Annotated in this window: 45 protein-coding genes (1 of these 45 running past the window's edge); 21 read left to right on the top strand and 24 right to left on the bottom strand. The window is 63.3% G+C overall.

Annotation, left to right across the window (positions count from 1 at the left end; all coding sequences use genetic code 11):
- On the bottom strand, positions 1–1,288 hold the 5' portion of the coding sequence (locus tag ACK59Z_RS15700) for an MFS transporter (RefSeq protein ID WP_012052833.1). The gene continues 86 nt to the left of window position 1, outside the view; 1,288 of the gene's 1,374 nt are visible here — the first part of the coding sequence; it begins with the start codon at positions 1,286–1,288; its stop codon lies off the left edge, out of view.
- Positions 1,289–1,577: 289 nt separating this feature from the next.
- Between ACK59Z_RS15700 and quiC the strand changes: the two genes are divergently transcribed.
- Positions 1,578–3,485 (top strand): 3-dehydroshikimate dehydratase QuiC, encoded by a 1,908-nt coding sequence (quiC, locus tag ACK59Z_RS15695; protein WP_003250790.1) that lies wholly within the window; start codon positions 1,578–1,580, stop codon positions 3,483–3,485.
- Positions 3,486–3,553: 68 nt separating this feature from the next.
- On the opposite strand, the gene ACK59Z_RS15690 is transcribed toward quiC, so the two are convergent.
- Genes ACK59Z_RS15690 through ACK59Z_RS15680 form a run of 3 tightly spaced genes read right to left on the bottom strand, consistent with a single transcriptional unit; the run spans position 3,554 to position 6,467 of the window.
- Positions 3,554–4,222, bottom strand: coding sequence for a bifunctional 2-polyprenyl-6-hydroxyphenol methylase/3-demethylubiquinol 3-O-methyltransferase UbiG (locus ACK59Z_RS15690; RefSeq protein WP_239607835.1), 669 nt, complete (start codon positions 4,220–4,222; stop codon positions 3,554–3,556).
- A gap of 11 nt (positions 4,223–4,233) precedes the next feature.
- On the bottom strand, positions 4,234–5,586 hold the full coding sequence (chrA, locus tag ACK59Z_RS15685) for a chromate efflux transporter (RefSeq protein WP_409293410.1): 1,353 nt from the start codon (positions 5,584–5,586) through the stop codon (positions 4,234–4,236).
- Between the two features lie 17 nt (positions 5,587–5,603).
- Positions 5,604–6,467, bottom strand: coding sequence for a sensor domain-containing diguanylate cyclase (locus ACK59Z_RS15680; protein ID WP_108190701.1), 864 nt, complete (start codon positions 6,465–6,467; stop codon positions 5,604–5,606).
- Between the two features lie 199 nt (positions 6,468–6,666).
- Here ACK59Z_RS15680 and ACK59Z_RS15675 point away from each other — a divergent pair, with 199 nt between their 5' ends.
- A complete protein-coding gene (locus ACK59Z_RS15675; protein WP_003250798.1) occupies positions 6,667–7,152 on the top strand; it encodes an isochorismatase family protein in 486 nt (161 codons plus the stop codon).
- Between the two features lie 27 nt (positions 7,153–7,179).
- Here the strand turns inward: ACK59Z_RS15675 and ACK59Z_RS15670 are convergent, their stop codons facing one another.
- Together ACK59Z_RS15670 and ACK59Z_RS15665 are read right to left on the bottom strand one after the other, a co-directional pair.
- On the bottom strand, positions 7,180–9,951 hold the full coding sequence (locus tag ACK59Z_RS15670) for an amino acid adenylation domain-containing protein (protein ID WP_409293408.1): 2,772 nt from the start codon (positions 9,949–9,951) through the stop codon (positions 7,180–7,182).
- Between the two features lie 216 nt (positions 9,952–10,167).
- Positions 10,168–10,866, bottom strand: coding sequence for a pirin family protein (locus tag ACK59Z_RS15665; RefSeq protein WP_003250802.1), 699 nt, complete (start codon positions 10,864–10,866; stop codon positions 10,168–10,170).
- 185 nt (positions 10,867–11,051) lie between these two features.
- Here ACK59Z_RS15665 and ACK59Z_RS15660 point away from each other — a divergent pair, with 185 nt between their 5' ends.
- Complete coding sequence (locus ACK59Z_RS15660; protein ID WP_108190703.1) at positions 11,052–13,556, top strand: UvrD-helicase domain-containing protein; 2,505 nt, start codon at positions 11,052–11,054, stop codon at positions 13,554–13,556.
- Positions 13,557–13,563: 7 nt separating this feature from the next.
- On the opposite strand, the gene ACK59Z_RS15655 is transcribed toward ACK59Z_RS15660, so the two are convergent.
- Positions 13,564–18,453, bottom strand: coding sequence for an NEL-type E3 ubiquitin ligase domain-containing protein (locus tag ACK59Z_RS15655; protein WP_409293405.1), 4,890 nt, complete (start codon positions 18,451–18,453; stop codon positions 13,564–13,566).
- Between the two features lie 182 nt (positions 18,454–18,635).
- Here ACK59Z_RS15655 and ACK59Z_RS15650 point away from each other — a divergent pair, with 182 nt between their 5' ends.
- The 3 genes from ACK59Z_RS15650 to ACK59Z_RS15640 all read left to right on the top strand — a co-directional run bounded on the left by ACK59Z_RS15650 (position 18,636) and on the right by ACK59Z_RS15640 (position 21,998).
- Positions 18,636–19,562, top strand: coding sequence for an alpha/beta fold hydrolase (locus ACK59Z_RS15650; protein ID WP_003250808.1), 927 nt, complete (start codon positions 18,636–18,638; stop codon positions 19,560–19,562).
- A gap of 75 nt (positions 19,563–19,637) precedes the next feature.
- A complete protein-coding gene (locus tag ACK59Z_RS15645; RefSeq protein ID WP_108190705.1) occupies positions 19,638–20,057 on the top strand; it encodes a VOC family protein in 420 nt (139 codons plus the stop codon).
- 261 nt (positions 20,058–20,318) lie between these two features.
- The gene (locus tag ACK59Z_RS15640; RefSeq protein ID WP_060544792.1) at positions 20,319–21,998 is read left to right on the top strand and encodes an MFS transporter; all 1,680 of its coding nucleotides are present in this window, start codon (positions 20,319–20,321) and stop codon (positions 21,996–21,998) included.
- A gap of 238 nt (positions 21,999–22,236) precedes the next feature.
- Here ACK59Z_RS15640 and ACK59Z_RS15635 read toward each other — a convergent pair whose 3' ends face one another.
- On the bottom strand, positions 22,237–22,806 hold the full coding sequence (locus tag ACK59Z_RS15635; RefSeq protein ID WP_108190706.1) for a hypothetical protein: 570 nt from the start codon (positions 22,804–22,806) through the stop codon (positions 22,237–22,239).
- 41 nt (positions 22,807–22,847) lie between these two features.
- Positions 22,848–23,234: a VOC family protein gene (locus tag ACK59Z_RS15630; protein ID WP_003250815.1), complete on the bottom strand. Its 387-nt coding sequence runs from the start codon at positions 23,232–23,234 to the stop codon at positions 22,848–22,850.
- Between the two features lie 277 nt (positions 23,235–23,511).
- Between ACK59Z_RS15630 and ACK59Z_RS15625 the strand changes: the two genes are divergently transcribed.
- The gene (locus ACK59Z_RS15625; RefSeq protein ID WP_004575413.1) at positions 23,512–24,423 is read left to right on the top strand and encodes a LysR family transcriptional regulator; all 912 of its coding nucleotides are present in this window, start codon (positions 23,512–23,514) and stop codon (positions 24,421–24,423) included.
- Between the two features lie 44 nt (positions 24,424–24,467).
- On the opposite strand, the gene ACK59Z_RS15620 is transcribed toward ACK59Z_RS15625, so the two are convergent.
- Positions 24,468–24,941, bottom strand: a complete 474-nt coding sequence (locus ACK59Z_RS15620) for a YMGG-like glycine zipper-containing protein (protein ID WP_108190707.1) — start codon at positions 24,939–24,941, stop codon at positions 24,468–24,470.
- Between the two features lie 150 nt (positions 24,942–25,091).
- Between ACK59Z_RS15620 and ACK59Z_RS15615 the strand changes: the two genes are divergently transcribed.
- Genes ACK59Z_RS15615 through ACK59Z_RS15600 form a run of 4 tightly spaced genes read left to right on the top strand, consistent with a single transcriptional unit; the run spans position 25,092 to position 28,496 of the window.
- Positions 25,092–25,688 carry a paraquat-inducible protein A gene (locus ACK59Z_RS15615; protein WP_003250821.1) on the top strand — a complete coding sequence of 199 codons (597 nt, stop codon included), beginning with the start codon at positions 25,092–25,094 and terminating at the stop codon, positions 25,686–25,688.
- Positions 25,685–26,314, top strand: a complete 630-nt coding sequence (locus ACK59Z_RS15610; RefSeq protein WP_012052818.1) for a paraquat-inducible protein A — start codon at positions 25,685–25,687, stop codon at positions 26,312–26,314. Before ACK59Z_RS15615 ends, ACK59Z_RS15610 begins: the two co-directional genes overlap by 4 nt.
- Entirely contained in the window at positions 26,314–27,954 is a 1,641-nt protein-coding gene (locus tag ACK59Z_RS15605; protein ID WP_108190708.1) for an intermembrane transport protein PqiB, read from the top strand. Before ACK59Z_RS15610 ends, ACK59Z_RS15605 begins: the two co-directional genes overlap by 1 nt.
- A gap of 11 nt (positions 27,955–27,965) precedes the next feature.
- A complete protein-coding gene (locus ACK59Z_RS15600; RefSeq protein ID WP_004575415.1) occupies positions 27,966–28,496 on the top strand; it encodes a membrane integrity-associated transporter subunit PqiC in 531 nt (176 codons plus the stop codon).
- 10 nt (positions 28,497–28,506) lie between these two features.
- Here the strand turns inward: ACK59Z_RS15600 and ACK59Z_RS15595 are convergent, their stop codons facing one another.
- Complete coding sequence (locus ACK59Z_RS15595; RefSeq protein WP_108190709.1) at positions 28,507–30,261, bottom strand: phosphoethanolamine transferase CptA; 1,755 nt, start codon at positions 30,259–30,261, stop codon at positions 28,507–28,509.
- A 210-nt stretch (positions 30,262–30,471) separates the two neighbouring features.
- Here ACK59Z_RS15595 and ACK59Z_RS15590 point away from each other — a divergent pair, with 210 nt between their 5' ends.
- On the top strand, positions 30,472–30,627 hold the full coding sequence (locus ACK59Z_RS15590; protein WP_003250831.1) for a DUF2986 domain-containing protein: 156 nt from the start codon (positions 30,472–30,474) through the stop codon (positions 30,625–30,627).
- Positions 30,628–30,656: 29 nt separating this feature from the next.
- On the opposite strand, the gene ACK59Z_RS15585 is transcribed toward ACK59Z_RS15590, so the two are convergent.
- The gene (locus tag ACK59Z_RS15585) at positions 30,657–31,031 is read right to left on the bottom strand and encodes a hypothetical protein (protein ID WP_014860835.1); all 375 of its coding nucleotides are present in this window, start codon (positions 31,029–31,031) and stop codon (positions 30,657–30,659) included.
- A gap of 199 nt (positions 31,032–31,230) precedes the next feature.
- The gene (locus tag ACK59Z_RS15580; protein WP_070095728.1) at positions 31,231–31,821 is read right to left on the bottom strand and encodes a biliverdin-producing heme oxygenase; all 591 of its coding nucleotides are present in this window, start codon (positions 31,819–31,821) and stop codon (positions 31,231–31,233) included.
- Positions 31,822–31,983: 162 nt separating this feature from the next.
- Here ACK59Z_RS15580 and ACK59Z_RS15575 point away from each other — a divergent pair, with 162 nt between their 5' ends.
- Positions 31,984–32,475 carry a GNAT family N-acetyltransferase gene (locus ACK59Z_RS15575; protein ID WP_004575420.1) on the top strand — a complete coding sequence of 164 codons (492 nt, stop codon included), beginning with the start codon at positions 31,984–31,986 and terminating at the stop codon, positions 32,473–32,475.
- A 113-nt stretch (positions 32,476–32,588) separates the two neighbouring features.
- Here ACK59Z_RS15575 and ACK59Z_RS15570 read toward each other — a convergent pair whose 3' ends face one another.
- From ACK59Z_RS15570 to ACK59Z_RS15560, 3 genes are all read right to left on the bottom strand, one after another.
- Positions 32,589–33,962, bottom strand: a complete 1,374-nt coding sequence (locus tag ACK59Z_RS15570) for an 8-oxoguanine deaminase (RefSeq protein ID WP_017147710.1) — start codon at positions 33,960–33,962, stop codon at positions 32,589–32,591.
- A 160-nt stretch (positions 33,963–34,122) separates the two neighbouring features.
- Complete coding sequence (locus ACK59Z_RS15565; protein WP_108190711.1) at positions 34,123–35,703, bottom strand: aldehyde dehydrogenase (NADP(+)); 1,581 nt, start codon at positions 35,701–35,703, stop codon at positions 34,123–34,125.
- Between the two features lie 153 nt (positions 35,704–35,856).
- Positions 35,857–37,239 carry an APC family permease gene (locus ACK59Z_RS15560; RefSeq protein WP_012052810.1) on the bottom strand — a complete coding sequence of 461 codons (1,383 nt, stop codon included), beginning with the start codon at positions 37,237–37,239 and terminating at the stop codon, positions 35,857–35,859.
- 282 nt (positions 37,240–37,521) lie between these two features.
- Between ACK59Z_RS15560 and ACK59Z_RS15555 the strand changes: the two genes are divergently transcribed.
- The 4 genes from ACK59Z_RS15555 to ACK59Z_RS15540 all read left to right on the top strand — a co-directional run bounded on the left by ACK59Z_RS15555 (position 37,522) and on the right by ACK59Z_RS15540 (position 44,539).
- A complete protein-coding gene (locus ACK59Z_RS15555) occupies positions 37,522–38,364 on the top strand; it encodes a helix-turn-helix transcriptional regulator (protein WP_014859221.1) in 843 nt (280 codons plus the stop codon).
- Between the two features lie 42 nt (positions 38,365–38,406).
- Complete coding sequence (locus ACK59Z_RS15550; protein ID WP_004575424.1) at positions 38,407–39,789, top strand: aspartate aminotransferase family protein; 1,383 nt, start codon at positions 38,407–38,409, stop codon at positions 39,787–39,789.
- A 197-nt stretch (positions 39,790–39,986) separates the two neighbouring features.
- Positions 39,987–41,480 (top strand): aldehyde dehydrogenase, encoded by a 1,494-nt coding sequence (locus ACK59Z_RS15545; RefSeq protein ID WP_108190713.1) that lies wholly within the window; start codon positions 39,987–39,989, stop codon positions 41,478–41,480.
- 152 nt (positions 41,481–41,632) lie between these two features.
- Positions 41,633–44,539 (top strand): HD domain-containing phosphohydrolase, encoded by a 2,907-nt coding sequence (locus ACK59Z_RS15540; RefSeq protein WP_409293398.1) that lies wholly within the window; start codon positions 41,633–41,635, stop codon positions 44,537–44,539.
- Positions 44,540–44,647: 108 nt separating this feature from the next.
- Here ACK59Z_RS15540 and ACK59Z_RS15535 read toward each other — a convergent pair whose 3' ends face one another.
- Positions 44,648–46,360, bottom strand: a complete 1,713-nt coding sequence (locus tag ACK59Z_RS15535; RefSeq protein ID WP_003250851.1) for an FAD-dependent oxidoreductase — start codon at positions 46,358–46,360, stop codon at positions 44,648–44,650.
- 194 nt (positions 46,361–46,554) lie between these two features.
- Between ACK59Z_RS15535 and ACK59Z_RS15530 the strand changes: the two genes are divergently transcribed.
- The 3 genes from ACK59Z_RS15530 (at position 46,555) to ACK59Z_RS15520 (ending at position 49,367) form a co-directional block, all read left to right on the top strand.
- A complete protein-coding gene (locus tag ACK59Z_RS15530; RefSeq protein WP_108190715.1) occupies positions 46,555–47,331 on the top strand; it encodes an IclR family transcriptional regulator in 777 nt (258 codons plus the stop codon).
- 138 nt (positions 47,332–47,469) lie between these two features.
- The gene (locus ACK59Z_RS15525; RefSeq protein ID WP_409293395.1) at positions 47,470–48,522 is read left to right on the top strand and encodes a Gfo/Idh/MocA family protein; all 1,053 of its coding nucleotides are present in this window, start codon (positions 47,470–47,472) and stop codon (positions 48,520–48,522) included.
- A gap of 29 nt (positions 48,523–48,551) precedes the next feature.
- Positions 48,552–49,367 (top strand): sugar phosphate isomerase/epimerase family protein, encoded by an 816-nt coding sequence (locus ACK59Z_RS15520; RefSeq protein WP_409293393.1) that lies wholly within the window; start codon positions 48,552–48,554, stop codon positions 49,365–49,367.
- 154 nt (positions 49,368–49,521) lie between these two features.
- Here ACK59Z_RS15520 and ACK59Z_RS15515 read toward each other — a convergent pair whose 3' ends face one another.
- The 5 genes from ACK59Z_RS15515 to ACK59Z_RS15495 all read right to left on the bottom strand — a co-directional run bounded on the left by ACK59Z_RS15515 (position 49,522) and on the right by ACK59Z_RS15495 (position 55,662).
- A complete protein-coding gene (locus ACK59Z_RS15515; protein WP_003250858.1) occupies positions 49,522–50,847 on the bottom strand; it encodes an MFS transporter in 1,326 nt (441 codons plus the stop codon).
- A 241-nt stretch (positions 50,848–51,088) separates the two neighbouring features.
- The gene (locus ACK59Z_RS15510) at positions 51,089–52,768 is read right to left on the bottom strand and encodes an FAD-dependent oxidoreductase (protein ID WP_108190717.1); all 1,680 of its coding nucleotides are present in this window, start codon (positions 52,766–52,768) and stop codon (positions 51,089–51,091) included.
- 41 nt (positions 52,769–52,809) lie between these two features.
- On the bottom strand, positions 52,810–53,130 hold the full coding sequence (locus ACK59Z_RS15505; RefSeq protein ID WP_003250862.1) for an NIPSNAP family protein: 321 nt from the start codon (positions 53,128–53,130) through the stop codon (positions 52,810–52,812).
- Positions 53,091–54,848 (bottom strand): FAD-dependent oxidoreductase, encoded by a 1,758-nt coding sequence (locus ACK59Z_RS15500; RefSeq protein ID WP_108190718.1) that lies wholly within the window; start codon positions 54,846–54,848, stop codon positions 53,091–53,093. Before ACK59Z_RS15500 ends, ACK59Z_RS15505 begins: the two co-directional genes overlap by 40 nt.
- Before the next feature lie 4 nt (positions 54,849–54,852).
- Complete coding sequence (locus tag ACK59Z_RS15495; RefSeq protein WP_070095737.1) at positions 54,853–55,662, bottom strand: shikimate dehydrogenase; 810 nt, start codon at positions 55,660–55,662, stop codon at positions 54,853–54,855.
- A gap of 156 nt (positions 55,663–55,818) precedes the next feature.
- Here ACK59Z_RS15495 and ACK59Z_RS15490 point away from each other — a divergent pair, with 156 nt between their 5' ends.
- Positions 55,819–56,589 (top strand): IclR family transcriptional regulator, encoded by a 771-nt coding sequence (locus tag ACK59Z_RS15490; protein ID WP_108078846.1) that lies wholly within the window; start codon positions 55,819–55,821, stop codon positions 56,587–56,589.
- A gap of 151 nt (positions 56,590–56,740) precedes the next feature.
- Here ACK59Z_RS15490 and ACK59Z_RS15485 read toward each other — a convergent pair whose 3' ends face one another.
- Positions 56,741–56,998 (bottom strand): PAAR domain-containing protein, encoded by a 258-nt coding sequence (locus ACK59Z_RS15485; RefSeq protein WP_108190719.1) that lies wholly within the window; start codon positions 56,996–56,998, stop codon positions 56,741–56,743.
- Positions 56,995–57,671 (bottom strand): DUF6708 domain-containing protein (locus ACK59Z_RS15480; RefSeq protein WP_409293389.1); only part of this gene is annotated, 677 nt, incomplete at its 5' end. The genes ACK59Z_RS15480 and ACK59Z_RS15485, both read right to left, overlap by 4 nt.

The following is a 57,671-nucleotide window of genomic DNA, read 5'->3' as shown; positions in this document are numbered from 1 at the left end:
CGTCCATCGCCAGGCGATGGGTTTCCGGGGCAATGTAGGCCGCCAGGGCGCACACGCCGGTGATGAAGAAGGCCAGCCCACCGACTACCAGCGGAATGTTGTCCGAGCCAGGTGGGGCAACCATTGCGAACAGCGCGGGCAGCATGGCGGTCAGCATGGTGCCGATGTTCTGCGCGATAGCCATGGCCGTAACGCGGTAGCGGGTGTGGAACAGCTCTGGGTAGAAGCTTGGGAACACCGCGTTGTAACCCTGGTAGACCATGCCCCACATGACGATCGAGGCGGCGAACGCCATCGGCACGTTCTGGATGCTGATCGCATACAGGTAGACGAAGGCCAGCAGGCCAGAGCCCAGGCAGCCAGCGATCATGGTCGGGCGACGGCCGATCTTGTCCGACAGGTTGCCCACGAACGGGATCACCAGCACCGCGACGATGTTGCCGACCACCGGAATCCACAGGTACACGCTCTTGTCGAAGCCGATGCCATACGCCGGCTGCACCGCGTAGGCCGCGCCGAAGATGGTGGCCACGACCGGGATCACGTTCATCAGGGCCATGAACATTACCAGCACCATGTGCTTCCAGCTGTGGCGGAAGGCTTCGCTGATGGGCGACTTGACAACCTTGTCCTGTTTCTCTTCTTTGACGAACGCTGGGGTTTCGTGCACTTCCTTACGGATGATGAAGCCGGCAATCAGCACGATGGCGCTCATCAGGAACGGAATGCGCCAGCCCCATTCGGTAAAGGCTTCGCTGGGCATGAAGTACGCCAGTGGCAGGAATACCGCCGCCGCCAGTACCTGGCCCGCTTGCACACCTTGCAGGGTGAAACTGGCGTAGTAGCCTCTTCGGCCAAACGGCGCGTGCTCCATGATCATCGAGCTGGCACCGGAAATTTCCCCGGCCACGGCAAAGCCCTGGATCAGGCGCAACACCACCAGCAAGGCCGGTGCGAGGTAGCCGATGTCGTGGTAGGTGGGTAGCAGGCCGACAGCCATGGTCGACAGACCCATCAGGAACATGCACAGCAGCAGTACGTTCTTGCGACCGCGGGTGTCACCCCAGTGGCCCAGTACGAAAGCGCCGATCGGGCGTGCCAGGTAGCCCACGCCATAGGTGGCCAACGAGGCAATGATGGCCATTTTCGGGTCGGTGTTAGGGAAGAAAATCTGCGGAAAAATCAGCGCAGCGGCCTGGGCGTAGATGAAGAAGTCGTAGTACTCGAGTGCCGAGCCTATCCATCCACTGGCGGTCGCTTTCTTTGCTTGCGAGCTGGAGTGAGCCATCGTTGTCTCCGTTGTTATTGTTGTTTGCGCAGGTTCCGCCAGAGGTTATGCCAAGGCAGGAGGCAACGGTCGGTGTGCCTGCGTCTGTGGTCCATGTTGACCACGGGCCCGCGGTCTAGCAATTCGCTAAAACGGGTTTTGTGCGATAATCGAACGCAAAACTAACCATTCCGTACAAAGAGATTGAAGCGACGACTTTACCTGCGAATAATCGATCGTGCCATAAACTGTAACAGGGGTTGTTTGCCCGAATGGCACCGTATTCTTCCAACAACAAGGAACTCCCGCCATGCAGCGTTCGATCGCTACCGTGTCCTTGAGCGGCACTCTGCCGGAAAAGCTCGAAGCCATCGCCGCCGCCGGTTTTGACGGCGTCGAGATCTTCGAGAACGATCTGCTCTATTACGCTGGCAGCCCGCGCCAGGTGCGCCAGATGTGCGCCGACCTGGGCATTGCCATCACCTTGTTCCAGCCTTTCCGCGACTTTGAAGGCTGCCGCCGTGACCGCCTGCAGAAAAACCTCGACCGCGCCGAACGCAAGTTCGACCTGATGCAGGAGCTGGGTACCGACCTGGTGCTGGTGTGCAGCAACGTCCAGGCCGATGCCCTGGGTGACGAGCAACTGTTGGTCGACGACCTGCGCCTGCTGGGCGAACATGCCGGCAAGCGTGGCCTGCGCATTGGTTACGAAGCGCTGGCCTGGGGCCGCCACGTCAACACTTACCAGCAAGTGTGGAACCTGGTGCGCCAGGCCGACCACCCGGCACTCGGGGTGATCCTCGACAGCTTCCACACCTTGTCGCTCAAAGGTGACCCCAGCGCGATCCGCGACATCCCCGGCGACAAGATTTTCTTCGTGCAAATGGCCGATGCGCCGATCCTGGCCATGGATGTGCTGGAGTGGAGCCGCCACTTTCGCTGCTTCCCGGGGCAGGGCGAAATGGACATGGCCGGTTTCCTCGCGCCGATCCTCGCCACGGGTTACCGTGGCCCGCTGTCGCTGGAAATCTTCAACGACGGCTTCCGCGCCGCACCGACCCGGCAGAATGCCGCCGACGGCTTGCGTTCGCTGCTGTACCTCGAAGAGCAGACCCGCTTGCGCCTGGAGCAGGAAAACACGCCGATCGAGCCTGGCGTACTGTTCTCCCCGCCGCCGGCCAGCGCTTATGACGGCGTGGAGTTTCTGGAGTTCGCGGTCGATGAAGCCGTCGGCGCGCGCCTGGGCAACTGGCTGAAGCGCCTGGGCTTTGCCGAAGCCGGCAAGCACCGCAGCAAAGAAGTGCAACTGCTGCGCCAGGGTGACATCAACATTGTGCTGAACGCCGAACCGTATTCCTTTGGCCACAACTTCTTCGAGGCCCATGGCCCGTCGCTGTGCGCCACTGCGCTGCGGGTCAAGGACCAGCAAGCGGCCCTGAAGCGGGCCACCGCCTTCCGTGGCCAGCCGTTCCGCGGCCTGGTCGGCCCCAATGAATGCGAAGTGCCGGCGGTGCGTGCGCCCGATGGCAGCCTGCTGTACCTGGTAGAGCAGGGCACTGCCGGCCACACCCTGTACGACACCGACTTCAGCCTGGACAACAACGCAACCGCGACCGGCGGCCTGCGCCGCATCGACCACATGGCCCTGGCCTTGCCGGCCGAGTCGCTGGACAGCTGGGTGCTGTTCTACAAGAGCTTGTTCGACTTCGCCGCCGACGACGAAGTGGTGCTGCCCGACCCGTATGGCCTGGTCAAGAGCCGCGCCCTGCGCAGCCAGTGCGGCACCTTGCGCCTGCCGCTGAACATCTCGGAAAACCGCAACACCGCCATCGCCCATGCGCTGTCAAGCTACCGTGGTTCGGGCGTGCATCACATCGCTTTCGATTGTGACGACATCTTCCGCGAAGTGGCGCGGGCCAAGCTGGCAGGGGTACCGCTGCTGGAAATCCCGCTGAACTACTACGACGACCTGGCGGCGCGTTTCGATTTCGACGACGAGTTCCTCAGCGAACTGGCGTACTACAACGTGCTGTACGACCGTGACGCTCAAGGTGGCGAGCTGTTCCACGTCTATACCGAGCCGTTCGAGGAGCGTTTCTTCTTCGAGATCATCCAGCGCAAGGCGGGGTACGCCGGTTACGGCGCTGCCAACGTTGCGGTGCGCCTGGCAGCCATGGCCAAGGCCCGAAGCGGAGCGGCGCGCAAGCCGGTGCTGTAGTCGCCTGCACCGGCCTGTCTTGTGGGAGCGGGGTGAACCCTGCTTCCACAGGATCTTTACGGCCCGATTCAGTGACGCTCAGCCACCATCAACAACGACTGCGGCACCGCGCTCTGCGGGTGCTGCGGTTCCTGCAGACTGACCAGTCTCAACCCCGCCATGTCCAGCGCATTCAGCCAGCTGGCCAGGGTGCGGAAATACCAAGGCATCGGTTGCCAATCCCCGGCGAACCCGGCAAAAGACTCCTCTCGCCAGCCATCCTGATAAGCCCCGCCGGCCACGCTCCACGGGTGCAGGGTCTGGATCACCAGCGCACCGCCTGGCACCAGCAAAGTACGCATGGCCGACAACAGTTCAATGATGTCCTGGTGCAACAGCGCGAAGTTGGCGCAGATCACGTCATAGTCCTTGCCAACATGCACCTTCGCCTCAGCCAGCTGCGCATAGCTGGCCAGGTGCACCTCACCCGCGCCCGCAGCCTGCGCTGCATCCACCAGGGAGCTGTCGCCGTCGACGCCCACGGCCTCGATACCCCGGCCGGCCAGCGCGCGCAGCAGCCAGCCCTCACCGCAGCCCAGGTCGAGCACCCGTTCGGGCTGGCGGCCGAGGATGGCCAGCAGGATGGCCTGGTCGGTGACCTGGCGACGGCTTTCGATGGCGCCGCTGCGTACGGCGTCGATCCAGACTTGAGCGTTATGGTGCCAACTGTCGAGCAAGGCGTCTTCAGGGTTGCGCATGATCGGCTCCATCAGCGGAAAAGGTGAAGGGCAAGCCCGGCAACGGCGCAGCCGATCAACACGTGTATCACCCCGCGCTTGTAGCGGAACAGCGCCACAGCCGCCGCGAGCGCTATCACCGCCGAGGACCAGTGGAACGCGCCATCGAACCCGGCCGGCCACAGCACGTGGTAGCCGAAGAACAGCGCAAGGTTGAGGATTACCCCCACCACCGCCGCAGTGATCCCGGTCAGTGGGGCGGTGAACTTCAGTTCGTTGTGGGTCGACTCCACCAGCGGGCCTCCGGCGAGGATGAACAGGAACGAGGGCAGGAAGGTGAACCAGGTCACCAGGCTCGCTGCCACTGCGCCCGCGAGGAACGCCTGGTGGGCGCCGAACATCGGCTGCAGGTAGCCGCCGACGAAACCGACAAAGGCCACCACCATGATCAGCGGCCCGGGCGTGGTCTCGCCCAGCGCCAGGCCATCGATCATCTGCGTGGGCGACAGCCAGCCATAGTGGCCGACAGCCCCTTGATAGACATAGGGCAGCACCGCATAGGCACCGCCGAAAGTCAGCAGCGCCGCCTTGGTGAAGAACCAGCCCATTTGCGTCAGTGTGCCGTGCCAGCCAAAGGTCGCCATCAGCAGGCCCATGGGCAGAAGCCAAAGCGCCGCAACCGTCAGCAGCAAGGTCACCAGGCGGCCCCAGCTGAAGCAGGCGTGCGCGGGTATCGGGGTATCGTCGTCGATCAGTGCCGGGCGCTGGCGGGCCCTGACTGCGCTGTGGCCACCACCGGGCGCGAACTGTGCCGGCAGCAGCCGGCCACCGACATAACCCAGCAGTGCGGCCGCCAGCACGATCAGCGGGAAGGGGACGTCAAGCGCGAAAATGGCCACGAACGAGGCCGCGGCAATGGCCCATAACCAGCCGTTCTTCAGCGCCCGCGTGCCAATGCGGTGGGCGGCATGCACGACGATGGCGGTCACGGCCGGCTTGATCCCTTCGAAAATCCCGGCGACCACCGGTACTTCGCTCCAGGTCAGGTACACCCACGACAGGCCGATCAGGATGAACAGCGACGGGAGCACGAACAGAGCGCCGGCCATCACCCCGCCCCAGGTGCGGTGCATCAGCCAGCCGATGTAGGTGGCCAGTTGCTGGGCCTCGGGCCCGGGCAGCAACATGCAGTAGTTGAGGGCATGCAGGAAACGCCGTTCACTGATCCAGCGGCGCCGCTCCACCAGCTCCTGGTGCATGATTGCAATCTGCCCGGCCGGGCCGCCGAAACTGACGAAACCCAGCTTCAGCCAGAACAGCAATGCCTGGCCCAGGCCGACAGAGGCGGGTGTTTGCCCGGCAGTTGCTTGCAGGTGTTCAGCCATGCGGTGTGCCCTTGCTTTCAGCCAGTCGCAGCGCGTTGGCGCTTGATTCGGTACATGTGCCCGTCAGCATGGCGCAGTAACATGTCGGCATCGTTGCCGTCTTCGGGAAAGCGGGCCACGCCAATACTGCAGGACGGTGCATCGATGCCGGCAAACTCGGCGTCGAGCGGTTCGGCCATGACCGCGAGAATGTGCTGTACGTGCGTGGCAATGGCCTCCGGCGACGGGCAATCGGGCAATAACACGGTGAATTCGTCACCGCCCATCCGCGCTACCGTGCCAGCCGCCCCTACGCAGCTTTCCAGGCGGCGGGCCAGTGTGCACAGGACCCGGTCACCCACGCTGTGGCCGTGGTTGTCGTTGATCTGCTTGAAGTCATTGATATCGAGGAACAGCAAGGCCAGCCTGCGGTTGTGACGCCGGGCCGCGGCCAGGGCAGTGTCCAGCCGTTCATTGAACATGGCGCGGTTGGCCAGCCGGGTCAGAGGGTCATGATGGGCGAGGAAGCGCAGTTCGTCTTCGGCCTTGCGCTGGGCGGTAACGTCCCGCGCCACGCCGATACGCGCTTGGGCCTCCTCGGACCAGCAGGCCGCCCACAAAATGTGCACCACGCTGCCGTCCTTGCGAAGGTAACGGTTGCAAAAGTCGTAGTGCGGCTGGCCGTTCATCACCCGCATGATCGAGGCGCGCGTGGCCGCGAGGTCGTCAGGGTGCATGTAGCGGGTAATCGGCGTGCCGATCAGTTCGCAGGCCTCGTAGCCCAGCAGTGTCTCGCAGGCATCACTGACGAACACGATCTGGTTGTCCCTGTCGACCACGAATACCGTGTCCAGCATCAGGTGGATCAGCCTGGGATACAACGCTTGCAGGTCTACGGGCATGGCTCAGGGTGTCCGCGGCAGGGTGACCGATCATAGCCTGAAGGAATACGTCGCAGCTACGTCAGCCTGCAGGGCCAGGGCGCGCCAAGGTATTCGGCGAGCTTGAGCCGGCATGTTGGTGGGATGTATCGACTGGTGATCAAGCCCCGGCGCCACGCGTTATACTCCGCGCCATTTTGCATGATGGCCGGAGTAAGGTATGCGCCAGGTTTTGCTCATCGTCGATGTTCAGTCCACCTTCAGCCCGCCCGAGTGGCTGGTCGATGGTTTGCGGCGGTTGTCAGCGAACATTCCCACCATAGCCTCGGTCGAGTTGCACGATGAACAGGTCACGCCGTTCGAGCGCCAGCTCGGTTGGCACCCGGCGGCCGAGGACGAGAGCCTGGTCGAGGCCGACCAGGTGTTCGTCAAGCATGGCTATGGGCAAAGTGCCGAAGCTATCGACTACATCCGGCAACTGGGTGTCGAGCGGGTGCTGGTGTGTGGGTTGCAGACCGAAACCTGCGTGCTGGCCGCCGGCTTTGCCCTGTTCGATGCAGGACTGATGCCCACGCTGGTGACAGACATGACAATAGGGTCATCGCTGGACCGCTCGGGCAAGCTGGGGACCGACCTGTGGAAGCACCACTTCCGCCAGGTCACCACCTCGGCCGAGGTGCTGGCTGAACTGGCCGGACGCGCGTAGTGCATGCGCTGGCGGGGACATCTTCGTTCAGGCAGAGGTGGCGCGCTCAGCTGGATCGGCTCCACGCGCCTGGTGCTGCTTGCGCCTGCGGGTAAACAGCAGACGTAACAGGGTGTTCCAGCAATAGCTCACCAGCACCCCTCCAGCGATTGCCAGGGCCACCTCGAACAGCGGGTGCCTGAAAACATGGTCCGCCACCGACTCGAACTGGAAATGCGTCAGGTAGATATACAAGGTTGACGAAGCGATCACCGCACCTGCCCGTGCAACCAGGGCGGGTACTGGCACCGAGCGGAACCAGACAAGCGCCAGTATCGCTGGGAGGGCGATGTCGACATAGCGTGTGAACGCTTGCCAGCCAACACCGGCAACCGCCATCAGGTCCAGCTCACCCACCACCAGCACGGCCACCGCACTGGCTACCCATTTGCGTGAGGTCGTGTCGGCATGGTGCACGGCCATGCCCAGCACCATCACCGCCAGGAAGTGCTGGGGTACCCGGTTGAGCAGGGCACTGGCGTCGAATACGAACTGGTTGAGGAACACATCCAGCGCTACCAGTGCACAGGCAGCGATGATCAGCCAGCGAAACGGATCGGCAACCAGCACCTGGCGCACGCGCTTGATCGACAGCACCAGGCCAATGATCACGATCATCTGCACCAACACTTCGATGTACCAATAGTTGAACAGGCTGACCTCGCTGGCGGGGAACCAGTTGGAAACCAGCAGCAGCGATTGCCAATGCAGCCGGTCGAATACCAGCTGGATCAATGCGGTATACAGCAGTGTTGGCACTACGATGGCTGCCAGTGACCTGAGCAGCGTGCGTGCATCGCCACGCGCTTCGATGGCCTTGAGCTGAAAGCGCGCCAGGGCGATGCCGGAGACCAGAAACAGCACCGAGGTTTCGCCGACGATCAGCCAGTGGTCGAACTCGCCCAGGTGGCCGACCACAATCAGGATGATCGCGAGCATGCGGATGAACACCGGCATCTCCATTACCCGCCACGTGCCTTTGGGTGGCGCACTCAGCTCGGCCAGTTGGCACACCGGCAGGGTTTCCCAACGTTCAGGCAGGTGGCCGATGAGTGCTTCGAGCACGCGCGAAGCCTGTACGAACGACAGCGAGTCGCCGCCCAGCTCGACAAAGCTCAACCTGGCGTCCAGGCGCGGCACCTGGAGGATGCGTGCCCAGGCTGTACTCAGCTTTTCGGCCAAGGGTGACAACGGTGGGCTGATACTGTCGTCAAATGCCGCAGGCAGCGCGCGTTTGTCCACCTTGCCGTTTGGGGTGAGCGGCAGGGCATCAAGGAACACGAACAGCGCCGGAACCATATAGTCAGGCAGCTGGCCGGCGAGGGCCTGGCGCAGTTCGTCAGCTCGGGTGGCCTGCTGTGCGACGCAATAGGCCACCAGCCGGGTCGATGCACCCTCGTGGTTGGCCAGGACCACGCATTGCCCTATGTGTGGGTGCCGGCTGATGGTGTTCTCGATTTCCGCCAGCTCGATGCGATGCCCACGGATTTTCACCTGGCTGTCAGCACGCCCCAGAAAACTGGCGCTGCCATCGGCCAGGTAGGTGCCCAGGTCGCCCGTGCGGTAACAGCGGTCGGCCGCGTCAGCGGTGAACGGGTTGGCGATGAATTTGGCTTCGGTCAGCCCCGGGTCGCCCCAGTAACCCCGTGACAGGTAGGGGCTGCGGATCAGGATTTCGCCTGTCTCGCCCTCGCTGACCAGCTGGTTGGCCGGGTTTATCACCAGCAATTGTGCATCGGCAATGCCTTTGCCCAAGGGCACCCGGGCATTGTCCATTTCAGGGTCGAGGGTATGGAAAGCCATGGCCTGTGGGGTTTCGGTGGTGCCGTAGAAGTTCACATTGACGGCATTCGGTGCGATGGCGCGGACCTGCTGGTACTGCGTCGGGCTGAGTGCATCGCCACCCCAGAACAGGTAGCGCAGGTGGTCGAGAACCTGGCCGTTCAGGTGTGCGCCAGTTTCGATCAGCTTGCCCAGCGGCGGGGTGAGGTGGATCACGCTCACACCGTGCTGGTGAAGCCAGCTGGCCAGCCGTGAGGGGTCGGTCAGGGTCGACTGCGCCGGGCAGGCAATGGTCGCGCCAAGCGACAGTGGCGTGAACACGTCGCGGTATACCGGGTCGTGGCCCAGGCCAGAAAGCAGCGAGAAGGTGTCGGCCTGGGTAAAGCCGTGCTGGCGCACATGCCAGTCGATGAAGTGCACCAGCGGTGCGTGGTGGGTAACGATGCCCTTGGGTTCACCGGTGCTGCCCGAGGTGAAGGTGATGTAGGCCGGCTGCTCAGGGCTGACAGCGGGCAGCGCGACAGGTTGGCGAGGGAAGGCCTGCAGCGCCTCCGCAGGGGCTTCAGGCACCGTGACGACCATGGGCTGGCCGACGTCGACGGTTGCCTCGGCACAGCGCAGTATCACCGCAGGCTTCAGGGTGTTGACGATTTGCTCGATACGCGCGGCAGGGTAAGCGGCGTCAGCCACGGTGAAGGCCAGGCTGGCACGCAGGCAGCCGAGCATGGCGTATACCAGGGCGGCGCTGCGGCGGGTGACGATGACCACACGATCGGTGCCGCTGGTGGCGTTTTTAACCAGAAACGCGGCAATGCCCGCGCTGATCTGCTCCAGTTGTGAGTAGTTGCAGGTTGTGTGCTGGCCAATGATGGCAATGGCCGCCGGGCAGCGGCTGGCCTGCTGGATGAAAGCGTGGTGAATGGGCTGTTCGGCACGGTACTCCAGGCACAGCGTCGGGTTCGGGCGCAGGTCCGGCATGATGATCGAGTACTCCGCAGGAACGTTGGGCTGGCTGGTAGCACAACGCTAGTGCAGGCTGGCTGATGGCGCCAATATTTGAAGGCTGCCTTGCGATAGCCGGGCAGGTCCAGCGCCGCAAGCGTGCCCCCATAAAACCCTGCTAACCCGACGGGTTAGCGGTTGTTCCATGGGAGCCGCCTTGCGCTGCGACATGGATTGTCACAGGCCTGGTTTTCAGGCCACATCCACAAGCACGATCTCGCTGTCCTCGATGGCGGTCACCCGCAGCACCGCTTCCTGCTCGATCGCCACGCCATCGCGCGCCTTGGCCCGCAACCCGTTGACTTCCACCAGCCCCTTGGCCGGCACCAGGTAACCCCGGCGTGCGGCATCGAAGCGGTACTCGGCGGTTTCACCCGCCCGCAGGGTGGCAGCCACCAGACGGGCATCGGTACGGATCTGCAGGCTGTCCTCGTCACCCGCACGGCCGCTGGCCAAGGTCACGAAGCCTTCGCCGCGCTCGCCTTTGGGGAACGGCCGGCTACCCCACTGCGGTGCTTCACCGGTGCGCTCCGGCACGATCCAGATCTGGAAAATTCGTGTATCGATGTCTTCCAGGTTGTACTCGCTGTGCACAATGCCGGTACCGGCGCTCATTACCTGAACATCACCGGCTTCGGTACGGCCCTTGTTGCCCAGGCTGTCCTGATGGCTGATCGCGCCTTCACGCACATAAGTGATGATTTCCATGTCGCGGTGCGGGTGCGGTGGGAAGCCGCTGCCGGCCGCGATCAGGTCGTCGTTCCAAACCCGCAGGTTACCCCAGTGCATGCGTGCCGGGTCGTAGTACTCGGCAAACGAGAAATGGTGGTGGGCATCGAGCCAGCCATGGTTGGCGTGGCCGAGGCTTTCGAAGGGTCGCAGTTGCAGCATGGTCGTGCTCCTTGAATCAGTGGAATGACGCCATGATGCGCTAAAGAAACATCGAAAATAAGCGTAAATATCGGCTTAAAACAATCTGTTTTCTAGATGTTTTTTCTGCGGTGTTTTATTCGCTTCATCGCCTAATCCACTGATCTGCAAGCATTCGCTGGCGATTTTTCGTCGATGCGGCGAACATGCCTGCTGTTTTGTTTTTCAACGGAGTGACCGTGGCCCACGAGCAACCCTTGGCCCCCGCCGACCTTACCCCTCCTGCCCAGTTGCCCTGGTTTCGCCGCCTGGCCGCCCGCTTGCTGGGGCGTGGCCTGACCCGCCTGCAAGCCCAGCACCGCGACTCGTGGTTCCTCGGCCACGCCACAGGCCAGCGCACTGGCCATGCCGATGGCGTGCGTGAAGGGTTCGAGCGTGGTCGGGTGGAGGGCTATGAAGCGGGGCGCCAGGTGCTGGTGATCCGCGATACGCGCCCCGACAGCGCCGCCGTGCCAGGCCAGGATGACAACTTGTTCGACGACTGGCGCCTGCCGTTGACGGCCGAGTTGAAGAAGCGCTTCAAGGCCGATGTCGCCCAGCGCCTGCCCGCCGAAGCCCAGCCCAGCGCCGCGCAATGGAAGCTGATCTTCAGTGACACCCCGTCTACCTGCGTGGTGGCAGGCGCCGGGGCAGGCAAGTCCACGTCGCTGGTGCTGCGTATCCTGCTGCTGCGTCATTACCTGGGTTACGAGCTGGATGCGATGACCGTGGTCACCTTCACCCGCGAGTCGCGCAAGGACTTCATCAAGCGCCTGCTGCAGGTGTTCGCCCTGTGGCAGATCAACCTGCAGCCTGCGCAGGCCCGCGAGCTGGTGCGCACGTTCCACTCGCGCATCCTGCCGCTGGTGCGCAGCCTGCCGGGCTTCGGCCAGGTGCGTGCATTTGAAACACTGGGCCACGAGATGCCTGCCGGGCGTGAGGCCGAGGCCGACAGCAACCCGTTCGACCTGCGCCTGAACGATGCCCAGCGCCAGCAGCTGAACCAGTGCTACAGCAGCTTGCTGGGCGAGAGCCCGCGTTTTGCCGAGCTGGTCGGCCAGTTGCGCAGCGAAGCGTTGCAACTGAAGCCGCTGGACCCGAACAACCCCGATGTGCAGAAGCGCGCACAGGTGACCCAATTGGCCGCCCAGCGCGACGAAGAACTGTGCGACGTGATCGAGGACCTGTGGTTCGCCGCTGGCGTCTGGCCGATCAAGGGCATCGAGCCCTGCCGCGAAACGGTCGACATCCGTGGCAGCCGCTTCCATGTGCATGGCCGCCTGGAAGGCCAGGGGCCTTTGGTGGTGCTGGGCTTCGACCCCGCACAAAGCGCGCAGTACCAGCGCCCCGGCGCCAAGCTGACCGTGCGTGCCGAGTGGGCGGTCAAGCGCACACTGTTGCAGGCGTTCTGCGACAGGCCGCTGATCTGGCTCGACAACTACGCCATGGCCAGGCGCCTGGCGGCATCGTTGGCGGGCGATGCCGTGGCCGGCCCTGGCTTCGAGTACAAGGTCAAGGGCGAACTGGCCCCGGCGCCGCTGCTGGATGCGTTCGTCAGTGCGGCCAATTTCATCGAAAACCTTGGGTTGGAGGTGAACAAAGCGGTGGCGGCGATGAGCTTTCCGTCCGGCGATAGCGATGCACTGTTCTTCGAGGCCTTGGCGCTGTACTGGAAAGCCCTGGAAGCGCACCTGCTGGACCAGTCGCCGCCGGTGATGAGCTACAACCGCATGTTCGCCTTGTTTGGCGAGAACAACCCAGAAAACCTGCACTTGCTGCCCGATCCGTTGCTGCGGCCGCTGGCGCACCTGATGATCGACGAGTTCCAGGACGTGTCGCCACAGATCGTCAGCTGGTTGCGTGCCAGCCTCGCTGAAATACGGCGCCGCGGCCCGGCCATGCACACCGGGCGCCATGCCCAGCATTCGTCGTTGCTATGCGTGGGGGACGACTGGCAATCAATCTACGGTTGGCGTGGCAGCTCGCCCAAGTATTTCATGGAGTTCACCAAGGCGTTCCCGTCGCCGGCCAACACGCGGGTGATGCTGGTCGACAACTACCGATGCCAGCAACAGGTGATCGATGCGGCTGAGCACCTGGTCAAGGGCACCCCGGCGATTGCCGGCAAGAAAGCCCGCGCCAGTGGCCCGGCGGCTGAGTTGCCCGGCTCGCCGGTCAAGGTGTTCGACCGTGACGAGGCTGCGTTGGGCGAAACGCTTGTCGAGCATTACCAGCGGGGTGAGACGGTCATGATGCTGTACCGCAAGGGCAGTGACCGAGCGTTGATGAACGAGCACCTGCAAAGCGTGTTGCACGCCGACGCGGCGCTTCCGGCCGAGCAGCGCCGGCTGCGCCAGCTGACCTACCACAGTGCCAAGGGTTTACAGGCCGATGCGGTGTTCATGCTGGGTGACTGCCAGTACCTGACCAGCTCACCCTACAAGAACCAGGTATACCGTCAGGCCGGGCTGGGCAGGGCAGGTGATGCTCAACCGTTCGACTCGGCACAGAAGGAAGAAGTGCAGCGCTTGGCCTACGTGGCAGTGACCCGTGCAGTGCAGCACTGCTATTGGCACGTGGAGGCCGTCAGTGGTGACGCCGCAGCGGCCCCACGGGCGTCAAGCCAGGTGGACGGCAAGCAGGCCTTCTTCGAAGACCTGCGCGGGCAGTGAGTGGGGTTCAGCGGCCGATTGTTTGCGTCTGGCGGGTGAGGCTGATCAGCAGACCGGTTTCAACCTGCTGCTGCTCGGCAGTCAGCGCGTCCACGCCCTGGCGATACTGCTGCTCGTTGAGCACCACGCGCCGCAGCCTGCCCTCAGCATCCACCGGGCTTTCAGGCATGACCCTGGCCAAGGCTCGTTGCACAGAGCTGTCCAGGGATGTCACCGGGTCGGCGGTTTCATCCAGGCAGTAATAGAGGTAGTCAAGGCCTGGCCGCCAGAAGTCGGTGATCAGGCTGAACTGTGCCGCATGCTCTCGTTTCAAGTACTCGACCCAGCCCGGCTGCTGAGTCAACCATTGCTCCCGAGCGATGGCATCCCTGTCCAGGGAACGGACCGCAGCTTTCACCATTTCGATGATTGTGTCGTTGATTCTGGCCGTATTGCGGTACAGCATGCCTCGGCTCGGCTCAGGGTAGTCCAGCGCGCTGGCCAACGACTGGCGCAGAGCCAAACGTACCTCGACATCGTCCACCAGCCCCGTTTGAAGTTCGCTGTCTGGAAAGGCTGAGGGGTCGTCCAGCTCATCGTAGGGGGGGAGGTTTTCATCGAAGGCCCCGTCGAGCAGCGCCTGTTTGCGCAAGGACCTTCTCCAGCTGATGCGATCGGCCAGTTGATTGACCTGACTGCGTCGATACAACTTGCCATACAGGCTCAGTAGATCAGCGGGTCGACTACCGGCGACGGCTGCCGCTTCGTGGGCCAGCACTTCTATCTCCAAGGCACTGAACGCGTCGGCACCTGCGTCGCCACAGGTTGGCGGGAAGTCGCCGGCCACGGTGGCGAGGCGTTCACGCAGCGCGGTGTCGCGGGCCGCGTCGTCCAACAGCTTCCAGACGCGTGCCCTCAGGGCCTCGCCATCACGCTGCGCTTCTGCCGATTGGGCAAGACGTTCGAGTACGCCCAGCAGCGCTGAGTTTTCACCTTGGTCAAACAGGTCGCTCCACAGTTGCTCCTCGGCACTGCTCGCCTCGCCACGGAAAATGCCTTGCCACAGTGGCACGTCTTCTGCGTGCTCGAATACGTTGACGCCGCTACTGCCCAGGCGTGCTCGTGTCTGGGCTTCCAGGGTGTTGTAGTTGAACAGCCAGCGGCGCTCCGGCAAGTGCGCGGCGACATCGCGGGCAAACGGGGTACGCAGCACACCAGGCAAGTCTGGCAGGGTACGAATGCGGTTGGACGACAGGTTCAGGTAGCGCAGTTGGTACTGGGGCTGGCTCATCAGGACGGTCAGGCTGTCGGGCCACTGCTGCAGTTCGCAACGCTCAAGCTCCAGGTGGACAAGACGGGCCATGAAGCGCAGGTCGGGCGCCAGTTGCAGTGGGTTGCCTGACAGGTGCAGTACAGTGGGGTGGATCATGTCCTGGAACTGGGCGGCAAGGCTTTCGTCAAGTGTGATTTGATTGTGGCCCAGGCCGAGGGCATCCAGGGGCAAGCGCGTCAGGAAGCCTAAACTGTTGGTGTCGAGTTGCAGTCGGTTGCGGCTGAGCCAGAGTAGCCGCAGGCCGGGCATAGCCCCGATGGCCTGTTGGGCGGTGGGTGAAAGGGTGGTCAAGCCATTGTCTGTCAGGCCCAGCTCGCGTAGCCGTGGTGCCGACCTGAGCGCCTCGAACAATGTTTCGGCATCGATGTCCGGGTTACCGATAATTTCCAGGGTTTCCAGGTTAGGGAAGTTTGCCAGGAAGCTGCCCTCCAGACGCCGCATCTGTAACCCCTCGAGCCTGAGATTGCGGATATGCGGCATGCGTGCAGTGAAAGCGGGTAGCGCTTCGAGCTGCATACGGTCCAGTACCAGTGTTTTGGCGTGCGCGCCGCCTTCACGGCGGGAAGCACTCATCAATCGCTCGGTGCATTGCTGGCGATCAAAGCGCTCTTCAAGGGTGCGGGCGGTGCTTACCCAGCGGTTGAGATCTCGGTTGAGGGTACGCTGCTCGACCTCCAGCCGGTTGATGGCGCTACCCAGGTCACTTCCTCGAGCCAGTTCGGCTTGTAGCCCACTGATTTGCTCGCTGTTGAGTTCGGGGTAGAGCGCCCGGAGTCGACGTGCAGCCGGCAAGGCTCGTCCTTGCAGGCCACGGCCGCTCAGGGGATAGCCCAGCTGGCCGTTGGCCAACCGCAAAGGGGAGCGGAACCTGGGGTTGATGGGTTGCTGGCCGATCAGTGAGGCGCAGTGCTGGCGATCGTCCAGGGCAAGTTGCAGCAACCGGGCCGGGTCAGCCTGCGGGTGCGCGGCTTGCAGCGCCTGTTTGATGCGTAGACTGTCGTCGTTGGCCAGGCTAGGCCTGAACAGGCCGAGGAGGGCGCGGTCAAGCCGCGCTCGAGCTTGCAGAAGGCGTGCTTCCTCGGCAATGCGAAGCGGCACCCGGCCGTTGGTCAGGCGTTCCCGTTCGGCGTTGCTGATATTGCCAAGCAATGCTTCAAGCGCGCTGTCCGGCAGCCCAGGAAACTGCCGGGCGAGGGTTTGTGCGGTTGCTGGGGGTGTGGGACGGTGTCTTTGTTGCAGGCTCTCGAACAGCGCTTCGCGGTGCTGTTCCAGGTGTTGCGCGAGCTTGTTGTTCAGTGCGGACGATCGGTGCTCGGTTGGTGTGTCACCGAGCAAATGCCCAATGGCTTCTTCATCCATCTGATCCAGCACGGTCTGGCTCAATTGGCCATTGTCCAGGTCGGTACGGGTAATTTCGATTTCTGTCTGGCCCAGCGTGTGAGGGGGGCCGTAGCGCACAGATTCGCCCCAGGGTTCTGGCCCTTGGTAAACCTTGAGCGTGTTCCCCTTGGGCCACCCCGGCAGGCGCAGCAACTCAGGCAAGGCAAAGTTCTTGTACGCAGCCAGCGGCAGCCCATGGCGTACGCAGTTGATGATCTGTTGTGTCTGATTGTCCAGTTGCAACCGCTGCAGCGTGTCGATCAACAAAGCGGGTGGACGCAGGCCCGCTGCCTGGGTGCGGCGCAGCACGTCTGGATCGGTACCGGTACTGCGCATGGCATGGTCCAGTTCGCTGTCGTCCAGGCCGGCACTATGGCTGCCGAGGCGGCGCGCGAGCTGTTCGCGGTCCCATTCCAGAGGCTGTTCATGGGCCAGTTGCCAGCGGGCGTTACCCTGATGCAGCAAGCGTGGGGCATAGGCCTGCGCGTCATCGGGGTGGCGCACGCGCCATTGCTGATCAGTGCCCTGAAACACCTCGTACAGGGTCCCATCCAGCTTCAGGTAGGTCTTCCCATCGACGTGTACATGGCCGAGCAAATCGGGTTGAGCCCCCTCAGGAATAGCCGCCGTGATCGCATAGGGTTTCATGTCGGGGTGCCAGAGCACCTCCTTGTCCTCATGCCATACACTTTTCAGTGCATCGACAAAGCCAGACGCCTGGACGATCCTGGTGCCCACTGCAAAGCCGGCAATCACGCCCGCGTTGATGGCCAGCGATTCCAACTGCGCCAGTGCCTGCCGGGTATCACCTTCTTCCCAGGCCTCGAACCCGGTGAAAACAGAGCTCATCAGGTCGTAAGCAAAAACGCCTAGCATGACCGTGTTCAAACCCGGCACGAAGAACGCGGCGACATTCAGCACGTTCATCCCCAGGTCGAACCAGTATTTCAGACGCTCATTGCGGGCGTTGGCGTCGACTTCGGCGGTAGGCACAGCAATGGTTTTTGCGTCGGCCTTCATGCGCGCAAGGTGTGCGTTGTACAAGGACGTCCAAGGGTCGGTCCTGATGGGCGAGAGCGTGAAAGGGATCACTGGCATGATGCGGGGTTTGCGTATGCCCGCTTCATCCTCTTCGAACAGCGCGATTTCCAGCTTTACGGCGAGTTCTTTTTGCCTGTCCTTGTAGGCGAAATGCACCAAAGCGCGGCGAAACTCGCTTTGCAATAGCCGTTTGCGCAGGTGCTTGCCCGCTTCCTGACGAGAGGCGAACTCCCTGACCGGGTGCTCGCTGTCGCCAGGGACATACACAATGCAGGGGTTCTTGCGGTAAGGGTTGTCTGGCCCGATGAACAGTATTTCGTGGACGGGGGTATCGAACAGGTTGAAGTGCCAGCAATGCAACGCCTCGTTTTCATAGGTGGGGTGAGGCTTGCCGTCGCACAGTTGCCCAAGCGCATCGAGCCCGGCCTCGCTCAGCAGGCCTTTGAGCTTGGCGATCAATGCCTGGACCCTCAAGGCCTCACGGTTCGCTGCAATCGACAGGCGCTGGATTTCAGCGCGATTGGCGCCTTCATGGGTTGCAAGCAAATGGTCTTGATAGCGTTTGCCAAGGTCCAGTGCCCGACAATGTCTCACGAAGTCCGCCATCGTCAGGCCTGCCAGGGGCGTGTCGCTGCCAGCGGCGTCGGTGAGCCTGCTGTAGGGACCGACTTCGTCCAGCCCCTCGAAGTTGTGCAGGGCAGCCTCCAGCAAACTGCGTGTTTGCGGCTGGCCTACGGGGCGGGTGGCCAGCACGTCCGCTTCCACGTCCGGGACCAAAGGCGTTTCCACATCGGGAACGCCAACCCAGATGTTGGCCTCTGACTCAAAGGGCTGGAACACATACTGCGCCCTGTCTACGGGTACATTCAGCTTCAACCGCTCGGTCAACAGAGGGCCGCAGAACGCGATGATGTCCTTGAACTCGCCTAGCGCCTGCTTGACGTGCGCCAGCCGTTTGTTACGGGTTTGCAACGCCTTGTGCAACTGCTCACGCATTGGCTCATCGGCAGTGGCATACCACGAGTAAGGGGTGCCATCTTCATCGAGGTACTCCTTGTACAGGCTCTGCACCACTTTGCGCGTATGCGTGGGTTGGAGCGCCTTGCTCCATTTCGGTAACGATCGGGTTATCTGGCTTTGATGTAACGGTGTCGGGGTTGTCATGGTCACCATCTCTTTTGTGGGGGGAGACAGTCCACGCTGATCAAGGCGCCGGGGTGCGGTAGATAGTTGTTGGCAGCAGTCGGTCCTGCGTATGCGCGGGTCGGTGGGGGGCTGGCAGCGAGGGAGCATCTGCGAGAGGGTGAGGCAGGCCATGGTGCAGGCTTCAGCCAAGGAGAATCGCAATGCGTTCGCTGTGCAGTCCGAAAGACCACCTGCTAGACCTCGATGGCGTTGAAATAGCGGTTCGCACCTGGGGGGCAGAAGACGGTATTCCCATATTGGCCTTGCATGGCTGGCTGGATAACGCTGCCTCGTTCGAGCGCCTGGCACCGATGCTGGACGGCTGCTTCGTGGTGGCCCCCGACCTGATCGGCCATGGCCGTTCTGGGCATCGTCGCCACGACAGCGGCTATTACCTGTGGGAGCATGCCGAAGACATGCTGGCGGTGACCGACAGCCTGGGTCTGGCGCAATTTCATGTGCTGGCCCATGGGATGGGCACCGGTATAGCGTCGCTGCTGGCGGCCATGACCAGTGGCATTGCCAGCATGACCTTCCTCGACGGCATGGGGGCACCGTTCACGGTGGCCGAGGATGACCGCGTGCAGCACCTGGCGCGGGCCTACCGGCTCAAGCGCATGGTACAGCGTAGCCAGTTGCCGGGTTTTGCCGAGCCGGATGTTGGTCGCTTCGACGACCTGGACACCGCCCTGGCGCAACGCCGCGAGCGGCTGGACACCGAACTGTCGGAAGGTGCCGCTCGGCTGCTGGCGCTGCGCGACCTGCTACAGCTGGACGATGGCTATTGCTGGCGCCACGACCCGCGGCTGGTATTACCCGAACCCATGCCACTGACCGAGCGCGAAGCCTGCGACCTGCTCAGTCAGATCCGCTGCCCGTTGTACCTGCTGTTCGGCCGCCAGGGGGCCTTCACCGGCGAGGCCTTTACCCGGCGTCAGGCCGCCTTGCCCAGCCAGGCGAAAGTCTCCTGGCATCCAGGCGGGCACCACTTCCACCTGGATGCGCCGGACCGGGCGCTGGTCGACCAGTTGCTGCGTATCCTGACGCGCCATGAAGGGGGCGTTCTGCAACGCTTGGTGAACGAGTAGCTGATTCTGGTCACGCCGCGTGAACCTGGGCTATGGTGGCGAACGTATTCGCAAACACGCCACAGGGAGCCCGGCATGCGGCCTTTCACCATCAAGCACATCGACCACCTTGTGTTGCGGGTCAGCGACCTGCCGCGCAGTGTTGCCTTTTACACCGAACTGCTCGGCTGCACCGTCAGCCGCGTGCGCGAAGACTTGGGCATGGTGCACCTGGCCACGGGCACGGCGATGATCGACCTGGTAACCCTGGATGGCCCGCTGGGGCAGCCAGGCGGAGCTGCACCGGGCGTGGAAGGGCGCAACCTGCACCATTTCTGCCTGCGCATCGAGCCGTTTGACGAGGCCGCGTTGACGGCCTATCTGGAAACCGCCGGGGTAAAGGTGGAGCCTGCAGAGAAGCGTTATGGTGCCGAAGGCGAGGGGCTTTCGCTTTACTGCTACGACCCGGATGGTAATCAGGTCGAGTTGAAGGGGCCGGTAGTGCCTGGCGGGTGAAGCCGCCCCCGCCAAAATCGTCAGCCAACCCGATATCGCCCATCACCCGGTGCTGCCGTGTAGTCCAGGCCGCCTTCTTGTGCAGGGCCTGGCGGGTGGATATCCAGGCAATCCCGATTATGCTTCATTTACCTTGCTGCGATCCGAGGCGGCCCGCCTCGTTGTGCTTCGCGCAAACAAAGCAAGCTCAAGGGCCTGGGTGCGACGGTGAAGTGGTTGTGAGGTGCTCCGGCCTGCATGACAACATGACGGAGGCAACCCATGGCGGTTCTCGACAGCGCATCCACGGGCAGCAGCGCGCCCCAACGCGGCATCACCAGGGAGGAGCGCAAGGTCATCTTCGCCTCGTCCCTGGGCACGGTGTTCGAATGGTACGACTTCTACCTGTACGGCTCCCTGGCGGCAATCATCGCCAAGCACTTCTTTGCCGGGGTCAATGAAACCACTTCGTTCATCTTCGCCTTGCTGGCCTTTGCCGCCGGCTTTGCCGTCCGACCGTTCGGCGCCATCGTGTTCGGTCGCCTGGGCGACATGATCGGGCGCAAGCACACCTTCCTCATCACCATCGTCATCATGGGCCTGTCTACGGCATTGGTGGGCCTGCTACCCAGCTACAATGTGATCGGCGTGGCTGCGCCGATCATCCTGATCACCTTGCGTTTGCTGCAGGGCCTGGCCTTGGGTGGCGAATATGGCGGCGCGGCCACGTATGTGGCTGAACATGCACCCAAGGGCCGACGCGGCTTTTTCACCGCCTGGATCCAGACCACTGCCACGTTGGGGCTGTTTCTGTCTTTGCTGGTGATCATGGCATGCCGCACGGCCATGGGCACGGAAGTGTTCGAAGCCTGGGGCTGGAGGGTGCCGTTCCTGCTGTCCATCCTGTTGCTGGCGATTTCGGTGTACATCCGCATGCAGCTCAATGAGTCGCCGGTGTTCATGAAGATGAAAGCCGAAGGCAAGGCATCCAAGGCCCCGCTGACTGAGTCGTTTGCCCGCTGGGACAACCTCAAAGTGGTGATCATGTCGCTGTTGGGCGGTACCGCCGGGCAGGCCGTGGTGTGGTACACCGGGCAGTTCTATGCGTTGTTCTTCCTGTTGCAGATGCTCAAGATCGATCCGCAGACCGCCAACCTGCTGATTGCCGGCTCACTGCTGATCGGCACGCCGTTCTTCATCATTTTCGGTAGCCTGTCCGACCGGATTGGCCGCAAGAAAATCATCATGGCCGGCTGCATCATCGCCGCACTGACCTACTTCCCGATCTTCAAGGCGCTGACCGAGTACGGCAACCCGGATGTATTCGTTGCCCAGGAGCAGAACCCGGTGGTGGTGGTGGCCGACCCGGGCCAATGTGCATTCCAGTTCGACCCGGTGGGCAAGGCCAAATTCACCAGCTCCTGCGACATTGCCAAGAGCCTGCTGGCCAAGCGCGCCATCCCCTATACCAATGAAGCGGCGGAGCCCGGCAGCGTGGCACAGATCCGCATTGGCGAACGGGTATTGCCGAGCTTTGATGGCAGCAGCCTGGCGGCGGCCGACTTCAAGGTGCAAAGCGAAGCGTTTACCGCAACCCTGAGTGGTGCATTGAAAGAGGCGGGCTACCCGGAAAAGGCCGACCCGGCGAAGATCCACTACCCGATGGTGCTGTTGCTGCTGACCATTCTGGTGATCTACGTGACCATGGTCTACGGGCCGATTGCCGCTTGGCTGGTGGAGCTGTTCCCGGCGCGCATCCGCTACACCTCGATGTCGCTGCCTTACCACATCGGGAATGGCTGGTTCGGCGGCTTCCTGCCGACCGTGGCGTTTGCCATGGTGGCAGCGACCGGGGATATCTATTACGGCTTGTGGTACCCGATCGTGATTGCCGTGATGACGGCGGTGTTGGGGATCTTCTTCCTGCCGGAGACCAAGGATCGGGATATCACTCACACCTGAAGGTCGAGTTTGCCTGTGCCGGCCTCTTCGCGGGTGAACCCGCTCCTACAGGTACCGTGTAGGAGCGGGTTCACCCGCGAAGGGCTGCAAAGCAGCCCCAACAATCTCTGAACCCCTGCGCCCCCCGTAGGAGCGGGTTCACCCGCGAAGGGCTGCAACGCAGCCCCAACAATCTCTGCCCCCCTGCGGCCCCCGTAGGAGCGGGTTCACCCGCGAAGAGGCCGGCACAGGCGATCAATCAGTCGAAGTAGCCACGAAGCCCGAATGCATACCCAGTATCCACAGCGGTCGCCTCACCCCGCCTCCAGCGCTTCTTCAGCACGAACTCGAACGCTGGCTCGTACAACCCGTCGCGCACCAGTGCCCCCGCCAGCACCTCCACGTCGTACCAGCCATTGTCCAGTTCGATGATCGGCCGCCCTGGCACCTGGTAACGCGCCATCAGGTCACCCAGGGTCTTGGGCGTGAAGTGCTGCAGGATGCGCCAGGTGTACAGCATCAGCGCACCGTGCTCGACCCGCAGTACATAGCCATTGCGCCGGTGCTTCAGGCGGCTGCCGGCCTCGCGCAGGGCCGGGGTGTGGTTATCGAGGGTGAACAGGATGCGGTAGGGCAGGTTGTCGACACCGGCCAGCGGCAGCACGATGCCTTCGCGCACCGCCTGGTCGCCGCTGTCACCGTGGGTGAACGCACCGGCCAGGTCGTCGGGCAGTTGATGGTCTTGCTTGAAGCGTTCGAGCAACTGGATATCGCCAAGCAGAAAATAGTCGACCAGGTCGTTGAGCACTTCGCTGAATTCGTGGCGCATCTTTTTTCCTTGTGGGTGCGCATTGGGGTAAGGGCAACCGGCTAGTGCTTCTGGGCAATCTGGATCAAGTTGCCGCACGTGTCATCGAACACCGCCACGGTAACCGGCCCCATTGGGGTTGGTGGCCGGATGAACTGCACACCGGCTGCACAGAGCCGGGTGTATTCGGCCTGGATATCGCGCACGCCGAACGAGGTGGCGGGGATGCCATCCTGCTTGAGCGCGGCCTTGTACACCTTGGCCGCCGGGTGCGCGTCGGGTTCCAGCAGCAGTTCGACGCCATTGGGGTCGTTGGGCGAAGTCAGGGTCAACCAGCGGTGCCGGCCCATGGGGATGTCGTGTCTTGGCTCGAAACCGAGTACGTAGTGGTAGAAAGCCAGGGCCTTGGCCTGGTCGTCGACGAGGATGCTGGTGACCACGATCTTCATAAGCACACACCGTTTACCTGGGGCCGATGACTATCAGTAAAGACGTTCGGGCGTTTTTGACCAGTGGTTGCAGTGCCACGGGGGCCCGTTACAGGTGCAAGCGTGGTGCGGCGCCGGTTTGCGCAGGCCTGTGAGACGAGGTACTGGCAGACCCTACAAAAAACCTGTTCAAGGCATAGGTAAATCCTTCAGCGCTCAGCGCCCGCAGAGCGGCAGCCAAGGGTAAAGTGTGAGGCATGATCCCAGCCTGCCAAGACCCGCGTCAGAGAGGTACCCTGTGGCTGCCTATACCTTGCGACAACTGAAGTACTTCGTCACCACCGTGGAAGCGGGCAGTGTGGCCGAAGCGTCACGCCAGCTGTACATCGCCCAGCCGTCCATCTCCACGGCCATCAAGAGCCTGGAGGAAAGTTTCGGTGTGCAGCTGTTTATCCGCCACCACGCCCAGGGCGTGTCATTGACGCCCAGCGGCAAACGCTTCTACGCCAAGACCAAGTCGCTGCTGCAGATGGCCCATGAGTTCGAACAGAATGCCCTGGCCGACAACGATACCGTCGCCGGGCAAATCGACATTGGCTGTTTCGAAACCGTGGCGCCACTCTACCTGCCGCGCCTGATCGCCGGTTTTCGTCAGCGCTACCCGGGTGTGGACATTCGCCTGCGCGACGGTGAACAGCAGGACCTGATCCAGGGCCTGACCGCCGGAACATTCGACCTGGCATTTCTCTATGACCACGACCTGGATGGCACCATCGAGGCCGAGCCGCTGATGCCGCCGCAGAAGCCCTATGTGCTGCTACCCGAGAACCACCGCTTTGCCGGCCAGGCCCAGGTCTCGCTGCGCGACCTGTGCCCGGAGCCGATGATCCTGCTGGACGTGGCCCCTAGCCGCACCTACTTCGTCAGCTTGTTCAACGAGATGGGCCTGGCACCGAACATTGTCTTCAGTTCGCCGTCGATCGAGATGGTGCGCGGCATGGTCGGTCAGGGTTTCGGTTTTTCGTTGCTGGTAACCCGTCCGCACTCGGAATACACCTATGACGGCCAGCGCCTGGCAATGCTCGACATTGCCGAGCCGGTGGCGCTGTCGGGGCTGGCTGCGGCGTGGTTGAAGCGAGTCCAGCTGACCAAGCCGGCGCAGTTGTTCGTGGAGTTTTGCCGGGAAGAGCTGGCGAAGTTCCTGAACTGAGCACGCCATGCGACCCCGGCAGGAGGCGCATGGCGTGGCATTGCTCAGGGGCTGACCTGATAGCCGCGCCCCTGCAGGCAACCGCTGTAGGCACTGGCATGGGCCTGGGTTTTTGCCTCGTCCTGGCCGCGCCGGTCTTGGCGCCGGTCCTGACGCTGGCGCATGCCACCGACCGCGGCCCCGGCGGCGGCCACTTCGCCGGCACGGTTATGCCGGTATTGCTGCTTGGCATCGTCACCCACCCGGTCGTACAACGCGTCATGCTGGTTGCCGCGCACCTGCGCGCCTACAGCACCGGCGGCGGCACCCGCAGCTGCACCGCGAACCCGGCCACCGACATGGGGGTCGCTGGACGTCGCCGTGCCGTTTGCGGCATTGGTGGCGACGGTATTGCAATCGTTGATATCCAGTTGCATCTGCTGGCTGCTCTGGCCCTTGAGCGGCACCACCGACTGCGCCTGGGCGGCCGATGCTGCGCACAGCAGCATCAACAGGTAACTCCACGTGAACGTACGCATGGCACACCTCCACCGGGCAGAAAGCCCGCCTCACAGGATAGTTCGCCTTTGAGGTCGTGATGGAAGTTTTGCCCAGATGGTCTACACCGGATATCAGACGCCGTTCCGATTAGCCTCTTGGCCTGATCCAAGGCTACCTGCGGGCAAACCATGAGCCAGACGCAAGATCTGATCATCTGTGAGTATTGCGACACGGTGTACCACCGCGCACCGCTGCTCAAACATCAACGAGCCCTTTGCCCGCGCTGTGGCGGCGTGCTGTACCGGCACAGGTCACTGACCATCGAGCAGCGGCTGGCATTGAGTGTGACTGGCGGTGTCCTGCTGGTGTTCGCCAACTATTACCCGGTGATGACCATCGGCATGCAGGGGCTGACCCACTCGGCCACATTGTGGGACGCCGTGCAGATCCTCAGTCACGGCAGTATCACCTTCATCGCCCTGGTCATGGCGCTGTCGATCATTTTTGCGCCGCTGCTGCAAATTGCCCTGTTGTGCTGGGTGTTGAGTTTTGCCCTTGCCGGTCAGCGTGCCCCCGGCTTTGCCCTGTGCATGCGTGGCCTGGAAAGCCTGCGGCCCTGGAGCATGCTGGAGGTGTGTCTGCTGGGGGCGATGGTGGCGGTGATCAAGCTGGCGGGGCTGCTCGATGTGATCCCCGGTATCGGCCTGCTGGCCCTGGCCGCACTGAGCATGTTGATCATCCACATTGCCGGCAAGGACATCCGCGATTTGTGGGAACAGGTATGACTGTCCCAGCCATGGCGCACGACCTTGGCTTGTGTCTGTGCCATGGCTGTGGCCAGGCATGCGACACGCGCAGTGGCGCGCACACCTGCAACCGTTGCGGCGCCGTCATTCACCGGCGCAAGGCCAATGCCATCAGCCGTGGCTGGGCGTTTCTGCTGGCCGCACTGATTTTCTACATCCCCGCCAACCTGCTGCCGGTGATGCACACCGAAATGCTCGGCAGTGGTACAGAAAGCACCATTGGCGGTGGCGTGCTGGAGTTCTGGGAAGCCGGGGCCTGGGACATCGCGCTGATCATTTTCATTGCCAGCGTGGGTGTGCCCGCCATCAAGTTCTTTTCCCTTGGCCTGCTGCTGTTCACTGCCCAGCGTGGTTCTTCCTGGGCCTGCCGGCAGCGTTCGCAGTTGTACCGCTTCGTCGAGCTGATCGGCTATTGGTCCATGCTCGATGTGATGGTAGTGGCGTTGGTGGCTGCGCTGGTGCAACTGCGCGGGCTGGGCACCATCGAGCCGCGTGTGGGCATTCTGTTTTTTGGCATGGTGGTAGTGCTGACCATGTTCTCTGCGATGAGCTTTGATCCACGCTTGATCTGGGATAGCCATGCCAACGAGGGGAGGCCGCATTGATGGGGCAACAGACTGACAAGCGCGAGGGCCCTGGGCAGGTTGAAGTGCGCACCCGACGTTGGAGTGTGTCGCTGGTATGGATCGTGCCGATCCTGGCGATCCTGATCGGCGCTTCGCTGGTGGTGCGCAACTGGATGCAGCAAGGGCCGGTGATCACCATTTCTTTCCACAGCGGCGAGGGATTGGTGGCGCACAAGACCCAGGTAAAATACCGCAGCGTGGTGATCGGCGAAGTGACCACGGTGGACTTGGCCGACGACAATAAGAGCGTGGTGGCCAAGGTTCAGCTCTCCAACGATGCCCGTTCGTTTGCCACCCAGGGGGCGCGCTTCTGGGTGGTGCGACCGCGCATCGGCGTGGGCGGGGTTTCCGGGGTGGACACGCTGCTTTCGGGCAGTTTCATCGGGGCCGATTCCGGCGAGTCGAAGGTGCCGGAAAAGTCCTTTGTCGGCCTGGAGCTGCCACCGCCGATCACCTATGACGAAAAGGGCAAGCGTTTCGTTCTTGTCGCCAGCGACCTGGGCTCGCTGGATATCGGTTCTTCGATCTACTACCGCAAGATCCCGGTGGGCGAAGTGGTGTCCTTTGCGCTCCAGAGTGATGGCAAGGGGGTAGAGATTGGCGTGTTCGTGCAGGCGCCCTACGACACATTCGTCACTGATGACACGCGCTTCTGGAATGCCAGTGGCATCGACATGCAGATCGGTGCCAATGGCCTGAAGGTCGATACCGAATCGCTGTCGTCGATTCTGGTGGGCGGGCTGGCCTTCGGCTCGCCCGATTTCGCCGCGCAAGCCGAGCCTGCTGCCGATCAGGCCCACTTCCAGCTATTCGCCGACCGCGACATGGCGCTGTCGCCTCCGCACGGCCAGGCGCAGTACCTGCAGTTGCGCTTCGACCAGGCCATGCGGGGCCTGTCGGTGGGGGCGCCAGTGGAGTTCAAGGGTGTGGAATTTGGCCGGGTCACCTCGATCCAGCTCGATTACGATGCTACGCGGCAAACCTTCCCGGTAGTGGTCGATGCGGTGATCTACCCCCAGCGGCTAGGGCCGGTGCACCGCAAGATGCTGTCGGTGTTCAAGCACACCGAGGGCGATTTTGAAGGTGCGCGGAAACTGATTGGCACGTTTGTCGAACATGGGCTGCGGGCCCAGGCGCGTAGTGGCAACCTGATCACCGGGCAGATGTTCATTTCGCTGGACTTCTACCCGGATGCCCCCAAGGTGACCTTCGACATGGCTGCCAACCCCATCATGATCCCGACGCTGCCCGGCAGCCTTGAGCAGTTGCAGGAACAGCTGCAGCGGGTGATGGAGCGCATTGCCAAGCTGCCGCTGGAAAGCATCGCCGGTAACCTGGACGGTAGCTTGCGTGAGCTGCGCGCCAGCCTCAGGCAGTTCAATGGCCAGACGCTGCCGGAGGTGAAGGTGGCGCTGGACGAGGTGCACAAGACCCTGCGCACGGCCAACTCGGCCATTTCCGAAGATTCGCCGCAGCGCGAGCGAATGGGCGAAACACTGGACGAGCTGGAGCGCATGTCGCGGTCGCTACGTGACCTTGCCGACTACCTGGGCCGCCACCCCGAGTCGCTCATTCGTGGCCGGCCGAAAGCGGCCGGGCCCGCAGACCTTGAACCCTGAGGAGACAGCCGATGCAACGACTGCGCAATGTATGTGTGGCCAGCCTGCTGGTGTGGCTCGGGGGCTGCAGCAGTACGCCGAACAACTACCACACGTTGGTACCGAGCGAACCGGTACGTGACAGCGGCCAGCGCATCCAGGTGGTCAGGGTGGCTGTGCCGCCCCAGGTCGACCGCCCACAGTTGGTGGTGCGGCAAGGGCAGAGCGGCCTGGCCATCCTGGAGACGGAGTGGTGGGGCGCCAACCTGGTGGATGAATTCCGCAGCGCCCTGCAGGACCTGTTGGGCGGCCCGGCGGGCGGTGGCAAGGCGTCGCTGCGGGTGGATGTGCAGCGCTTCGACACGGTACCAGGGCGCTATGCCTCGCTGGAGGCGGTGTGGCGCCTGAAGCAGCAAGGGCAGGCCGAGCTGACCTGCCGAACGTCCGTGCAGACTGCCGCGGACAACAGCATCACCAGCCTGGTGAATGCACACCAGGCCAACCTGCGCAAGTTGGCCGAGGCGGTGCGGGGGAGTGCCCTGCAGGGTAGCTGCCGGGCATGAACCGGCCTTATTACTGCCGGGTGCTGGCTGTTTCCTGTGCCCCGTCGGCCTTGTCCTGCGGCAGCTGATCGAACTCGCGCAAGCCATCCTTGCGGTACGGATCGCCGATCCAGCGTGGTGCTGCCACGAACTGTGGGCTCACCAGGCTCTTGGCCGGTTCATAGCGGTCGTAGCTCAATCCGGCCAGGTCTGACAGGGTATGGATCAGATGCGAACTGCTGTAGGGGCGGTTGGCCATTGCCTGCAAGTCACGCGGGTGTTCGGCCTGCCAGCTAGGCGAGGTCCACAGCAGGAACGGGATGGTGTACATCGGCCGGGTCGGTGCGCCTTCATTGCGCCCCAGGCGGTCGTGGTCACCGGAGCTGTACACGTCTTCACCATGATCGGACAGGTACATCAGGAACCCGTTGGGGTTGCCTGCCGCATAACGCTTGATCAAGGTCGACACCACATAGTCGTTGTAGCGCACCGCGTTGTCATAGAAGTTGTAGGTTTCTACCTGGTCCGCCGTCAGCTTGGCTGGCACACCTTGCTTGTCGTTGAAGTGCGCATAGTCGTCCGGGTAGCGGTAGCGGTAGTCCATGTGCGTGCCCAGCAGGTGCACGATGATGAACTTGTTGGGCGCAGGGTCTTGCAGGGCTTTTTCGAACGGTGCCAGCACCACGTCATCGTATTGGCTGGCATTCTGGTTGCGCTGGTTGTTCAGGTACACCGGCGCGTCTGTTTGCTGCGAGAAGGTGGTGAGCATGGTGTTGCGCTTGGTCAAGGTCTGCTGGTTGGTGATCCAGAAGGTCTTGTAGCCTGCCTGTTTCAGCAGGTTGATCAGCGACGGGTCGCTGAGGAAGCGGTCCGGGTTCTGCTCGTCGCCGAACGTGAGAATCTGCTGCATCACTTCGATGGTGTACGGGCGCGGCGATACCACGTCGCGGAACACGGTCAGGCCCTTGTCGCTGGCGGCCAGCGCGTCGAGGTTGGGCGTGGTATCGCGGTTATAGCCATACAGGTGCATGTGCTCGCGGGTGGTCGACTCGCCGAGCACCAATACCAGGGTGCGTGGCGCTGTACCACTGCTGTCTCGCAGGTTTTGCAGCGGTGGCAGTGCGGCATTCTGGGCCAGCAGTTTCTGCATGTTGTCCAGTTGCTGGCGGTACTGTCGGTAGCCGACCAGCAACTGCCAAGGGACGGCCGGCTCCATTCGCTGCTGCACTTTTTCGAGCGCATCGGCGAAGTTGCGCTCCTGGGTGACCATCTGCTTGTAGAACGGCATGACCAGATTGGCCACCAGCAATAGCAAGACCACCGGCAGGCGGCTGCGCAGCGGCAGGCTGACCGGGCGCACGCGCCGCCACAGCATTACCGCGACCAGCGTGTACAGCACCAGTGCCAGGCCCAGCCCCACGCTGAAGTATTGGCTGAAGTACTCACCAGCCTCGGCGGTGTTGGACTCGAACATCACAAAGATGACGCTTTGTGAAAATTCCTGGCGATAGATGCCGAAGTAGCTCAGGCCCACCAGCGATGCAGCCCACAGCACCAGACCAATGATTGCCGCGGTGGCGCGGGTGAAGCGCGGCAGCAGCAGGACGGGCGCCAGCCATAGGCTGCTGAGGAATAACGCATCGCGAAAACCGGCGAAGCCGGTCGTCCCGCTGAACAGCAGCAGCGCCTGGGTTACACCGGAAAAATACCAGAAGAACAGCAAGAGCCAGCCGAGGCCGGCCCAGTCCACGCGCTTGTGCGCGGCGGGGGATGTAGTGTTTGACACGTATGCCTCGTCGTACCTTGGCGGCCAGCGGTTGTGCGCGTGACCGGAAAGGGCGTGACGCTAATCTGCGGACTGTGAAAAATACGTCAACGCGTTGAATCCTGTGACCTGCGTGGCCGTAGCAGGCATAAGCTGGGCTGTTCACTGCGCTTTCCCAGGCTGCCGGGGTATGATGGCGGCAGCGAAACGTCCTGAAAGGCCCCGTAGACTATGAACCGTCGTAAGAAGATCAAGCAGCTATTGCAGGCGCATGCCAAAAAAGCCAGTGCCAAACTGGCGCCACGCAAGCCCAAGTACATCTGCAAGGCGGACCGCTTGAAGATGGAGGCAGAGGCGGCGGGGGAGGCTCCGCAGCTGGCCGACTGACACTGCCCCTAAAACCGATCGCTTGGGCTTCAACGGCGGTAGTAATGATGCGCGTCATGATGACGCTGGCGCATGGCGCGCTCATGGCGGCGCTCCCAATCACGGCGCCGTTCCCAGTCGCGCCGCCGCTCCCAGTCCCGGCGGGCTTGTTCACGCCGCCACTGTTCGCGGCGCCAGTCGCTTCGGTGGTCGTGCCAGCGATCGTCATCATGCGCCAGGAGGGTGGCTGGCTGTTCAACGGCCACGCTGGCCACGCTCGACCAAGGGTTGCCGGCTGGCTTTAACGGTGACTGGACAGCCGGTGAAACCGGTTCGGCGGCTTTCATTTGCGTTGCCGATGCCGTGCCTACCGCCGCGAGCGAGAACAGGCCGAGCAGCACCAGCCTTGCGACATGTATTTTCATGAGCGTAGCCAACCTCTGATAACGAATGAGCCATCTGGCCAGCAGGTGTGGGGCGAACCCTGTCTCGCGTTCCGCTACCTTTCTGTGCCTCACACATAGACAGGGAATCAGGAAAAAGTTCGCTGCAGCAACAACTTGAAGAACTTTGCCGGGGTGGTTGGCGCTGTGCAGTAGCCGCCGTGAGTGCCCCACTGGACAGTCATAGGCCTGCAAACACCTCACGCAAATGCCGCCGGTAACTGTCGAACGCAGCAATCGCCCCTTTCACCACCTCTGCTTCTTCCTGCTCCCCCAGCACCAGGCTGTCCAGCCTGGCAACAAATGCGCGCCAATGCAGCGCTCGGCCATCCGGGTGGGGGGCCAGGTGGCGGGCGCCCTTGTCACCCTCCAGCCCAAGACGTTGCGTGTGCTTGTAGAGAAACGCCGCCCCCAGGTTGGAGCCTTCACTGCAATACAGCCATCCCAAGGCCTGGGCCGAGCTGACACAGACCGGTTGGGTGGACGTTGGCAGCGACAGGCCCAGGTCGCGCAGGTCGGCCTCGACTGCCGCAAAACGTGACAGCGCCGCCAGCCCCGGCAGTTGCTGGTTGAGCTGTTCATCCTGATACAACGCCAGCAGGCTGCCATGAAAGCGGTGCTGCACCTGCAGGAAGCGACCATAACGCTCGCGGTTCTCGAAGGGCCGCGCTGCCATTACCAGTTGATCGACGCTGTCATGATCCCTGCTGCTGGCCGCTTTCAGGCGTTTGCAGCGGCTGGGTTCGGTGAAGGGGGAAGTTACAGCGGTCATCGGCGTATCCGTGGCAATAGAGCAAGGTCCCCATGATGCTTGCCATCCTTGGCAAGCATCAAGCGTCACACGCCCGACCTGACCGAGTTCGCAATGATGGAGCGCAAGGTCGAGGCTCATTTATCATGGCGGCTGCCTTTACCATTGCCAAGGATACTTGCCATGAGCGCCCTTCAGTTCCGCACCCCCGTTCCCGCCGATGCCGAGCGTTGCTACGCCATCGAAATTGGCGCCTATGAAGGGGATGAGGCGGCCACGCTGGAGAAAATCCGCACGCGTATCACGCAGTACCCCCAAGGCTTCCTGGTGCTGGAAAGCGACGGCGAGATTGTTGGTTTCATCAACAGTGGCTGCGCCCACGAGGTCGTGATGTCCGACGAGGCCTTCAAAGAGCTGGTCGGCCATGACCCGGCGGCCGCGAACGTGGTGATCATGTCGGTGGTTGTAGACCCGGCCCACCAGGGCAAAGGCTACGCCAAACTGTTGATGAACGAATTCATCGGGCGCATGCACGCGGCGGGCAAGCAGACCATTCACCTGATGTGCAAGGAGCAGCATGTGGCCCTGTACCAGAAGCTGGGCTACCAATACGTGAAACCGTCGCCGTCGGACCACGGCGGCATGGCCTGGCATGAGATGGTCATGGACCTTTGAGTGGACATGACATCGCAGTGCGCGCTACCCGCAGCTTGCCTAGGTGACAGCGCAGCCCAAAGGGCTGCGCATGCCCTTCATTCAACCCGGCGATGCCGAGCTGATGCCTGGCCTCAAGTGCCACTGACCAGCTGATGGGCCAGCTGGTTGTGGCGTTCCAGTACGCGCGGCAGGTCTACGGTGGCCAGCTGACCGTCTTTCACCACGACGCGGCCGTTGATCACGCTGGTATGCACCTGGGTCGGGGTGCAGAACACCAGTGCCGCCAATGGGTCGTGGTGGCCGCCGGCATACGCCACATGGCCCAGGTCGAAGGCGACGAAATCGGCGACCATGCCCGGGGCCAGGGCACCGATATCATTGCGGTTGAGCACTTTCGCGCCACCCAGGGTGGCAATCTCCAGTGCTTCGCGTGCGGTCATCGCGTCAGGGCCGAAGCCCACCCGTTGCAGCAGCAGGGCCTGACGCACTTCACCGATCATGCTGGCGCCGTCGTTGGAGGCAGAGCCATCGACGCCCAGGCCCACCGGTACGCCGTGGTCGCGCATCTTGCGTACCGGGGCGATGCCCGAGGCCAGCCGCATGTTCGAGCATGGGCAGTGGGCGACGCCGGTGCCGGTGCGGGCGAACAGCTCAATGCCGTGCTGGTCGAGCTGCACGCAGTGGGCATGCCATACATCATGGCCGACCCAGCCAAGGTCTTCGGCGTACTCGGCAGGGGTCATGCCGAACTTCTCGCGGCTGTAGGCGATGTCGTTGACGTTCTCGGCCAGGTGGGTGTGCAGCGACACCCCATACTGGCGCGCCAGCACGGCAGCTTCGCGCATCAGGTCGCGGCTGACCGAGAACGGCGAGCATGGCGCGACCACGATACGGCGCATCGAGCCGTGGCTGGCATCGTGGTAGTCCTCGATCAGGCGTTGCGATTCCTTAAGGATGTCGGCTTCCTTTTCCACCACCGCGTCAGGTGGCAGGCCGCCTTGGCTCTGGCCCACGCTCATGCTGCCGCGCGCGGCGTGGAAGCGCATGCCGATCTCGGCCGCCGCATGGATGCTGTCGTCGAGCTTGCAGCCGTTGGGGTAGATATACAGGTGGTCGCTGGAGGTGGTGCAGCCGGAGAGAATCAGCTCAGCCATGGCGGTCTGGGTCGACACCGCGATCATCTCGGGGGTCAGGCGCGCCCAGATCGGGTACAGGTTGGTCAACCAGTTGAACAGCTCGCCGTCCTGAGCTGCCGGTACCACGCGGGTGAGGCTCTGGTACATGTGGTGGTGGGTGTTGACCAGGCCTGGGATGACCACCTTGCCGGCCATGTCCAGAACCACGTCGGCGTGTTGCGGCAGGGTTTCGCTGGGGCCGACTTGCTTGATCAGGTTGCCTTCGATGAACAGGCCGCCGTTCTTGATTTCGCGGCGTTCGCCGTCCATGGTGACCAGCAGTGCGGCGTTTTTGACGAGGAGCGTTTTTGCAGGGTTTGTAGATGACATGGTGCAAGCCTGCGCAATACGCATCGGCGATTACCGATGTCATAGGCGCTCGGTATTGTAAGCAAGCTTTTTACTGATTGTATACAGCTCGAAGTGCCCGTGCCGGCCTCTTGGCGGCTTGAGCCGCGAAGAGGCCGGCACGGGTTGCAGCCATGAAAGATCACACCGCCTCGCGGCTGCTCACACCCTCCAGCAACCGGGTAATCCCCAGCGGGTTAGCGTTTTTCAACGCATCCGGCAGCAGTGCGTCCGGGTAGTTCTGGAAGCACACCGGGCGCAGGAAGCGGTCGATGGCCAAGGTGCCGACCGAAGTGCCGCGGGCGTCGGAGGTGGCCGGGTAGGGGCCGCCATGCACCATGGCATCGGAAACCTCCACACCGGTCGGGTAGCCATTGAGCAGCAAGCGCCCGGCCTTGCGTTCCAGCAACGGCACCAGTGAGGCAAAGGCGCGCAAGTCGTCAGGTTCGGCAATCAGGGTGGCGGTCAGCTGACCTTGCAGGTGACGCAATGCTTCGGCCAGTTGCTGGGCATCGGCCACTTCAACCACCACGGTGCAAGGGCCGAACACTTCTTCCTGCAACAGCGGGTCGCCATTGAGCAGCAGGCTCACGTCGGCCTTGAACAACTGCGGCTGAGCCTGGTTACCCGTTTGCGGTTGACCGGCCAGATGCTGGATACCCGGGTGCGTCAGCAAGTGCTGCACAGCGTTCTGGTAGCCGCGCAGGGTGCCCGCGTTGAGCATGGTCTGCGGGCCTTGGTCGGCCATGCGTGCCACCAGCGTTTGCAGGAAATGCTCGAAGTGTGGCGACCGGATACCCACCACCAGGCCCGGGTTGGTGCAGAACTGCCCGCAGCCCAGCACCACCGAGGCGGCCAGCTCGGTCGCCACCTGCTCACCGCGAGCCTGCAGAGCCTGCGGCAGCACGATCACCGGGTTGATACTGCTCATTTCCGCGAACACAGGGATCGGCTGCGGGCGCGCTGCGGCCATGTCGCACAGGGCGCGGCCACCGCGCAGCGAGCCGGTAAAGCCGACTGCCTGGATGGCTGGGTGCTTGACCAGCGCTTCGCCCACACCGGCACCGTAGATCATGTTGAAAACGCCTGCCGGCATACCGCTGCCGGTCACTGCTCGGTCGATGGCCGCGGCCACATGGGCCGCAGTGAGCATGTGCCCGCTGTGTGCCTTGAACACCACCGGGCAGCCGGCGGCCAGCGCCGAAGCGGTGTCACCGCCAGCGGTGGAGAAGGCCAGAGGGAAGTTGCTGGCGCCGAACACGGCCACCGGGCCCACGCCGATGCGGTACTGGCGCAGGTCCGGGCGCGGCAGCGGGGTGCGCTGGGGCAGGGCGCGGTCGATGCGTGCAGCGTAAAAGTCGCCACGCCGTACCACCTCGGCAAACAGGCGCAGCTGGTTGCTGGTGCGGCTGCGTTCGCCGCGGATGCGTGCTTCAGGCAGTGCGGTTTCGCGCATCACATCCTGGATGAAGTCATCACCCAACGCGTCCAGTTCGCTGGCGATCGCGTCGAGAAAAGCGGCGCGTTGGTCCGGGCGGGTGCTGCGGTAGCTCGGGTAGGCCACCTCGGCGGCCTGGGCGGCGGCCTCCACCTCGTCGCCGGTCGCCTGGTGGAAGGCGTAGGGCAGTGCTTCACCGGTGTGGGCGTCGAGGCTGTGCAGCAGCACGTCACCGTGGCCACTGAGCTGGCCGGCGATGTGGTTCAGGCGGTGTTCGATGGACATTTCGTTTCCCGTTGGCAATGACAATCGTTGGTCAGGACTGTAGGGGGCGAACGGGGGGCTGAATAATGATTAATACGGATCGGGTGATAACGAGCAGTTATCACCCGGGTTCTCGCGATGCCCTGCAGGAGCGGTCATGCAAGGCGTCAGGGCTCACTCGGCCATCTGCAACTCTGGCAGCTTCACGCGCAACGCCCGGGTCAGCCCCAGTAGCACCAACAGGCCCAGGCCCATCCAGCACAGGCCGATGGTGAACGACAGGCTGGTCAGGCTGCTCCATAGCCACAACGTGCTGAGAAAGCCTAGGCCGGGAATGGCGCCGTACAGCAGGCAGTTGCGGCAACCGCGCAGTTTCTGGTCAACCAGGTAGTGCTTGACCACCGCCAGGTTCACCGCCGAAAAGGCGAACAGTGCGCCAAAGCTGATCATGTTCGCCACGGTATCCAGGGTGATCACCAGGGCGATCAGCGACAGCAGGCTGACCACCAGGATGGCAGTGGCCGGCACGCGCTTTTTCGTCACCAGCTGGCCGAATGCCCGCGGCAATGCGCCGTCGCGGCCCATGGCGAACAGTACGCGCGACACGCTGGCCTGGGACACCATGGCCGAGGCGAAGCAGCCGGCCACGTAGGTCGCGGTGAAGGCGGTTACCAGCAGCTCGCCGCCCACCCGGCGCATCACGTCGACCGACGCCGAATCCGGATCGGCGAAGCTGCCCCAATCGGGGAACACCATCTGCGCGCAATAAGACACCACCAGAAACAGCAGGCCGCCGATCAACGACACCGCCAGAATTGCCACGGGAATGCGGTAGGTCGGGTTACTGGTTTCCTCAGCCATGGTCGACACCGCATCGAAGCCGAGGAACGACAGGCACAGCACGGCGGCGCCGGTCATGATCAATGGCACGCTGAAGCCTTCGTGGTGCAAGGGGGCCAGCAGCGACACCGGCTCCGCCTGTCCGCTGAGCTTGAGAATGGACAGGGCGACGAAGACGATGATGAACACCAGTTGCACCACCACCAGGATCCAGTTGACCCGGGTGATCGACTCGATGCCGATCAGGTTGAGGAAGGTGACCAGGGCAATGGAACCCGCTACCCACACCCAGGCATGGATGGTCGGGAAGTATTCCGACATGTAGATGCCGATCAGCAGGTAGCTGAGCAGCGGCAGAAAGATGTAGTCGAGCAGCAGTGTCCAACCGGTGATGAAGCCGATATGGCTGCCGAAGGCCTTGCGCGTGTAGGTGTAGACCGAGCCGGAGTAGGGGTGGGCCTGGACCATGCGGCCATAACTGTAGGCGGTCAGCAGCATGGCGGCGAGCGTGAGCAGGTAGGCGGTGGGCAGGTGCCCTTTGGTCATCTGGGTGACCAGCCCGTAGGTGGTGAATACGGCCAGGGGCACCATGTAGGCCAGGCCAAACAGCACCAGGGCGGTCATGCTCATGGACTTGCGGAAGCGGCCGGTGCTGGTGCCGGGTTGCGAGGGTGCATGCGGGGCGGGGCTATGGGCTGTACTTGTTGTTGTATGCATTGCTAACTCCTGAAAAGGGATGCAGGACACCGCGGCAGGCGAGCAGGCTCGCAACCGTTAGGTGCTGTGCAAGGAGGTCGAGCGGAAAGCTCGCAGCGCTGGGGCGGGTTGATGCTCCCACACCCTGCAGGCACCCGGAATCACCCTTTGGGGTGAGCGGCCACTGCCCTTGCCCGGCTCACCCCAAAGGGTGATTCCGGTGCCTGCAGCCCCGTGGGAGTATCTGCTCAACGACGCACCGCACCGGCGGCGGTGCCACTGAGAAGAAACGGCAGGCTTACAGTGACTAATCAATTGCTTTCAGCACAATGGTTCGAGCACCAGGCCAAGGTCACCGAGGCGATCGGCCGGCCGGGCTTTGCCGCCAGCCTGTTTGCTGCATTGAGTGTGATACGGCCGATCCAGGCGACCACGGTGTACCTGTACCCACACGACGGCATGCCCTGTGCGCTGTTCGAGCAGGATGACAAGGCACCTTGGCAGCCCGAGGGCAATGTCAGCCGCTACCTGTCGGGCTTCTACCTGCTTGACCCGTTCTACGGTGCTTGTGTGGAACAGGTCGAATCCGGCTGCTACGGCCTGTTCGAAGTGGCGCCCGATCACTTCGAGGTCAGCGAATACTACCAATCGTTCTACCGCCACTCGCACCTGGAGGACGAACTCAACTACATCCTGCAGGTGGCGCCCGGGCAAAGCCTGGCGGTGTCGCTGGCCTTCACCGACAAGCTGGATGGGCAAAGCCGCACGCGGTTCGGGCTCATCACGCCTTGGGTGCTGGCGGTACTCGGCAAGCATTTTGCCGGGCTGGACAGCCGCGCAGGCCGCTTCGAGAACATCCTCGAGCAACGTATCCATGCCGCGCTGAACAACTTCGGCAGCTCGCTGCTGACCGAGCGTGAATGCCGTATCGCCCAGCTGATCCTGCGTGGTCACTCGACCAGGTCGCTGGCCGAGCGGCTGGGGGTGTCGGAAGACACCATCAAGTCGCACCGCAAGAACGTCTACGTCAAGCTCGACATCGGCACCCAGTCCGAACTGTTCTCCCTGTTCATCGACGCACTGGCCAATGCCCAGGGCGTGCTGGGCAAGGACCCGCTGGAAAGCTACATGGGCAAGCTGCGCTGAGCGCCAGCTGCCCTGCAACCCCACCGCAAAGGAAAACCAACAATGAACGCGCCTTTCGCCCCGCAACGCCAGACCCGTGACTACCAGGCAGCCGATGCCGCCCACCACATTCATGCCTTCCTCGACCAGAAGGCGCTGAACGCCGAAGGGCCGCGGGTGATCGTCGGGGGCGAACGCCTGCACCTGTGGGACAGCGAGGGCAAGCGTTACCTGGATGGCATGTCCGGCCTGTGGTGCACCCAGCTCGGTTATGGCCGTCGTGACCTGACGGCCGCCGCAGCCACGCAGATGGATCAGCTGGCCTACTACAACATGTTCTTCCACACCACCCACCCGGCGGTGATCGAACTGTCCGAGTTGCTGTTCAGCCTGCTGCCGGGGCACTACAGCCACGCGATCTACACCAACTCCGGCTCCGAGGCCAACGAGGTACTGATCCGCACCGTGCGCCGCTACTGGCAGGTGGTTGGCCAGCCAGGCAAGAAGGTCATGATCGGCCGCTGGAACGGCTACCACGGCTCGACCCTGGCGGCCACGGCGCTGGGCGGGATGAAGTTCATGCACGACATGGGCGGGCTGATTCCGGATGTGGCACACATCGACGAACCTTACTGGTACGCCGAGGGCGGTGAACTGACCCCGGCCGAGTTCGGCCGCCGCTGCGCCCTGCAGCTGGAGGAAAAAATCCTCGAACTGGGTGCCGAGAACGTTGCCGGCTTCATTGCCGAACCCTTCCAGGGGGCCGGCGGCATGATCTTCCCGCCGGAAAGCTACTGGCCGGAAATCCAGCGTATCTGCCGCCAGTACGATGTGCTGCTGTGCGCCGATGAGGTGATCGGTGGCTTTGGCCGCACCGGCGAATGGTTCGCCCATGAATACTTCGGCTTCGAGCCCGACACCCTGTCGATTGCCAAGGGCCTGACCAGCGGCTATGTGCCCATGGGCGGCCTGGTGCTGAGCAAGCGCATTGCCGAGGCGTTGGTGGAGCGCGGCGGGGTATTTGCCCACGGCCTGACCTATTCCGGCCACCCGGTGGCGGCGGCAGTGGCCATCGCCAACCTGAAGGCGCTGCGTGACGAAGGCATCGTGCGCCAGGTGAAGGACGACACGGGGCCGTACCTGCAGCGCATTCTGCGCGAAGTGTTTGCCGATCACCCATTGATCGGCCAGGTGCAAGGGGCCGGGCTGGTGGCGGCGCTGCAGTTTGCCGAGCACAAGCCGACGCGCAAGCGCTTTGCCAACGAGAACGACCTGGCCTGGCAGTGCCGCACCTTTGGTTTCGAGGAAGGGGTGATCATTCGCTCGACCCTGGGCCGGATGATCATGGCCCCGGCCTTGATCGCCAACCACAGCGAGCTGGATGAGCTGGTGGAGAAGACCCGGATAGCCGTAGACCGCACGGCGCGGCTGGTCGGCAAGCTCTAAGCCGCTGACAAGGGCAACCGGTTTCCCCTGTGGGAGCGGGCATGCCCGCGAACACCGGCGAAGCTGGTGCCATCCTCCGTGTCGCCTGATTCGCGGGCACGCCCGCTCCCACAGAGGAGGCGCGGCGCGCTTGCGGACTGTGTGGTACCTGTCACTTCCGCAAAAAATGATCGCCACCGCGGTCGCCTGGAGTACAAATGTACACCCTCGAATTCTGGCAACAACGCGCTTCGGACCTGTACCTGCCATCCAAAGCGCTGATCAATGGCAAACCCGTCAACGCACAGGATGGCGCCACCTTCGCAGCCATCAACCCCGCCACCCACAACGTAATGGCACAGGTTACCGCCTGCGGCCAGGCCGAGGTCGACCTGGCCGTCGCCAGCGCCCGTCGAGCCTTCGAGCACGGCCCCTGGCCGCGCATGGCGCCGGGCGAGCGCAAGAAGGTGCTGTTGCGCCTGGCCGAGCTGATCATGGCCCATCGTGAAGAACTGGCCTTGCTGGACTCGCTGAACATGGGCAAGCCGGTGATGGACGCCTACAACATCGACGTGCCGGGCTCGGCACATGTGTTCGGCTGGTACGGCGAAGCGCTGGACAAGCTGTACGACCAGGTGGCGCCCACGGCGCCCACGGCACTGGCCACCATCACCCGTGAAGCCCTCGGCGTGGTCGCGGCCGTGGTGCCGTGGAACTTCCCCCTCGACATGGCCGCCTGGAAGCTGGCCCCGGCGCTGGCTGCCGGTAACAGCGTGGTACTCAAGCCCGCCGAGCAATCACCGTTTTCGGCCCTGCGCCTGGCCCAACTGGCGCTGGAAGCGGGGTTGCCGGAAGGTGTACTGAACGTAGTGCCGGGCCTGGGCGAGCAGGCCGGGCAGGCGCTGGGCCTGCACCCGGATGTGGACTGCCTGGTATTCACCGGCTCCACCCAGGTGGGCAAGTACTTCATGCAGTACTCGGCGCAGTCCAACCTCAAGCAGGTGTGGCTGGAGTGCGGCGGCAAGAGCCCAAACCTGGTGTTCGACAACTGCCAGGACCTGGACCTGGCGGCGGAAAAGGCCGCCTTCGGCATTTTCTTCAACCAGGGGGAGGTGTGTTCGGCCAACTCGCGGCTGTACGTGCAGCGTGCCATCCACGATGAGTTCATCGAGCGCCTGCAGGCCAAGGCTCGCCAGTGGCTGCCCGGTAACCCGCTGGATCCGGCGAGCCGCGCCGGGGCGATTGTCGATGCCGAGCAGACCGGCCGCATCGAGGCCGCCATCGTGCGTGCCGGGCAAGAGGGCGCGCGATTGGTGTGTGGCGGCCGACGCCTGACCGTCGAAGGTTCGGACAACTACATCGAGCCGACCATTTTTGCCGGTGTCGAGGGCCGCATGAGCCTGGCGCGGGAGGAGGTGTTCGGCCCGGTGCTGGCGGTCAGCGCCTTCGACACCGAAGAAGAAGCGGTGCGCCTTGCCAACGACAGCATCTATGGCCTGGCAGCTTCGGTTTGGAGCGACGACTTCAACCAGGTGCACCGGGTAGCGCGGGCGTTGAAAGCCGGTACCGTATCGGTGAACACGGTCGATGCGCTGGATGTGACGGTGCCGTTCGGTGGGGGCAAGCAGTCGGGGTTTGGCCGCGATCTGTCACTGCATTCGTTCGACAAGTATTCGCAGCTCAAGACCACCTGGTACCAGTTGCGCGGCTGATGCCCTGATCATGGCCCACGTCGCCTATGTCGCGGTACAAAGCCTTGCACGCTCGTCTGTAAACGTGTTGCCGGCCCGGCAGAAAGCTCACGCGCACTCTACACTGCTGCAGAAATCAGCCAAGGCAATGTGCCGCACATGGAGTACCTGGGATGGGCTGCGTGTCGACGGGGCGTGTTGTTGGCAATACAGGACGTGGTATTTCACTGCAGTGGCTGGTGGCGCTGGCCATCGTGCTGGGCATGCTGCTGCTCGGCGCTGCCCTGGCCTGGCAGGGCTATCGCGGTATTCGCCAGACCCTCGTGGCTGCTGCTGGCGATGCCGCCCAGCAGGTTGCCAAGACCATCGATGAGCGCGCCAGGCGCCTGATTGAGCCGGCGCAAAGCAGCATTCGCCTGCTTGCCCACAACCCGACGGTGCACACCCAGGCACAGCGCCTGGATCGGCTGCCACAGCTGGTGGAAATGCTGGACGCCAACCGCATGCTCAGCGCCGCCTATCTGGGTTACCCCAGCGGCGAGTTCCTGCTGGTGCGTCGCCTGCATGACCCGCAGCTGATGCAGCGTTTCGCCGCTCCACCGGGCACGGCATTTCTGGTGCAGAGCGTCAGCCATGGCGAGGGCGCCGAGGTGCAGGGCGAGTGGCGTTTTTATGATCGGGCGCTGAACCTGTTGCAGGCCCAGGCCAAACCTGACTATCGCTACGATCCACGCCTGCGCCCCTGGTTCGCTGAAGCCACGGTACAACCCTCTACGGTGCTGACCCGCCCTTATGTGTTCTTCACCACCCGCGAGGTCGGCTTGACCATGGCCCAACGTAGCGTCGACGGTGGCGCCGTGATCGGCCTGGATGTCTCGGTCAACGACTTGGCCAGCGAGGCTCAGGACCTGCGCATGACCCCGGGTACCGAGATCGTGGTGCTCGATGACCAGGGCAACGTTGTGGCCTACCCGGACCCGCAGCGGGCAATCGTGCACGAAGGGCAAGGCGTGCGCCTGTCGCGTGTCGCCGAGCTGGGCGCTCCCAGCCTGGCGCGGCTATACGCTGACCTGCCCAAGGGCAACCAGCCTCAGCCTTATCAGGTGGATGGCCAGACCTGGTATGGCATTCGTGTGCATCTGACCACCCTGGCCGGGCACGACTTGTACGTGCTGATTGCCGTACCCGGCCACGAGTTACTGGTGGGGGCGCGCAAAGTCTTGTACGAGCAGTTGCTCTGGACCGTGGCGCTGATGGCCGTGCTGCTGGTGCTCGGCGGTGTGCTTGGCCGGCGCATTGGCCGCCCGCTGCGGCTGTTGCGCGAGCAGGTTCAAGGCTTGGCCAGTTTTGATTTCAGCCGTGAGGTGGGCGTGCACTCGCGGGTTTCCGAGGTGCGTGAGCTGAGCCGCGTGCTGAGCCGCATGTCCGGTACCATTCGCCACTTTCAGGCGATTACCCTTACGCTCAGCCGTGAGCGAAACCTGGAGCGCATGCTCGACGGCGTGCTGAACCATCTGGTAGAAGCTGCCGGGGGCGACGCCGGCGGGGTTTACCTGTACGACGCTGAACAGGCTTTGCTGCGCCTGGCCGCCTCGTGCCACGGTGAACACTACCCAAGCGAGTTGGCAGTGGATGAGGGCGCCCGGCAGCACTTGGCTGGAGCAGTGACCCAGGCCCTGGGCCTGCACGAGCGCAGCCTGGCCGTGGTGCTGAATGACCGTAGCCGGGCACTGTTGGGCATCCTGGTCCTGCACATGGATGAAAAACAGGCGCAGGAGCGGGTGGGCGAGCCATTCCGGCGCTTTGTCGAGGAGTTGTCCGGTGTGGCTGCAGTGGCCATCGAAACCCGCCAGTTGGTCGAAGCCCAGCAACGCCTGCTGGACGCCATGATCAAGCTGCTGGCAGACGCCATCGATGCCAAGAGCCCCTATACCGGTGGCCACTGCGAGCGGGTGCCTCAGCTGGCGCAGATGCTGCTGGATCAGGCAGTGGCAGCCGACAGCGGTCCGTTCGCCAGCTTCAGCATGACCGAGGCAGAACGGTACGAGTTCCGTGTGGCAGCGTGGCTGCACGATTGTGGCAAGGTCACCAGCCCCGAGTACGTGGTGGACAAGGCGACCAAGCTGGAGACCCTGTACAACCGCATCCACGAAGTCCGCATGCGTTTCGAAGTGCTGTGGCGCGATGCGGAGCTGGCCTACTGGCAAGGCCTGGCCAGTGGCGCCGACCAGCAGGTGCTGAAAGCCGCACTGCAGCGAAGCCAGGCCGAGCTGCAGGACGACTTCGCTTTCGTCGCCCAGGCCAACATCGGCGGCGAGTTCATGCAGGACACCGATATCCAGCGTTTGCAGGTGATCGGCAAGCGCCGCTGGCTGCGCCATTTCGATAACCGCCTGGGCATCTCCCGTGACGAGGCGGAGCGCCTTGTCGGCGTACCGCAGCCTGCACTGCCGACAGAGGAGCCATTGCTGGCTGATCGCCCCGAGCACTGCGTGCACTGGGGCACCCGCACGCCGCCGGTGGTCAAGGATGACCCGCGTAATATCTGGGGGTTCGACATGCACCTGCCAGGCCACGCCAGCAACTACGGCGAGTTGTACAACCTGTCGATCCGCCGTGGCACGCTGACTGACGAAGAACGCTTCAAAATCAACGAACACATCGTGCAGACCATCATCATGCTCAGTGCGCTGCCGCTCCCGCGCCAGCTCAAGCGGGTACCCGACATCGCCGGCAACCACCACGAAAAGATGAACGGCAGCGGCTATCCGCGCCGCCTGGGCGGGCAGGACCTGGGCATCGCCGAGCGGGTGATGGCGATTGCCGACATCTTCGAAGCACTGACGGCAGCAGACCGGCCTTACAAACCCCCGAAGACGCTGTCCGAATCGGTGAAGATCCTGGTGGCCATGGCCCGCGAGGGGCACGTCGACGGGCAACTGCTACAACTGTTCCTCAGCAGCGGGGTATACCGCCAATATGCCGAGCGCTTCCTGCGCACCGAGCAGATCGACGAGGTGGATGTGGTCTACTGGCTGGCGCAGATTCAGGAGCGCAGCGCAGCGAGACCTGTGAGCTGAGGGACGACAGCGCTGAAAAATCAGACCGCGTGGCGCTCGATTCAAGCGCCACGGCCTTTCCCTGCGTCCTCCTGCAGAGCGCCGACCACTCGGGTATTGTGGATCAGCTCACTCATACCCCTGCACCCCGGCAATGTGCCGCCCGGCGACATAGCCAAAGGTCAGCGCCGGCCCCAGGTTGATGCCACCCGACGGGTACCAGCCACCAAACACGCTGGCCATGTCGGTACCTGCTGCATACAGGCCTGCAATCGGTTGCCCGGCCTCATCCAGTACACGGGCATTGCCGTCGGTGCGCAACCCGGCAAAGGTGCCAAAACAGCCGGGCTTTACTTTCACCGCATAGAACGGCCCGTGCTCGATGGGCGCCACGCACGGGTTAGGGCCCTTGTGCTGTGGGTCACCCTGCTTGCGGTTGAACGGCGTGGAACCGCGGCCAAACGCCGGGTCCTGGCCGTTACGGGCATGGTTATTGAAGTCAGTGACCGTGGCGCGCAGCCCGGACGGGTCAATGCCGCAGGCCTGGGCGAGCTGCTCGAGCGTGGCGCCGCGTTTCAGGTAGCCGTTGCGCACATGCGGCCCTACCGGCAGCGGTGCCGGGCGGGCATGCCCCAGGCCATAGCGGCGCAAGAAGCGATGATCGCAAACCAGCCACGAGCACACCTCCTGGCCCTGCGGCACTGCAGCGACCATGGCCGACACATAGTCGTAATAGCCATGCGCTTCGTTGACGAAACGCTTGCCGTTGGCCAGCACACCGATAACGCCCGGTTTGCCGCGCTCGATAATGTGCGGGAAGTGGCCGACGCTGCCGTCGCGATACGGCACCTGTGAAACCGGTGCCCAGGCCACCGGCGACTTCAGGTCGGTGGCAACCACACCGCCGGCGGATTCGCCCAGGCGCAGGCCATCGCCAGAACACCCCTTGGGCGGCAGCGCCAGGTTGTCGTGGCCGCTGGCATCGCGCGGGAACAGTTGCTGGCGCCGGGCGTTGTCATTGGGGAAACCACCTGCCGCCAGCACCACGGCCTTGGCGCGGATCAGCTGCTCGCCCTGTGGCGTCGCGACCCACGCCCCGCGTACCTGGCCACCCTCGATCAGCAGGCGTTTGGCCGGCGCCGACGCTTGCAGGTGCACACCCAGGTCCTGTGCCGATTTAGCCAGGCGCGCCACCAGTGCCACACCGTTGACCAGGTGCATGGCCCGACCATGGCGGGCCAGGTGGTACAGGTGGCGGCCAAAGCGCTTGCACACGTGCAGCAGGGCTTTGGGTGAGCGGGTCATGTTGAGGAAGGCGGCAAGGTCGGCTCCGGCCATGATCGGCATGCCCATGAACGAGGTTTCGCGCATGGTCTTGCGCAAGCGTGGCAGCAGGGCGCCAACCTCGCGGGCATCGTAGGGCGCGGCGATCACCTGGTGGCCGCCAAGGGCTGCCCCCGGCGTATCGCCATGCATGTCCGGGATGCCGTTGCCGTCGGCAAACTGCAACGCCGTGTACTTCTCGAAAAACGCCACCATGTGCGGGCACGCCTCAAGGAAGGCATCGACGCGCTCGGCATTGTAGTTTGCCCCCAGCTCATGGCGCAGATAAGTCCGCGGCTGCTCGATGTCTTCCTCGATGCCGGCCCTGCGCGCCAGCGGGTTGCGTGGCACCCAGGCCCAGCCGCCGGACCAGGCGGTGGCACCGCCAAATACCGGTTCTTTCTCCGCCACGATCACCTTCTGCCCATGCCAGGCAGCCGTGACGGCCGCCGCCAGCCCGGCGGCGCCAGAACCTATGACCAGTACATCGCATTCGGTTTCGAGAGGAGCGGAAGGCATTGCGGGTTTCCTGTGCTTTTATTAGAACAATGTTCCACATTCTTATCAGCAGCGGGTGGTCCTGCAAGGTCAGGTTGGTCATGTCAGGCAAGAACTGGGCGATCATCGGACATTCGGGGTGGCCCGAGCTGCGCTGGCTAGCGACGATGTGGAATCATCTTCTAGAATTCGCAAAAAAATCAGGGACCTGTGACATGGCTGGTAGTCAGATCGAACGCGCCTTCAGTCTTGTAGAAAGCCTTACCGGTGAACCCCAAGGGCTGCCGTTACAAACCCTGGCCGAGCGCCTGGACATTCCCAAAAGCGCTGCCCACCGCATGCTCACTGAGCTGGTGCGGCTGGGCTACGTGCGCCAGAACCGGGAAAACAGCCGCTATCAGCTGTCGGCCAAGCTGGTAGCGCTGGGCTTTCGTTACCTCGCCAGCAACGGTGCCGACATCATCCAGCCGATTCTTGACCGCCTGGCCCAGGACAGCGGTGAACTGGTGCGCCTTGGGGTAATCGACGGTGCCCGGCAAACCTGGATCGCCAAGTCTCAGGGGGCCCGCTCCGGGCTGCGCTACGACCCGGATATGGGGCGCGACGCGCCGCTGTTCTATACCGCCTCCGGGCACGCCTGGCTGGCCAGCCTGGACGATGAGCAGGCGCTGCAGATGGTGTTGCGCCAAGGTATTGCCGACCCCGAACAGTTCGGCCCGAACGCGCCACGCTCCACCGACGAGCTGCTCGCCTACCTGCACCGCGCCCGCGAGCGTGGGTATGCCTGGGTCGAGGAAACGTCCGCCATCGGCACCTCAGCCCTGGCCGCAGTGGTACGTCGCCCGCAAAGTGACGAGGTGATCGGCGTGCTGAGCATCGCCGGGCCCAGCGCGCGGCTGGCACAAAGCCGCCTTACCGCGCTGGCACCGCTATTGCTGTCGGCGGCAGAAGAGCTGTCGGCGACCAGCCCCGCCAGCGAGCTGTTTGCCTGAGAGGATATTCCGGTCGATTACCGCACAGTCTGTTGCGCCCGTTCTTCTGAAAAGCTGAACTTGGTTCTAAATTGTCGAGTATGAATTTTGGAACCCGGTTTCAGAATTTCATAACAACAATGACAAGAGGACAGGCTGTTGAACGCACCCCTTCGTATTGCCTTGATTGGCGCCGGCATCATGGGCCGGCAGCATTACCAGCACTTGCGCAATGTGCCGCAAGCCCAACTGTGTGCGGTAGCCGACCCCGGCCCGCAGGCCGAGGCCTTCGCTGCCGAGTGCGGTGTTCCCTGCTTTGCCGACCACCGGCACATGTTGGCGCATGCGCGCCCTGAGGCAGTGATCGTCGCCAACCCCAACAACCTGCATGTCGCCACCGCCCTGGATTGCGTCGATGCCGGGGTGCCAGTGCTGGTGGAAAAACCGGTGGGCGTGAACCTGGATGAAGTGCGTGCTCTGGTGGAAGCCTCACGCCGCCGAGGTGTGCCGGTGCTTGTAGGGCACCATCGCCGACACAATCCGCTGATCGCCAAGGCGCACCAGGTGATCAACGAAGGCAAGCTGGGCCGTTTGATCAACGTTACCGCGCTGTGGCAGCTGCAAAAGCCCGACAGCTATTTCGAAACGCCCTGGCGCCGCGAGCCAGGGGCCGGTTTCTTGCTGACCAACCTGATCCACGACCTTGACCTGTTGCGTTACCTGTGCGGCGAGGTGGTGCAGGTGCAGGCCTTCACCCGCAACGATGTCCGCGGTTTTGCCAACGAAGACAGCGCCGCGGTGCTGCTGCAGTTTGCCAACGGTGCTCTGGGCAGCCTGACCGGGTCCGACGCGGTGGCTGCACCGTGGAGCTGGGAGCTGGACGCTGGCGAAAGCCCTGTGTACCCGCGCCAGGATGGCCAGCCGTGCTATCTGCTGGCCGGTACCCAAGGAGCACTGAGCATTCCCCAGCTCAAGCGCTGGCATTACGCCGAGGCAGGCTCGGGCTGGCATACGCCCCTGTTGCAAAGCTCGGAGAGCATCCCCGCCGGCGAGGCATTGACCCTGCAATTGCAGCATTTTGTGCGGGTTGCCCGGGGTGAACAGGCGCCGCTGATCGACGCTGCCGACGGGGGGCGCACACTGGCGCTGATCGAAGCGATAAGGCAGGCAGCCCAAAGCGGTCGGGCTTGCGCGCCCGAGCACATTGGCTGATACAACCTTACTATTGCGGGTGATGATAAATGACTGATCGAATTTTTTCCCTCGCGGCCCTGACGGTGCTCGAGCTGTCTCCACCGGACATGGTTGAGGCCGCCGCCCGAGCGGGTTACAGCCATGTCGGCCTACGGCTGGTGCCAGCCACCGAACAGGAGCGGCATTTCCCGTTGGTCGCCGATGCCGAACTGCGCCGGCAAACCCAGGCGCGCTTGCGCGACACGGGTATCAAGGTGCTCGACCTGGAGATCCTGCGTCTTGAACCGGCCACCTGTGTGGCCGATTTCGAAGCGATCCTGGCGGTGGGCGCCGAGTTGGGTGGTACTGAATTGCTGGTAGCGGGCAACGACCCCGACGAAGCGCGCCTGACCGAACGCTTTGCCGCATTGTGCGAGCTGGCGGCGCAATACGGCATTCACCCTCACCTGGAGTTCATGCCCTGGACCGACGTACGTGACCTGCGCCAGGCCATGCGGGTGGTGGCCAACGCCGACCGCGCCAATGGCTGCGTGCTGGTGGATGCCTTCCACTTCAACCGCTCCGGCTCTTCGCTGGACGACCTGGCGCAGCTGGCGCCGCAGCGCATGCGCTATGCCCAACTGTGTGACGTTGCTGGTCCGGTACCGGCCGACATGGACGAGATCCTGCGCCAGGCGCGTAACGAGCGACGCTTCCCGGGTGATGGCGATGCCGACCTGGTTGGCCTGTTGCGCGCCTTGCCGCCGAGCGTGCCGCTGAGCCTGGAAATCCCCACGCGGCAATTGCTGGAGCAGGGCATCAGCGGCGAACAGCGCGCGCGCATGGCGCTGGAGAAAGCCAAGGCGGTGTTGGCCGCGGTCTGATCGAGCGAACGTGGCGCATGGCACCGGCTGCGTCACGTTCGTGAGTGAATCCGCTCCCACGCCGAACATTGCCTTGTCGTTGTTGCTTCTCAAGAAACACCAAGCCAAAAAAAAGGGCCCGCAAGGGCCCCGTAGAGGTAAGTGGCTAGCGCTCTCAGGCGCTCTCGACCTTGCGCGGTGCCATGAAATACATCCACACCAACGCAAGGAAGTACATGGCCGGGATCATGGTAAACAGCACGGCATAGTTGTTGTTGGTAGCGGTCAGCACGCTGCCGACAATCTGCGTCATGAACATCCCGCCAATTGCCGCACACATGCTGCCGAAGCCGAATACGGTGCTCACCAGATGCTTGGGTGTGTAGTCCATCACCAAGCTCCAGATATTCGCCGTCCACGCCTGGTGCGCGCCCACCGCGATCGAGATGGCCGCCACCGCGACCCACAGTCCACTGGCGTTGGCGGCGAAGATGACGCTGAGCATGGTGCAGGCAAAGATCAGCATGGACACCAGCCGCGCTGTCGTGGCACGCACGCCACGGCCGATCAGCCACGACGACAGAATGCCACCCCCGATGCTGCCGAAGTCTGCCGTCAGCCAGATGATGATCAACGGGATCCCCATCTGGGTCACGTTGATGCCCAGGCTGTATTGCTGGTTCAGGAACGGCGGCAGCCAGTACAGGTAGAACCAGAACACCGGTGCGGTAATCGCATAGGCCACTGCAAAAGCCCAGGTGCCACGCAGGCGCAGGATACGGCTGAACGGCACGCGGGTCGGCTCGGGCTCATCATCCTGCTGGATGTACTGCACCTCGCTCTGACGCACGCGGGGGTGGTCTTCAGGGTTGTAGTACTTCAATACCCACAGCACGACCCACACCAGGCCCAGGCTGCCCATGGCGATGAACGCAGCCTGCCAGCCCCACACAGCCAGGATCAGCGGCAACAGCGCGGGGGTGACCATGGCGCCAACATTGGTACCGGCGTTGAACAGCCCCGTTGCAATGGCCCGCTCACCCGCCGGGAACCACAGGCGCACGGTCTTGACGCAGGCTGGGTAGTTGGCGGCCTCGGTCAGGCCGAGGATGAAGCGGCAAACCATGAAACCTGCCGCCGAGGTGGCCAGGCCGTGGGCACCCGTGGCCAGGCTCCACAGCAGTACAGCGAAGAAGAAGGCCCGTTTGACCCCGACCTTGTCGATCAGTCGGCCTTGCAGCAGAAAGCCGATGGCATAGCCGACCTGGAACCAGAAATTGATGTTGGCGTAGTCCATCGCCGTCCAGCTCATTTCCTTGGCCAGCACGGGCTGCATGATGCCGAGGGCGGCGCGGTCGATGTAGTTCAGGGTGGTGGCGAAGAACACCAGGGCGAGCATGCCCCAACGGGTCTTGCCGACGCCGAAGGCGCCGCGGAGCTTGTCGCCGATCGAGCCCTGGGACATCCGGGGCGCGGCGGGGGGGATCTTGGAGTGGTTCATAGACTGCTCGTTTCTTGAAATTGTATTCAGCTGCGGTGCTACGGGTACGTGACCATTTCCCAGGCAGGGGGGCACGCAAGGCCGGTGCATGGTGAGCAGTGAAGACGGCAGCGTCAATTCAAGAGACGGGCTACTGTTCGGTTATCGAACGGTTGCGTTGGCCTGCGGGCGCGGCAGGTATTCACGTCACTGAAGGGTAGAAGGCTTTGGCCCTGGTTGCCTGATGGGCGCAACACCGACATCAATGATGTGCACAGCCCCCGCTCAACGCTCTACCGGCCAGATACCCGAAGGTCATCCCAGGGCCAAGGGTAATGCCGCCGCTCGGGTAGTACCCACCCATCACGCTGTGCATGTCGTTACCCACTGCAAACAACCCGGGTATCGGCTGCCCTGCGTGGTCCAGTACGCGGGCTGAGGCGTCTGTGTCCAGGCCGGCGAAGGTGCCAAGGCTGCCTGGCAGCAGTTTCACCGCATGGAACGGCCCCTTCAGCAACGGCCGAAGCGACGGGTTAGGTGCCTGCTGCGGGTCGCCTTGAGCCCGGTTGTAGGCCGACGCGCCACGTAGAAAGGTAGGGTCTTCACCTTGTGCCGCATGATGGTTGAAGCCCGCCACCGTGCGCTGCAACTGCTCGGCGTCGATCCCGCAGCGCTGCGCCAGTTGCGCCAGGGTAGCGCCGCTGTGCAAATAGCCACTGCGCTGATAGAAGCGGGTAGGGAAGGGAAAGGGCTTGGCCCAACCGATGCCATAGCGCCGTTGCGCAGCATGGTCGCAGATCAGCCAGGCCTCCGGCTGCTCAGCCTGCGGCGTGGCGGCGAACAGCGCGTTCATGAAGTCGTGGTAGCAATCGGCTTCGTTGACGAAGCGCCGACCATCGCGGCGCACGGCGATGAAACCGGGCTTGGCACGGTCGATCAGGTGTGGGAAATGGCCATTGCGGCGCGGTACCTGCGATACCGGCGCCCAGGCGCCCCCGTGGGCGCCTGCCGCAGACACCCGCCCACCCGCCTGTTCGCCCAGGCGCAAACCATCACCGCTATTCTCCCTGGGCGCAGCGGAGTAATGCTGGTCACCGTCCGGCGCGTGCGGCATCAGTTGCGAGATACGCTGGCGATCATGTGGGAAGCCACCGCAGGCCAGCACCACACCACGCCGTGCGTAGATCGTTTGGCCATCGGCAAACAGCGCGCCGTTGACCCGTTCCTCGCACAACAACAGACGGCTGGCCGCTTTCTCGGTCAGCAATGTCACGCCACGATCAAGGGCGCTGCGCAGCAGGCGCGCCACCAGCGCGTTGCCATTGACCAGATGCAGGCCGCGACGGTGCAGCAGCAGGTCTCGGCCATGGCGCAACAGGCGCTTGCCAACATGCAGCGCTGCCTTCGGCGAGCGTGTGGCGTTGAAGAAGGCAGCCATGTCGGCACCTCCGGCAATGCCCATACCGGCCAGGCTGACGATGTCCAGCGGTGGGCGTAACGTGTGCAGCCAAGGCCCTAGCCGTCGCCCGTCGTAAGGTAATGCACACAGCGAGCGACCACCGCGTGCACTGCCATCGCCTTCACGCATGTCGGGCATACGGCTGCCGCACTGGAACTGCACGGCAGTGTGTTGCTGGAAGAACGCCACCATTTCCGGACCATGGCGCAGGAAGGCGCGTTGACGCGGGTCCAGCTCGCGGGTGTGGGTTTGCGCACGCAGATAGCGCTCCGGGGCATCGTCGGCTTCGACGATGCCTTCGGCGATGGCCAGAGGGTTGCGCGGTATCCACAACCAGCCCCCCGACCAGGCACTGGTGCCGCCCAGCTGGCTGGCTTTTTCCGCGACGACCACTGTCAGGCCGTGATGCGCGGCGGTTACGGCGGCAGCCAGGCCAGAGGCGCCGGAGCCGATGATGAGTACGTCACATTCAAGGGGGGGCATGGAAGGGGTCCGCTCGGCTGTTGGAAGAGGTGGCGTGTGGCTTACTGCAGCGGTGAGAAACCGGTCGGGCGCAGCAGCCGCGATTGCAGGCGCAGTACCGCGCCCAGCTCGCGGTTGCGTCGCGAGAATTCCGCCCAGCGTGAGTCTGCCGCCATGGCTGCGCGGCGCGCCATGCGGTCGTCGAGGCTGGCATAGCCCCAGATGTGTACCACTTGGTTGACGTCGCCGAACTCGCTGGTGAAAAAGCCCACCAGGTTGCCCAGGTGTTCGCTCTGCACCTCGAGTGCGTGGCTTTGGTACAGGGCCAGCCAGTCGGCCATTTTCAATGGGTCGAGGGTGTAGGTTCTGAGTTCGTAGTACATGCCGGTTTCTCCGTAGGGGTAGCCGGCGCCTGCAGGCGCGCGGTGATGTGGTTGGCAGCAAGCCAGCCGAAGGTGAGGGCAGGGCCCAGGGTGATGCCGGGGCCGGGGTAGGTGCCCTTCATCAGTGAGTTCATGTCGTTGCCGACCGCATACAGCCCGGGAATGGGCAAACCGCTGCGGTTCAGCACGTTGGCATCGGCGTTGGTCACCAGGCCACGGGCTGAACCGAGGTCGCCGGTGTGAATGCGGATGGCATAGAACGGCCCCTTGGTCAGGGGTGCCAAGCATGGGTTGGGCGTATGTTGCGGGTCGCCCATGTAGCGGTTGTAACTGTTGCCGCCTTTGCCAAATGCGCGGTCGATGCCATTGCTGGCATCGCTGTTGAACTGTGCAAGTGTTTGCGCAAACACCTGTGGATCGACGCCGATGGCCAGGGCCAGTGCCTGCGATGTGGTGGCCCGATACAGGTAGCCTGCGTCGATCAACGCCTGGTTGTTGACGGGCTTGGGCCGCGCCAGGCCAAGCCCGTACCGGTTCATTGCTTCGGCATCGCAGACCAGCCAGCAGCTGGCAATGCCGTTGGCGAACATGGTGTGCACGAAGTGGTGGTAGGAGTCGGACTCGTTGACGAAGCGCCGCCCGGCTTGGTCTACCGCAATCACGCCCGGCTTGGCGCGGTCGGTGACCAGGTGCGGGAAGCGCTCACGTTCACCATCGGCATGACGCAGTTCGGAAACCGGTGCCCAGAAAAAGTTGGCCGCCAGGCTCTCGCCCTCGGCTGCTGCCACGGCCTGGGCAAGGCGCAGGGCGGCTCCATCGTTGGCCGGTGGTGACATGGTCAGGTGCGGCGCCTTTTGAGCAGGGCGGTAGCCGGCGGCCATTGCGCCTGCTGCGAATCCGCCCATGGCACACACCACGCCACCACGGGCCATTACCCGCTCACGGCGGCCCTCGCGCTGTACGACCACGCCCGTGATCACGCCGTGCTCGGCGATCAGCTCCACGGCTTCGCTGCGCAACCACAACTGCGTGCCGTGGGCGAAGGCGCTGGTGGCCAGGCGGGCGATCAATGCGTTGCCGGTGGTAAGCCGGGTGCCGCGTGGGTGCTGCAGGCGGTCGCGCGCGTAACGCGCCATCAGCTTCAGGCAATGCCACAGCGACCTGGGTGAGCGGCGAATGCTGAGGAAATGCTGGATATCCACCCGGTTGACCATCATGCCGCCGAACAGCAGCATGCCGGGCGGTGGCATCTGCAGGTCCTTGAAGCGTGTGCCCAGGTGCTTGCCGTCGTATTCGACCATTTCCAGCGCCCGACCGAACTGAGTGGCGCCGGGTGCATCCGGGTAATAGTCGGGCGAGAGTGGGCGCAGGGCATAACGCAGTTCGGTGTTCTGCTCCAGCCAGCGCAGCGCTTGGTGGCCATGCTCGATGAAGGCATCGCCCAAGGCGGGGTCGTAGCCGTCGCCGATGACCTGCTTGAGATAGGTGCGCATTGCCTCGGGGGAGTCCTTGGCGCCGGCGTCACGGGCTTGGTCGGTGCCGTACAGCCACACCGCGCCGCCAGAAATCGCCGAGGTGCCGCCAAAGCGTTCGGCCTTTTCCACCACCAGCACCTTCAGCCCGCGGCGGGCCGCGGTGGCGGCAGCGGCAAAACCACCGGCACCGCTGCCCAGCACAACCAGGTCGAAGCTGTTGTGTGTGTGCTCCAGAGTCGTCATGGCTTCAGATCTCCAACGGTGTGACGCCCATGAAGGCGCCAAGGTGGCCCAGTTGGGCGAAGGCCATTTCCGGGCCAGTCTGGATCCTGCAACCTACTTGCCGCGCGCGGTTCAGCAGCGGGGTTATCTCGGGTGAGGTGACCACGTCGGCGACCAGGGTGTCTGGCTGCAGGGTAGCCAGCAGGGCGGCGGACAGCGGCAGCTCTGCGCGGGTGCCCATACCGACTGGGGACGCGTTGGCCACCAGGTCGAAGTCTTCCAGCCCATTGAACTGTGTGCTGACCGTGAGCCCGGGGAAGCCGTTGCCGAGCAGTTCGCATACAGCACCCATGCGTGCTGTGCTGGGGTCGCTGAGGGTAATGCTGGCGATCCCTGCCTCAGCCAGTGCATAGGCAATGGCACTGCCAACACCGCCGCAACCGATCACCAGTGCCCGTTTGCCCGCCGGCTCGAAGCCATGCTTGTGCGCAGCGCCGAGGAAGCCGGCGCCGTCCACGTTGTCGCCCAGCAGGCGTCCGTCGCGCTCGCGACGTATCACATTGACCGAACCCAGGGCAGCTGCGCGCTCACTCAGGCCGTCCACGCGGTTGGCCAGCGCCTGCTTGTAAGGCACGGTGACCACGCAACCGCGCAGGTTCTGCCAGCCACGCAGGGTATCCGCAAAGCTGTCCAGCGCCGCCTCGTGCAGGTCGAAGGGCAGCATGGCGAGGTTGCAGTTGTTGTGGTTGAACCAGGTGTTGAAGTTTTCCGGAGACTTCACCTGGGCGATGGGCGAACCGACGATGGCGACCAGTTCAGTGGAACCTCGAATCATGCTGACCTCCTTATTGGCGTTGTTATGGAGGCAAGGGTGAGGCAGAGGGACGCGTGCAACAATGCGTCAAGCGGCCACTTAATGCGATAATCGCAGTCATGATCCGGTTATCGCAGTAATCGGCTGTTTTTGTTCCTCTGGTAGCGAGTCGAATGCATGAACACACCCGCCATCCATCCCCGTGACTTGATCGCGGGCTTGCAGAAAGGCCTGGCGCTGATGCAACTGTTCAGCGCCGAGCAGCCGCGCCTGAGTGTGCCGCAGGCGGCCAGGTTATCTGGCCTTACGCCCAGTGCGGTGCGGCGGTTTCTGCTGACCTTGGTGCACGAGGGCTTTGCCGAAACTGACAGCCGGGAGTACTGGCTGACCCCCAAGGCCTTGCGCATCGGCCAGGCCTATGTGGACTCGGCGCAACTGCCGCGCATGCTGCGGCCGATTGTTGAACAGGTGGCGCGGCAGACCCAGGAGCACGTATCGGTGGGTACCCGCGATGGCGATGAGATCATCCATCTGGTGCGTAGCCGGTATAGCCATGTGGCGTCTTTGTCGATCAGGCCGGGCTCGCGGGTACCCATGTATTGCACGGCCGGCGGGCGGGTCTGGCTGGCCTGGCTGGAAGAGGGGGAGCGGGACGAATACTTTGCCCGTCAGCCGCTGCGGGCGTTGACGCCTTACACACTGACAGACCGGGCGCAGCTGGGCGCTGAGCTGTTGCGCGTGAAGGGGCAGGGGTTCTGTATCGTTGATCAGGAATATGAAATCGGTATGCGGGTGCTGGGGGTGCCATTGCTGGGACGGGCCGGTCAGTTGAAAGCGACGCTGACCATCACGACTCATGCTTCGCGGTTGAGTATTGATGAGATACGGTTGCGGTATTTGCCGACCCTGTATGAGGCACAGGCGTTGCTTCGGCCAGTGCTGGATTGACGCAGGCATGGCGCAGTCTGCGGGCATGGCGCCATGCGTGTGAGAACGGGGCACCCAGAAAGGTGGCTTTGCTCGCCATTTGGGCCGCTGGACGGCCCAAACCTGTTGACTGGCAGGCTTCAGCATCCGGCTCGGTAGCCGGTAGTGGCTTTCAATTAATGAGCCAACCCTGGTCCCCCTCGATCAACGTCCCTCCATGACTGGTGGTGTCACCCTCCCTTGCTGCGGGGTGGCCCTCGATGATTGTGCAGGCAGCGCCGGTTTCGATAACGGCGCCACAACTGATGCGATCGCCCACACGAGCGACGGCCTTGCCATCCACGAATGTTGCATTTGCGCCGGTTTCCACAGTGCCTTCGCCATGGAGCGGGCAGCTATGACGATGGCCTACCAGTACGATGGGTTTCATTTGCGCTTCCTTTTGCCGGGTTGAACGGGGGCTTCTTCGAAGGCTGCTGGTGGCGGTGGCGCTGCTCGGACGTTGAACAGGCGGCAGATGCCATACCAGCAGAGGGCGACGGAGAGGTTGTAGGGAAACAGCACGGCCCAGAACGGCAATTGCCAGTTCTTTTTGCCCTGCATTTCACCGGGCTCGCCGGTTCGCCAAGGGGCATAGTGGCGCCAGGCTTCTGCCGGGGTCAGGCAGATGGCGTGAAGTGGCTTGTGCCACCAGTTGGGTTCACCGGGCGGGGGGAGTTTGTCCGGGCCGTGGTCCATGAAGTGGCGGAGGTATTCCCACACTTCGGCCACATGCTTGACGCCGGGTTCGGTGGGTTCGTTGCTGTCGATCCAGAGGCAGTCTTTTTGATGCAGGCTGCCGTCTTCCCGCCGGGGGGCGAAGGCGAGGGCATAGCTGGTGCTGAATGATGAGCCGCCGTATTCGGTGCGTTTGAAGATGCCACCTCCGGTGTTAGCCCATTCGAATACGAGTACCTTGCTCAAACGTTGGTAGTAGATTTTTTGGGTTGATCGATTGAAGCAGAAAATTGATAAGCGTTTTATGAAATATATTCGATAGGCTAAGAATGGGAGGAAGATTAAAGGTGCAATTAGTGTAAGGAGGATAAAGGTATAACTAAAGG

Origin of the sequence: Pseudomonas sp. KCJK9058 (assembly GCF_046230975.1) — a bacterium.
In the GTDB taxonomy this organism is placed as follows: Bacteria; Pseudomonadota; Gammaproteobacteria; order Pseudomonadales; family Pseudomonadaceae; genus Aquipseudomonas; species Aquipseudomonas alloputida.
This window is presented reverse-complemented; position numbering and strand designations above follow the sequence as displayed.

Bases quoted from the DNA above. Each gene is read 5' to 3' on its own strand.
- quiC (WP_003250790.1), top strand. From the start codon at position 1,578: ATGCAGCGTTCGATCGCTACCGTGTCCTTGAGCGGCACTCTGCCGGAA.
- ACK59Z_RS15690 (WP_239607835.1), bottom strand. From the start codon at position 4,222: ATGCGCAACCCTGAAGACGCCTTGCTCGACAGTTGGCACCATAACGCT.
- chrA (WP_409293410.1), bottom strand. From the start codon at position 5,586: ATGGCTGAACACCTGCAAGCAACTGCCGGGCAAACACCCGCCTCTGTC.
- ACK59Z_RS15680 (WP_108190701.1), bottom strand. From the start codon at position 6,467: ATGCCCGTAGACCTGCAAGCGTTGTATCCCAGGCTGATCCACCTGATG.
- ACK59Z_RS15675 (WP_003250798.1), top strand. From the start codon at position 6,667: ATGCGCCAGGTTTTGCTCATCGTCGATGTTCAGTCCACCTTCAGCCCG.
- ACK59Z_RS15670 (WP_409293408.1), bottom strand. From the start codon at position 9,951: ATGCCGGACCTGCGCCCGAACCCGACGCTGTGCCTGGAGTACCGTGCC.
- ACK59Z_RS15665 (WP_003250802.1), bottom strand. From the start codon at position 10,866: ATGCTGCAACTGCGACCCTTCGAAAGCCTCGGCCACGCCAACCATGGC.
- ACK59Z_RS15660 (WP_108190703.1), top strand. From the start codon at position 11,052: ATGCCTGCTGTTTTGTTTTTCAACGGAGTGACCGTGGCCCACGAGCAA.
- ACK59Z_RS15655 (WP_409293405.1), bottom strand. From the start codon at position 18,453: ATGACAACCCCGACACCGTTACATCAAAGCCAGATAACCCGATCGTTA.
- ACK59Z_RS15650 (WP_003250808.1), top strand. From the start codon at position 18,636: ATGCGTTCGCTGTGCAGTCCGAAAGACCACCTGCTAGACCTCGATGGC.
- ACK59Z_RS15645 (WP_108190705.1), top strand. From the start codon at position 19,638: ATGCGGCCTTTCACCATCAAGCACATCGACCACCTTGTGTTGCGGGTC.
- ACK59Z_RS15640 (WP_060544792.1), top strand. From the start codon at position 20,319: ATGGCGGTTCTCGACAGCGCATCCACGGGCAGCAGCGCGCCCCAACGC.
- ACK59Z_RS15635 (WP_108190706.1), bottom strand. From the start codon at position 22,806: ATGCGCCACGAATTCAGCGAAGTGCTCAACGACCTGGTCGACTATTTT.
- ACK59Z_RS15630 (WP_003250815.1), bottom strand. From the start codon at position 23,234: ATGAAGATCGTGGTCACCAGCATCCTCGTCGACGACCAGGCCAAGGCC.
- ACK59Z_RS15620 (WP_108190707.1), bottom strand. From the start codon at position 24,941: ATGCGTACGTTCACGTGGAGTTACCTGTTGATGCTGCTGTGCGCAGCA.
- ACK59Z_RS15615 (WP_003250821.1), top strand. From the start codon at position 25,092: ATGAGCCAGACGCAAGATCTGATCATCTGTGAGTATTGCGACACGGTG.
- ACK59Z_RS15610 (WP_012052818.1), top strand. From the start codon at position 25,685: ATGACTGTCCCAGCCATGGCGCACGACCTTGGCTTGTGTCTGTGCCAT.
- ACK59Z_RS15605 (WP_108190708.1), top strand. From the start codon at position 26,314: ATGGGGCAACAGACTGACAAGCGCGAGGGCCCTGGGCAGGTTGAAGTG.
- ACK59Z_RS15600 (WP_004575415.1), top strand. From the start codon at position 27,966: ATGCAACGACTGCGCAATGTATGTGTGGCCAGCCTGCTGGTGTGGCTC.
- ACK59Z_RS15590 (WP_003250831.1), top strand. From the start codon at position 30,472: ATGAACCGTCGTAAGAAGATCAAGCAGCTATTGCAGGCGCATGCCAAA.
- ACK59Z_RS15585 (WP_014860835.1), bottom strand. From the start codon at position 31,031: ATGAAAATACATGTCGCAAGGCTGGTGCTGCTCGGCCTGTTCTCGCTC.
- ACK59Z_RS15580 (WP_070095728.1), bottom strand. From the start codon at position 31,821: ATGACCGCTGTAACTTCCCCCTTCACCGAACCCAGCCGCTGCAAACGC.
- ACK59Z_RS15575 (WP_004575420.1), top strand. From the start codon at position 31,984: ATGAGCGCCCTTCAGTTCCGCACCCCCGTTCCCGCCGATGCCGAGCGT.
- ACK59Z_RS15570 (WP_017147710.1), bottom strand. From the start codon at position 33,962: ATGTCATCTACAAACCCTGCAAAAACGCTCCTCGTCAAAAACGCCGCA.
- ACK59Z_RS15565 (WP_108190711.1), bottom strand. From the start codon at position 35,703: ATGTCCATCGAACACCGCCTGAACCACATCGCCGGCCAGCTCAGTGGC.
- ACK59Z_RS15560 (WP_012052810.1), bottom strand. From the start codon at position 37,239: ATGCATACAACAACAAGTACAGCCCATAGCCCCGCCCCGCATGCACCC.
- ACK59Z_RS15550 (WP_004575424.1), top strand. From the start codon at position 38,407: ATGAACGCGCCTTTCGCCCCGCAACGCCAGACCCGTGACTACCAGGCA.
- ACK59Z_RS15545 (WP_108190713.1), top strand. From the start codon at position 39,987: ATGTACACCCTCGAATTCTGGCAACAACGCGCTTCGGACCTGTACCTG.
- ACK59Z_RS15540 (WP_409293398.1), top strand. From the start codon at position 41,633: ATGGGCTGCGTGTCGACGGGGCGTGTTGTTGGCAATACAGGACGTGGT.
- ACK59Z_RS15535 (WP_003250851.1), bottom strand. From the start codon at position 46,360: ATGCCTTCCGCTCCTCTCGAAACCGAATGCGATGTACTGGTCATAGGT.
- ACK59Z_RS15530 (WP_108190715.1), top strand. From the start codon at position 46,555: ATGGCTGGTAGTCAGATCGAACGCGCCTTCAGTCTTGTAGAAAGCCTT.
- ACK59Z_RS15520 (WP_409293393.1), top strand. From the start codon at position 48,552: ATGACTGATCGAATTTTTTCCCTCGCGGCCCTGACGGTGCTCGAGCTG.
- ACK59Z_RS15515 (WP_003250858.1), bottom strand. From the start codon at position 50,847: ATGAACCACTCCAAGATCCCCCCCGCCGCGCCCCGGATGTCCCAGGGC.
- ACK59Z_RS15510 (WP_108190717.1), bottom strand. From the start codon at position 52,768: ATGCCCCCCCTTGAATGTGACGTACTCATCATCGGCTCCGGCGCCTCT.
- ACK59Z_RS15505 (WP_003250862.1), bottom strand. From the start codon at position 53,130: ATGTACTACGAACTCAGAACCTACACCCTCGACCCATTGAAAATGGCC.
- ACK59Z_RS15500 (WP_108190718.1), bottom strand. From the start codon at position 54,848: ATGACGACTCTGGAGCACACACACAACAGCTTCGACCTGGTTGTGCTG.
- ACK59Z_RS15495 (WP_070095737.1), bottom strand. From the start codon at position 55,662: ATGATTCGAGGTTCCACTGAACTGGTCGCCATCGTCGGTTCGCCCATC.
- ACK59Z_RS15490 (WP_108078846.1), top strand. From the start codon at position 55,819: ATGAACACACCCGCCATCCATCCCCGTGACTTGATCGCGGGCTTGCAG.
- ACK59Z_RS15485 (WP_108190719.1), bottom strand. From the start codon at position 56,998: ATGAAACCCATCGTACTGGTAGGCCATCGTCATAGCTGCCCGCTCCAT.